Annotated in this window: 36 protein-coding genes and 4 pseudogenes; 14 read left to right on the forward strand and 26 right to left on the reverse strand. The window is 72.7% G+C overall.

The annotated features are described in order from the left end of the window. Nucleotides 1–137 precede the first annotated feature (137 nt). The 3 genes from J7E97_RS03685 to J7E97_RS03695 form a co-directional block, all read right to left on the reverse strand. Nucleotides 138–998, reverse strand: a complete 861-nt coding sequence (locus tag J7E97_RS03685) for an Fpg/Nei family DNA glycosylase (RefSeq protein WP_215022174.1) — start codon at nucleotides 996–998, stop codon at nucleotides 138–140. Nucleotides 999–1,173: 175 nt separating this feature from the next. Further along, entirely contained in the window at nucleotides 1,174–3,237 is a 2,064-nt protein-coding gene (locus J7E97_RS03690) for a SpoIIE family protein phosphatase (protein WP_215022176.1), read from the reverse strand. Nucleotides 3,238–3,244: 7 nt separating this feature from the next. Continuing rightward, a complete protein-coding gene (locus J7E97_RS03695) occupies nucleotides 3,245–4,543 on the reverse strand; it encodes a DUF6777 domain-containing protein (protein WP_215022178.1) in 1,299 nt (432 codons plus the stop codon). Between the two features lie 174 nt (nucleotides 4,544–4,717). On the opposite strand from J7E97_RS03695, the gene J7E97_RS03700 reads away from it, so the two are divergent. Genes J7E97_RS03700 through J7E97_RS03710 form a run of 3 tightly spaced genes read left to right on the forward strand, consistent with a single transcriptional unit; the run spans nucleotide 4,718 to nucleotide 7,640 of the window. Further along, nucleotides 4,718–5,587, forward strand: coding sequence for a YndJ family protein (locus J7E97_RS03700; RefSeq protein ID WP_215022180.1), 870 nt, complete (start codon nucleotides 4,718–4,720; stop codon nucleotides 5,585–5,587). Further along, complete coding sequence (locus J7E97_RS03705; RefSeq protein ID WP_215022182.1) at nucleotides 5,584–6,189, forward strand: DUF1990 family protein; 606 nt, start codon at nucleotides 5,584–5,586, stop codon at nucleotides 6,187–6,189. Before J7E97_RS03700 ends, J7E97_RS03705 begins: the two co-directional genes overlap by 4 nt. After that, a complete protein-coding gene (locus tag J7E97_RS03710) occupies nucleotides 6,147–7,640 on the forward strand; it encodes a lipase maturation factor family protein (RefSeq protein ID WP_215022184.1) in 1,494 nt (497 codons plus the stop codon). The genes J7E97_RS03705 and J7E97_RS03710 overlap by 43 nt, the downstream gene beginning before the upstream one ends. On the opposite strand, the gene J7E97_RS03715 is transcribed toward J7E97_RS03710, so the two are convergent. From J7E97_RS03715 to J7E97_RS03725, 3 genes are all read right to left on the reverse strand, one after another. Further along, nucleotides 7,626–8,609 carry an NAD-dependent epimerase/dehydratase family protein gene (locus J7E97_RS03715; RefSeq protein ID WP_251053765.1) on the reverse strand — a complete coding sequence of 328 codons (984 nt, stop codon included), beginning with the start codon at nucleotides 8,607–8,609 and terminating at the stop codon, nucleotides 7,626–7,628. The genes J7E97_RS03710 and J7E97_RS03715 overlap by 15 nt on opposite strands. A 160-nt stretch (nucleotides 8,610–8,769) precedes the next feature. Then, nucleotides 8,770–8,946 carry a hypothetical protein gene (locus J7E97_RS03720; protein ID WP_215022185.1) on the reverse strand — a complete coding sequence of 59 codons (177 nt, stop codon included), beginning with the start codon at nucleotides 8,944–8,946 and terminating at the stop codon, nucleotides 8,770–8,772. A 440-nt stretch (nucleotides 8,947–9,386) separates the two neighbouring features. Beyond that, entirely contained in the window at nucleotides 9,387–10,862 is a 1,476-nt protein-coding gene (locus J7E97_RS03725) for an SDR family oxidoreductase (RefSeq protein ID WP_215022193.1), read from the reverse strand. 203 nt (nucleotides 10,863–11,065) lie between these two features. Between J7E97_RS03725 and J7E97_RS35505 the strand changes: the two are divergent. Continuing rightward, nucleotides 11,066–11,839, forward strand: a pseudogene (locus J7E97_RS35505) (DMT family transporter); the annotation flags it as partial. 291 nt (nucleotides 11,840–12,130) lie between these two features. On the opposite strand, the gene J7E97_RS03735 reads toward J7E97_RS35505, so the two are convergent. Next, complete coding sequence (locus J7E97_RS03735; protein ID WP_215022195.1) at nucleotides 12,131–13,450, reverse strand: transglycosylase family protein; 1,320 nt, start codon at nucleotides 13,448–13,450, stop codon at nucleotides 12,131–12,133. Nucleotides 13,451–13,656: 206 nt separating this feature from the next. Here J7E97_RS03735 and gndA point away from each other — a divergent pair, with 206 nt between their 5' ends. After that, on the forward strand, nucleotides 13,657–15,102 hold the full coding sequence (gndA, locus tag J7E97_RS03740) for an NADP-dependent phosphogluconate dehydrogenase (protein ID WP_215022197.1): 1,446 nt from the start codon (nucleotides 13,657–13,659) through the stop codon (nucleotides 15,100–15,102). 442 nt (nucleotides 15,103–15,544) lie between these two features. Here the strand turns inward: gndA and J7E97_RS03745 are convergent, their stop codons facing one another. The 5 genes and pseudogenes from J7E97_RS03745 to J7E97_RS03765 form a co-directional block, all read right to left on the reverse strand. Continuing rightward, on the reverse strand, nucleotides 15,545–15,898 hold the full coding sequence (locus tag J7E97_RS03745) for a GNAT family N-acetyltransferase (RefSeq protein WP_215022199.1): 354 nt from the start codon (nucleotides 15,896–15,898) through the stop codon (nucleotides 15,545–15,547). Nucleotides 15,899–15,911: 13 nt separating this feature from the next. Beyond that, a complete protein-coding gene (gene panD, locus J7E97_RS03750) occupies nucleotides 15,912–16,331 on the reverse strand; it encodes an aspartate 1-decarboxylase (protein WP_073772810.1) in 420 nt (139 codons plus the stop codon). Between the two features lie 119 nt (nucleotides 16,332–16,450). Beyond that, nucleotides 16,451–16,624: pseudogene (locus tag J7E97_RS35510) on the reverse strand (aldehyde dehydrogenase family protein); the annotation flags it as partial. Continuing rightward, nucleotides 16,609–17,871 (reverse strand): glycoside hydrolase family 16 protein, encoded by a 1,263-nt coding sequence (locus tag J7E97_RS03760; protein ID WP_215022204.1) that lies wholly within the window; start codon nucleotides 17,869–17,871, stop codon nucleotides 16,609–16,611. The pseudogene J7E97_RS35510 and the gene J7E97_RS03760, both read right to left, overlap by 16 nt. A gap of 241 nt (nucleotides 17,872–18,112) precedes the next feature. Further along, a complete protein-coding gene (locus J7E97_RS03765) occupies nucleotides 18,113–19,993 on the reverse strand; it encodes a ricin-type beta-trefoil lectin domain protein (RefSeq protein WP_215022206.1) in 1,881 nt (626 codons plus the stop codon). 279 nt (nucleotides 19,994–20,272) lie between these two features. Here J7E97_RS03765 and J7E97_RS03770 point away from each other — a divergent pair, with 279 nt between their 5' ends. Both J7E97_RS03770 and J7E97_RS03775 read left to right on the forward strand, forming a co-directional pair. Next, nucleotides 20,273–21,253: a LacI family DNA-binding transcriptional regulator gene (locus J7E97_RS03770; protein ID WP_215022208.1), complete on the forward strand. Its 981-nt coding sequence runs from the start codon at nucleotides 20,273–20,275 to the stop codon at nucleotides 21,251–21,253. Between the two features lie 71 nt (nucleotides 21,254–21,324). Then, nucleotides 21,325–24,405, forward strand: a complete 3,081-nt coding sequence (locus J7E97_RS03775) for a glycoside hydrolase family 3 N-terminal domain-containing protein (protein WP_215022214.1) — start codon at nucleotides 21,325–21,327, stop codon at nucleotides 24,403–24,405. Here the strand turns inward: J7E97_RS03775 and J7E97_RS36545 are convergent. The 7 genes from J7E97_RS36545 to J7E97_RS03810 form a co-directional block, all read right to left on the reverse strand. Next, a complete protein-coding gene (locus J7E97_RS36545) occupies nucleotides 24,387–24,827 on the reverse strand; it encodes a helix-turn-helix transcriptional regulator (RefSeq protein WP_285427821.1) in 441 nt (146 codons plus the stop codon). The genes J7E97_RS03775 and J7E97_RS36545 overlap by 19 nt on opposite strands. 163 nt (nucleotides 24,828–24,990) lie before the next feature. Continuing rightward, nucleotides 24,991–27,057, reverse strand: coding sequence for a SpoIIE family protein phosphatase (locus J7E97_RS03785; RefSeq protein WP_215022216.1), 2,067 nt, complete (start codon nucleotides 27,055–27,057; stop codon nucleotides 24,991–24,993). 161 nt (nucleotides 27,058–27,218) lie between these two features. After that, nucleotides 27,219–29,369: a B12-binding domain-containing radical SAM protein gene (locus J7E97_RS03790; RefSeq protein WP_215022225.1), complete on the reverse strand. Its 2,151-nt coding sequence runs from the start codon at nucleotides 29,367–29,369 to the stop codon at nucleotides 27,219–27,221. Then, a complete protein-coding gene (locus J7E97_RS03795; protein WP_308346309.1) occupies nucleotides 29,366–30,883 on the reverse strand; it encodes an MFS transporter in 1,518 nt (505 codons plus the stop codon). The genes J7E97_RS03790 and J7E97_RS03795 overlap by 4 nt, the downstream gene beginning before the upstream one ends. 108 nt (nucleotides 30,884–30,991) lie before the next feature. Next, nucleotides 30,992–31,702, reverse strand: coding sequence for a flavoprotein (locus J7E97_RS03800; RefSeq protein ID WP_215022227.1), 711 nt, complete (start codon nucleotides 31,700–31,702; stop codon nucleotides 30,992–30,994). Beyond that, nucleotides 31,702–33,039 (reverse strand): radical SAM/SPASM domain-containing protein, encoded by a 1,338-nt coding sequence (locus J7E97_RS03805; protein WP_251053766.1) that lies wholly within the window; start codon nucleotides 33,037–33,039, stop codon nucleotides 31,702–31,704. Before J7E97_RS03805 ends, J7E97_RS03800 begins: the two co-directional genes overlap by 1 nt. 224 nt (nucleotides 33,040–33,263) lie before the next feature. Beyond that, a complete protein-coding gene (locus J7E97_RS03810) occupies nucleotides 33,264–33,461 on the reverse strand; it encodes an aroma-sacti cluster domain-containing protein (RefSeq protein ID WP_215022237.1) in 198 nt (65 codons plus the stop codon). Between the two features lie 246 nt (nucleotides 33,462–33,707). On the opposite strand from J7E97_RS03810, the pseudogene J7E97_RS36950 reads away from it, so the two are divergent. The 6 genes and pseudogenes from J7E97_RS36950 to J7E97_RS03835 all read left to right on the forward strand — a co-directional run. Then, a pseudogene (locus J7E97_RS36950) lies at nucleotides 33,708–33,911 on the forward strand (helix-turn-helix transcriptional regulator); the annotation flags it as partial. Nucleotides 33,912–34,109: 198 nt separating this feature from the next. Continuing rightward, a complete protein-coding gene (locus J7E97_RS35520) occupies nucleotides 34,110–34,292 on the forward strand; it encodes an aroma-sacti cluster domain-containing protein (protein ID WP_251053767.1) in 183 nt (60 codons plus the stop codon). Then, the gene (locus J7E97_RS03820) at nucleotides 34,289–37,510 is read left to right on the forward strand and encodes an AAA family ATPase (protein WP_215022241.1); all 3,222 of its coding nucleotides are present in this window, start codon (nucleotides 34,289–34,291) and stop codon (nucleotides 37,508–37,510) included. Before J7E97_RS35520 ends, J7E97_RS03820 begins: the two co-directional genes overlap by 4 nt. Next, a complete protein-coding gene (locus tag J7E97_RS03825; RefSeq protein ID WP_215022243.1) occupies nucleotides 37,507–38,385 on the forward strand; it encodes a S8 family serine peptidase in 879 nt (292 codons plus the stop codon). Before J7E97_RS03820 ends, J7E97_RS03825 begins: the two co-directional genes overlap by 4 nt. Next, complete coding sequence (locus J7E97_RS03830) at nucleotides 38,369–38,923, forward strand: GAF domain-containing protein (RefSeq protein ID WP_215022251.1); 555 nt, start codon at nucleotides 38,369–38,371, stop codon at nucleotides 38,921–38,923. The genes J7E97_RS03825 and J7E97_RS03830 overlap by 17 nt, the downstream gene beginning before the upstream one ends. Then, complete coding sequence (locus J7E97_RS03835; protein ID WP_215022253.1) at nucleotides 38,916–39,950, forward strand: hypothetical protein; 1,035 nt, start codon at nucleotides 38,916–38,918, stop codon at nucleotides 39,948–39,950. The genes J7E97_RS03830 and J7E97_RS03835 overlap by 8 nt, the downstream gene beginning before the upstream one ends. Here J7E97_RS03835 and J7E97_RS03840 read toward each other — a convergent pair. From J7E97_RS03840 to J7E97_RS03855, 4 genes are all read right to left on the reverse strand, one after another. Continuing rightward, nucleotides 39,947–40,546, reverse strand: coding sequence for a hypothetical protein (locus J7E97_RS03840; protein WP_215022255.1), 600 nt, complete (start codon nucleotides 40,544–40,546; stop codon nucleotides 39,947–39,949). The two genes, J7E97_RS03835 and J7E97_RS03840, sit on opposite strands and share 4 nt — an antisense overlap. Before the next feature lie 13 nt (nucleotides 40,547–40,559). Then, nucleotides 40,560–41,609: an SCO0930 family lipoprotein gene (locus J7E97_RS03845; protein WP_215022257.1), complete on the reverse strand. Its 1,050-nt coding sequence runs from the start codon at nucleotides 41,607–41,609 to the stop codon at nucleotides 40,560–40,562. Between the two features lie 143 nt (nucleotides 41,610–41,752). Then, entirely contained in the window at nucleotides 41,753–43,201 is a 1,449-nt protein-coding gene (locus tag J7E97_RS03850) for an NADH-ubiquinone oxidoreductase-F iron-sulfur binding region domain-containing protein (protein ID WP_215022259.1), read from the reverse strand. Further along, entirely contained in the window at nucleotides 43,198–44,217 is a 1,020-nt protein-coding gene (locus tag J7E97_RS03855) for a hypothetical protein (RefSeq protein WP_215022261.1), read from the reverse strand. Before J7E97_RS03855 ends, J7E97_RS03850 begins: the two co-directional genes overlap by 4 nt. 472 nt (nucleotides 44,218–44,689) lie before the next feature. Between J7E97_RS03855 and J7E97_RS03860 the strand changes: the two genes are divergently transcribed. After that, nucleotides 44,690–46,027 carry a CdaR family transcriptional regulator gene (locus J7E97_RS03860; RefSeq protein WP_215022263.1) on the forward strand — a complete coding sequence of 446 codons (1,338 nt, stop codon included), beginning with the start codon at nucleotides 44,690–44,692 and terminating at the stop codon, nucleotides 46,025–46,027. Nucleotides 46,028–46,133: 106 nt separating this feature from the next. Here J7E97_RS03860 and J7E97_RS03865 read toward each other — a convergent pair whose 3' ends face one another. The 3 genes and pseudogenes from J7E97_RS03865 to J7E97_RS03875 form a co-directional block, all read right to left on the reverse strand. Beyond that, nucleotides 46,134–47,528, reverse strand: coding sequence for a DUF1996 domain-containing protein (locus J7E97_RS03865; protein ID WP_215022265.1), 1,395 nt, complete (start codon nucleotides 47,526–47,528; stop codon nucleotides 46,134–46,136). A 9-nt stretch (nucleotides 47,529–47,537) separates the two neighbouring features. Beyond that, a complete protein-coding gene (locus J7E97_RS03870; protein ID WP_215022267.1) occupies nucleotides 47,538–48,218 on the reverse strand; it encodes a DUF4142 domain-containing protein in 681 nt (226 codons plus the stop codon). A gap of 276 nt (nucleotides 48,219–48,494) precedes the next feature. Then, nucleotides 48,495–48,783: pseudogene (locus tag J7E97_RS03875) on the reverse strand (hypothetical protein); the annotation flags it as partial.

The following is a 48,783-nucleotide window of genomic DNA, read 5'->3' on the forward strand; positions in this document are numbered from 1 at the left end:
CTTCCGCGGAGCAGCACTAGCGCCGGGTCACGCAAGCACGACGCCTTCGGCCACCGCCGGACCTCGGCCACTCGCCGGACCGGACCCCCGGTCGCGGCACGCGGCACGCTGCTCCCGACCGTCACGATGAGGGCGGGCTACTTGAGCAGTCGGGACAGCCGGCGGTCCGCGAGCGGTTTGCCGCCGGTCTGACAGGTGGGGCAGTACTCGAGCGAGGAGTCGGCGAAGGACACCGAGCGGACGGTGTCCCCGCACACCGGGCACGGCTCCCCCGCGCGGCCGTGCACCCGCAGCCCGCTCTTCTTCTCGGCCTTCAGCCGCCCGGCGGCCACCCCGTGCGCCCGTTCGACCGCCGAGCGCAGGGTCTCCCGTACGGCCTCGTAGAGGTGGTCCACCTGTGCCTCGTCGAAGGAGGCGGCCAGCTTGAAGGGGGACACCTTGGCGTGGTGGAGGATCTCGTCGCTGTACGCGTTGCCGATGCCCGCGATGACGCTCTGGTCGCGCAACACCCCCTTGATCTGCCGCCGTTCACCGGCGAGCAGCGCACCGAAGGCCGCCCGGTCGAATTCCTCGGCGAGCGGGTCCGGGCCGAGCCGGGCGATGCCCGGGACCTCCCGGGGGTCGCGGACCACGTACACGGCCAGGCGCTTCTGCGTGCCCGCCTCGGTGAGGTCGAAGCCGCCGCCGCCCTCGAGTACGAGGCGCAGCGCGAGCGGCCCCTTGCCGGGGCGCGGCGGCTGCGCCGGAACGTCGTCGATCCAGCGCAGCCAGCCGGCCCGTGCGAGGTGGGTGACGAGGTGGAGCTCGCCGATCCGCAGGGCGAGGAACTTCCCGTACCGGGCGGTGGCCCCGGCCATCTGCCCTTCGAGCGCGGTCAGCGGCGGGTCGTACGTCTTGAGGACGCTCACGGCGAGCGGGAGGACGCGCTCGACCACCCGCCCGGCGAGGTGTTCGTCGAGGAACTCCCGCAGGGCCTCGACCTCGGGCAGCTCGGGCATGTCCCCAGCCTGCCGCGCCCTCAGGCGAAGCGCGAGCCGGGGACGGGGCCCGGGGAGCCGATCCGGTCGCGGGGCCCGGTGAGCCGGCCGTGGGCGAGGGCCGCGGCGTGGGGCCCGGAAGGCCGTCTCGCCCCAGGCTCGCCCCCGCTCGCCCCAGGAGGCCGGGCCGCCCGGGTCACGGCAGCGTGAACTCGCACCACACGCACTTGCCGCTCCCCCGCGACTCCACGCCCCAGACGTCGGCGAGCCGGTCCACCAGCATCAGGCCACGGCCCGAGACCCCGGAGTCCCCCGCCTCGCGCCGTCTGGGCAGGGCGGAGGAGCGGTCCTCCACCTCGACCCGGAGCCGGCGTACGGGACCGTTGAGGACGCGCAGGGTCACGATCGCCGGGCCGTCCGTGTGCATGAGGGCGTTGACGATGAGCTCGTCCGCGATCAGTTCGATCTCGTCTGCCCGGTCCCGCGCGCCCCAGGCCCGTACCGCCGCGCCGATCATGTGGCGGGCCGACACCAGGGCTTCCGGGTCGCCGGGGGCCACGTGCTGCTGGAGGCGGCCGCCGCCCTGCGGGGCGGCCGCGGCCTCGCGGCGGAGCAGGAGCAGCGCCATGTCGTCGTCGCCGCCGCGGTCGTCGACGACCTCGCACAGCCGGTCGGCGAGGCTGGCCAGGTCCGCCGGTCCGGTGCGGACGAGGGAGGCGAGGAACCGGATGCCGTCGTCGAGGTCGGCGCCGGGCTGTTCCACCAGGCCGTCCGTGCACAGCAGAAGCGTTTCTCCCGGGCCCATCTCGACCGTGGTCACCGGGTACTCCAGCCGCCCGAACTCCGCGGACAGCCCGAGCGGCATCCCGCCCTCCAGCGCGAGGCGCTCGCAGCCCCCGTCGCGGGTGCGCAGCAGGGGGTCGATGTGGCCAGCCCGGACCAGTTGCAGCACCCCGGTCGCGAGGTCGGCCTCGACGTACGTGCAGGTCGCGAAGCGGTCGGTGTCCAGCTCGTGCAGGAAGACGGAGGCCCGCGCCATGACGGTGGCCGGCGAGTGCCCTTCGGCGGCGTAGGCGCGCAGCACGATCCGCAGCTGTCCCATGACGGCGGCCGCGTGGGTGTCGTGTCCCTGGACGTCGCCGATGACGGCGCCGACCCGGCCTCCGGGCAGCGGGATGACGTCGTACCAGTCGCCGCCGATGTCCTGGCCCATCCGGGCCGAGCGGTACCGTACGGCGATCTCGGCGCCCGGCACGGAGGGGATGCGGCGCGGCAGCATCGCCTGCTGCAGCCCTTCCGCCAGGTCGTGCTCCTGCTCCAGGAGCATCGCCCGCTGCAGGCTCTGCGCGATGCTGCTGCCGAGCGCGACGAGCAGGTTCCGCTCTTCCTGGGTGAAGCCGTCCTTGTCCTGGTAGAGCAGGCCGATCGCGCCGATCGGACGGGCCTGGGCGATCAGTGGCAGGTAGGCGGCCGCCGAGATGTGCATGTACGAGATCTGCGCCCAGAGCCCGGGGTACCCGGAGGCGAACTCGGCCGCGGAGTCCAGGAAGCGCGGCTGGAGCGAGCGGACGACCTCGCTCATCGGGTACTGCTCGTCGATGCGGGTGTAGCGGGTGCCGGGGACGAAACTGCCCGCCGGGCCCTCGGCCACGAGGTGGATCCGGCCGGCTTCGACCAGGCCCATGACCATGCCCATGGAGCCGAGCCGTTCCAGGCCGTGGGCGTCGCCGAGCGCGTCGATGACGTCCTGGACGGTACGGGCGTGCGCGAGCGCGGCGGTGGTGCTCTCGACCACGGACGTCTGGCGGCGGCGCTCCTCGTCGAGCCCGAGGCGTTCGGCGGAATGGCTGAGTTCCTCGGTGGCGTCGCGGACGATGCCGATGATCCGGTACGGGCGGCCCTGCGGACCGCGCACGACGCGGCCCTGGGTGTGCGTCCAGCGCAGCCGGCCGTCGTGGCAGCGGATGCGGAAGTAGGCGCCGTAGCTGTCCACGCCGCTCTTGAGGGCCGAGGAGACGAGGGCGTCGAGCCGGACGGCCTCGGCGGGCGGGACGCGCGGCGCGAGGGATTCGGGCCGGCCGTCGTACTCCGCGGGGGTGGTGTCGAAGACGTCGAGACCGGCGGAGTCCATGTGCATGAGACCGGTGACCAGGTCCCAGTCGAAACTGCCCATGCGATTCAGCGCGAGCGACCGGTCCGCGTGCGCGGGCCAGTCGTCCGGCAGCGATACGGCGGTCGGCACCGGTCCACCATGACACACCGGCCGGTCAGGCGCTCTCCAGGTACGGGGCGTCGTACGGCGGCGTGCTCTGCTGGTCGGGGACCGCGTAGGGATCGGCGTACGGGTCGGTGCTCGGGTCGGTGTTCGGGTCGTAGGGCGCGTGGGGGTCGCTCGGCTGCGGGGACACGCCGTCGGGGCCCACCGGGATCCCCTGGTCGCCGGGCGTCTGGCCGGGCAGGTCGGACGGGAGGTCCGTGGGTGCGTCCGTGGGTGCGTCCGAGGGGATGTCGGTGGGGGTGTTCGGGGGCAGGCCGGTGCCGGGCGGCGGGGCCGTCGGCGGCTGCGTGGGGGCCGCGGGGGTGTTCGGCACGGTCTGCGGGGAGCTCGGTGGGCAGTCGGACGCGCCGGGGGCGGGAGCCTGGCTCGGGGCGGCGCCGGTGGTGGGCGGCGAGGTGCGGGCGAGGCTGTTGCTGTCCGGGGTCGGGCACGGATCGCCCGGCGTGGTGCCGGGCGGGGTGGCTGGCCCGGCGGGGATGCCCTCGCCCGGGTCGTACGGGGGCGGGTTCCGCGGGGCGCGGTCCTGGGCTCCGTCGTCGCCGGTCTTGCGCTCGATCCAGGTGTTGTTGGCGATGTTGACGATCACCAGGTTGTTGATCACCTGCGCGGTCGGCTCGATGACGACGACCTGGTTGGGCTGGTAGCCGGTCCAGGCGTCGCCCTTGAGCACGGGGGCACCCGTGGCGGTGCGCGGCGCGGCCAGCGGGTTTCCGCAGGCGCAGCGGACCCGGGGCATTCCGTGGTCGTCGACGAGGACGGCCGTGCCGGCCTGGAGGACGGACTGGAAGGCGTTCGGGTTGCCGTCGGCGAACCCGTGGTTGGTCACCCGGGTGTCGGCGCGCAGGACGACCGGGGTCAGGCCGCGCAGGAACTCGGGGATCTGCGTCCGCTCCACCTGGGAGGCCTCGGCGAAGGCCCGGGCCTTGGCGTCGTCCACGGTGAGGGACTGGACCTGGGCTTCGACGTCGCAGCTGCCGAGGCGCTGGGTTCCGCCGTACAGGCCGGGGGTGGCCGCGTTGATGGTGCGGATGCCCTGTCCGGTCGGGTTGGGCAGCGGGGGCTGCACGGGTGCGGACTCGGCGGTGGCGGAGGAGGAGGTGAAGGGGTCGGGGCCGGCCGAGGCGACGGGCTGGAGGTGGACCTCCTGGCTTTCGGCGGCGGCGCCCTTGGTCTGTCCCTCGTCTCCGGAGGCGCCGCAGGCCGCGGCGAAGAGTCCGAGGACCGTGAAGAGGGCCGCGCGGGCCGGTGCGTGACGACGCGGCGCCTGACGACGTGTCGGTGCGTGCACGTTGCATCTCCCTGTTCGCCCCGGTTGCTCCCTCTTGTCTGCCGTATGTACGCGTTCACCGCAACCGGAGGGCCGGGAGCCCGACCCAGTATTGAACATGTTCAAGGAACCCTCTAAGCTCACGACCGTGAGCTGAACGCGTTCAAAGTGTTCACCCGGGGAGGGGAGTCCAAGGTGACGGTGCTGGTGAATCTGATCGTCACCTTGGGCATGCTCTACGTGGTCCCGGGCGGCCTGCGCCTGATCGACCCGGTCCGGCTGCGCCGCACGGCCCGGCTCTGGCCGCTGCTCGCGGCCCCCGGCGCGGTGTGCCTCTGGCTGCCGCGCGGCGCCCCCGCCACGATCCTCGCCGCACTGTACGCGGCGGCCACCGTCTCCCTGGCGGCCAGGGCCCCGGCCCGGCTGCTGCGGACCGGCCCGCTCCGACAGGGCCCGGGCCGTCTCGCTCCCGCCGAGGCCGCCGTGCTCACCGCGCTGGTCTCGCCCTCGGTCGCCGGAACGGCGCTGGTGGCCGAACGCGCCGGATACCGGCTCTTCGGATTCGACCTCGACATCCTGGCGCTGACCGTGCCGCACTTCCACTTCGCCGGCTTCACGGCCGCCCTCGTCGCCGGGCTCGTGTGCCGGGCCGCCTCGCCCGGCCGACTCGCCCGATGGGCCGCGTACAGCGTTCCTGCGGGCACCCTCCTCGTCCTCCTCGGCTACTTCGTCGACGACTGGGCCGAGCTGGTGGGCGCGGTGACGTTGACCGGCGGGATGTGGGCGGTGGCCCTGCTGACCTGGCGGGACATCCGCCCCGGCGCCGGCGACCGAGACCGGCTCACCGGCGCGCTGCTCTCGGTCTCGGCCGCCGTACTGGTGGCCACCATGCTGCTCGCCCTGTGGTGGGCGCTCGGCGAGGCCACCGGGATCACGCACCCCACCTTGACCTGGATGGCCGCGACCCACGGTCTCGGCAACGCCCTCGGATTCGCCCTGTGTTCCCTGCTCGCCTGGCGCCGGCTGACCGCCGGCCGAGCTCCCCGAACGGAGACCGTGACATGACCCGCCTCATCGGCGAAGGCCGCAGCACCTTCAACTACCCCGACCGGGGAGCCACGGCCCGCAGGCCGCTCCCCGCCGGATACCACTTCACCCACCACCGCACCCGGGTCGGATACGGCCGGGCCGCCTTCGCCGCCGCCGGCGAGGCCGTCACCACCTTCCGCGCGCACCGCGGCTCCGGCATGCTCGTCGAGGCCGTGACGGGCCCCGGCCGGCCCGTCCGTCCCGGCGACCGGGTGGTCGTCGGCATCGGCATCGGCCCGCTGCGGATCGACGCTCCGTGCGAGGTGATCTGGACGGCGTACGAACCCCGGCGGACCGGGTTCGCCTACGGAACCCTGAGCGGCCACCCCGAAAGCGGCGAGGAGTCCTTCGTCGTCGACATGGACGCGGCCGGCGCGGTGTGGTTCGAGGTCACCGCCTTCAGCCGCCCCGCGAGCTGGTACACCCGGCTCGCGGGCCCGGTGATCCCCTTCCTCCAGCTGCGCTACGCCCGCCTGCTCGGACGCCACGTCCGCAAGCTGGCCGTGGAGCCCCGGCCCGCCGGATACTGGAGGCGATGGACTGGTTCACGGCGCCCGGATACTGGCTGGGCCGGCTGATCTTCCAGCGGGCCCTGGCCGGCGTCTACCTGGTCGCCTTCGCCGGGGCCGCCCTGCAGTTCAGGGCGCTCATCGGAGCCAACGGCATGCTGCCCGTGCCGCGGTACGTGCGCCACGTGCCGTTCCGGCGCGCCCCGAGCCTGTTCCAGCTCCACTACAGTGACCGGTTCTTCGCCGCCTGCGCCTGGACCGGGGCCCTACTGGCGGCCGCCCTCGCCGCCGGGGCCGGGGACCGCGTGCCGCTGGGCGCGGCGATGGCGGTGTGGGCGCTGCTGTGGGTGCTGTACCTGTCCATCGTGAACGTGGGGCAGACCTGGTACTCCTTCGGCTGGGAGTCGCTGCTGCTGGAGGCCGGTTTCCTGGCCGTCTTCCTCGGCAACGCGCGGGCCGGGCCGCCGGTGCTGGTGCTGTGGCTGCTGCGCTGGGTGGTCTTCCGGGTGGAGTTCGGCGCGGGGCTGATCAAGATGCGGGGCGACGCCTGCTGGCGGAAACTCACCTGCCTGTACTTCCATCACGAGACGCAGCCGATGCCGGGACCGCTCAGCTGGTTCTTCCACCACCTGCCGAAGCCGGTGCACCGGGTGGAGTGCGCCGCCAACCACGTGACCCAGCTGGTCGTCCCGGTCCTGCTGTTCGCCCCGCAGCCCGTGGCCTCGTACGCGGCCGCCGCCATCGTGGCGACGCAGCTGTGGCTGGTGCTGTCGGGAAACTTCGCCTGGCTGAACTGGCTGACGATCACGCTCGCCCTGCCGGCCGTCGATTTCGGCGTGTTCACGGCCGACCCCGCCGTGGGCGCGCCACCGGAAGCGGCCTCCCGGACCGGTCCGCTCTGGTACGTGGTCCTCGTGTGCGCGGTGACCGCGCTGGTGCTGGTCCTGAGCCGGCACCCGGTGGTCAACATGATCTCGCGCCGCCAGGTGATGAACCGCTCCTTCGACCCGCTCCACCTGGTCAACGCCTACGGGGCGTTCGGCACGGTGGGGCGGATCCGCGAGGAGGTGGTGGTGGAGGGCACCGCCGACCGGGCGCCCCGGGAGGACGGCGCGTGGCGGGAGTACGGGTTCAAGGGGAAGCCGGGCGAAGTGCGCCGGATCCCGCGCCAGTTCGCCCCGTACCACCTGCGGCTGGACTGGCTGATGTGGTTCGCGGCGCTCTCCCCCGCCTACGCGCGGGACTGGTTCGGGCCGTTCGTCGAGCGGCTGCTGGCCGGCGACCGGGACACGCTGCGGCTGATCCGCCACAACCCCTTCCCGGACGCCCCGCCGCGCTTCGTCCGGGCACGGCTGTACCGCTACCGGTTCACGACCTGGCGGGAGCTGCGCGAGACGGGGGCGTGGTGGCACCGGACGCTGGTGCGCGAGTACCTGCCGGCGACCCGGCTCGCGAAGGAGCCCGGTTCCCGTGCCGCGCGGGCGCCGCGCCGGGGCGGCGGGCCCTCAGAGCCCGAGTAGTGCGGCCTCCTTCTCCGGCGATATGCCCGGGGCCGGCCGGTCGGGGCGCTGCGGCGCGGCCCCGCGGAGCCCGCGGAGCCAGGCCCAGGTGTCGGCGACCGTCTCCTCGACCGGCCGGCACTTCAGGCCCGCGGCGAGCACCTTGGTGACGTCGCCGCCGAACATGAAGTCGTGCAGTTCGCCCTCGGGGAGCCAGATGGGCAGCTCGGTCCAGGGCGCCACGCCTGCTTCCGCGATCCGAGCCGGGTCGGTCCAGCGGAACTCGGCAGCGCCGCCCGTCGCGGCCGCGCAGGCGTCGAGGAGGGTGCCCATCGTGGCGTGACCGAGGGGGGAGACGACGTTGAAGGGGCCGCCGCGTCCGGCCTCGGAGGCGTCCAGCGTCCAGCGCGCGAGGTCGCGCACGTCGATGTACTGGAGCGGGAGGCCGGGCGTACCGGGGGCGAGTACCGGGCCGCCCCTGGCGACGCGGTTGAGCCACCAGGGCAGCCGGCCGACGTTCTCGTACGGGCCGAGGATGAGCCCGGCCCGGGCCAGCAGGGCGCGGTCCCCGAAAGCGTCCAGGACGGCCAGCTCGGCCCCGCGCTTGTCCTCGGCGTAGGCGGTGGCCCCGGCGTCGGGCGAGCCGTCGACCAGCGGGCCGTCCTCGTCCAGCCCGGCCGGGGCCGGGTAGGAGTACACGGAGCGACTGGACACGTACGCGTACCGGCCCACGCGGTCGGCGAGGAGCCGGGCGCTGTCGCGGACGGCAGTGGGGGCGCCGCCCCAGGTGTCGACGACGAGGTCCCACTCCCCCTCGGCGAGCGCGTCCAGGCCGCCGGGGGCGGTGCGGTCCCCGTGCAGGGCCGCGGTTCCGGGCGGTGGTGCGTGGTGCCCGCGGTGGAAGACGGCCACCTCCCAGCCGCGCTCCAGGGCGTCTTCGGTGATCGCGCGTCCGACGAATTCGGTCCCGCCCAGCATCAGCAGCTTCATGCAGGTAAGCGTGGACCCGGCAGGGGGGCGGGCGTAACCCTTGATCGCCCACAGCGATGACGCTGACGGCGTACGCGTCGGGGGAACCATTCGAGCCCCCGCGCCGGTCGGCGCGGGGGCTCGAAACGCTCGGGGGTCTTGACGCCCCCGGGGGCAGCGACTAGTCGATGCCGGGCAGGATGTGCGGCTCGGCGAGGTCGTCCTCGTAGCCTGCGAGGCGGATCGGGGCGGACCGCGCCCAGACCTCCAGGTTGCCGAGCGTCTCGGGGCGCTTGCCGTCCCGCGAGCCCGTACGTTCCTTCGGCCCTTCGTCGGTCTTCGTCAGTTCTGGTGTCACCGCGCACTCCTTTGTGTCGCGTAACCCGGCAGGCGGTCGGACCGCGGGCCGGTACAGGAATAAAGGGTTTCCGGACGCGGTGGCGCCTTGGTGGAGCGAGTACCCGGGTAGGGCTCTCATGTCGCTCAGAGTACACATATGAGCGCACCCCCGCTCGATGGAAGGACAAAATCCACTCCTGACCGCTTGTTTTCGCCCCGATTTCATGACCTCGTACGGCATCCGGCAGGGATGAACGGCTGATCTGCTCGACGACGCCATACGGGTGATGGATCCGCTCTTCGCCCGTCGGGGCAACGCGGCGCGCCCCCGGCCCCTCCCGCGGATGCGGAGAGGGAGCGGGGGCGCGCGGTGCGGTGCGGTGCGGCGTACGGGGCGGGCCGGTGGTGGTCCCGGGAGACCGGGATCGGGTCCCCCGGCCGGGGCGGGGGCCCGGCGGCCTACCAGTTGGCGGGCGCGTAGTCCTTGAGGAAGACGCCGTACAGGTCTTCGCCGAGCTCGCCGCGGACGATCGGGTCGTAGACCCGGGCCGCGCCGTCGACCAGGTCGAGCGGGGCGTGGAAGCCCTCCTCGGCCAGGCGGATCTTGTCCGGGTGGGGGCGCTCGTCGGTGATCCAGCCGGTGTCGACGGCGGTCATCAGGATCTGGTCCTTCTGGAACATCTCCTGGGCGCTGGTGCGCGTCAGCATGTTCAGCGCGGCCTTCGCCATGTTGGTGTGCGGGTGCCCCGCGCCCTTGTACCCGCGGCTGAAGACGCCTTCCATCGCGGAGACGTTGACGACGTAGCGGCGGCCGGCCTCGGCCGCGGCCATCGCCGGGCGCAGCTTGCTGATCAGGATGAACGGCGCGGTGGAGTTGCAGAGCTGCACTTCGAGGAGCTCGATGGGGTCCACCTCGGACACCGTCTGGATCCAGCTGTTGGTGTCGTGCAGGTCGGGGACCAGGCCGCCCGCGTCGATCGCGGTGCCGGCCGCGATGCGCTCCAGCGAGGCCGAGCCGGAGACCAGGGCCAGCTCGGTGATGTCCTGGGCGCTGAGCTTCTCGCCCCTACCGGTGGGCAGTGCGGCGACGCGGTCCACGGTGCCGCTGCCGAAGGTGCCGATGACCTCGGCGGACGGCAGCTCGCCGGCCGGCAGCGGGGCGTTCTCGGCGGCGACGAGCTCGCTGTAGGCGCCCGGGGAACGGCGTACGGTCTGCGCGGCGTTGTTGATCAGGATGTCGAGCGGCCCCTCGGCGGCCACGGAGTCGGCCAGCGCGACGACCTGGGCCGGGTCGCGCAGGTCGATCCCGACGATCTTCAGGCGGTGCAGCCACTCGGAGCTGTCGGGCATCGCCTTGAAGCGGCGGATCGCGTCGCTCGGGAAGCGGGTGGTGATGGTGGTGTGCGCGCCGTCGCGCAGCAGCCGCAGCGCGATGTACATGCCGATCTTGGCGCGGCCGCCGGTGAGCAGGGCGCGGCGGCCGGTCAGGTCGGTGCGGGCGTCGCGGCGCGCGTGGTTGAAGGCGGCGCAGTCCTGGCAGAGCTGGTGGTAGAACGCGTCGACCTCGACGTAGCGGGTCTTGCAGACGTAGCAGGAGCGCGGACGCTGGAGTATTCCGGCGATCGGGCCCTTGGCTGCGGCGCTCAGGGCGTTGCCCTGGGTCTCGTCGTCGATGCGCTCGGCGGAGCCGGTCGCGGTCGCCTCGGTGACGGCCTTGTCGTTGGCGGTCTTGGCGGCGCGGCGGTCCTGGCGGCGGCGCTGCTTGACCGTCCGGTAGAGGCCGGCGGTGGCACGGCGTACGGTGATCGCGTCGGGGTGGTCGACATCGAGCTTGTCCAGCTCGTCGAGCACGCTGAGGCAGAGGGCGAGCCGGTCGGGGTCGATGCCCGGCCCGTAGGCGTGGCCGTAGTCCTGGCTGTCTTCGGTCACCGTCATGCCCGCTGCCGTTCCTTGATCACTCGTCCGCGTCCGCCTGCTGCGGAAGTCCCCAAAAGGGTCAGTGTACGGATCCCCCCTGGTGGAAGCCAAACCTGTGGGTGACCGTTCGCGTCTACTGCGGATGGAGTACGCCTCAAGCCTGACTCGTGCACTCCTCCAGGTGGAGGAATAGCCTCCCCGTCTCGGGCATTGTGGATTCTATGAGTGCCCTAGCCCTTTCGGTCCTGCTCTGCCTGGTGTCCGCGGTGGCGTACGCGGGCGGGGCGATCGTCCAGGAACGGGTCGCGTCCGCGTCGACGGGGCGGCCGTACGCCCTCGTGCGCCGCGGCGGCTGGTACGCCGCCATCGCGCTGAACAGCCTCGGCGCACTGCTGCACGTGGTGGCGCTCGCCCACGGGCCGCTGAGTGTGGTGCAGCCGCTCGGCGCCCTGACCATCGTCTTCGCACTGCCGATGGCGGCGCTCTTCGTACGCCGCCGGGCGAGCGCCGCCGCCTGGCGCGGGGCCGTACTGACGACGGTCGGGCTGGCCGGGCTCCTGGCCCTGACGGGCGGGGACGGCGGGCCCGAGCGGGCCCTGTCGGGTGCCGCCCAGAGCATGCTGCTGACCGCCACCGGGGGCGGGGTCGCCCTGCTCTTGCTGCTCGCGCGGCGCGTGTGGCGGCGGCCCACGGCACGCAGCGTGCTGCTGGCCACGGCCGCCGGTACGGCCTTCGGCATGGCCTCGGTGTTCACGAAGTCGGTGGCGGAGCAGTTCGCCCCGGACGCGCTGGTCTCGCTCTGGCCGGAGCTGACCTCGGTGGCCACCCTCGCCGGCGCCGGCCTGCTGCTGTCGCAGGCCGCCTACCAGGGCGCCGGGCTGGCCGCGCCCCTGGCCACCGTGACGGTGGCCAATCCGGTGGTCGCGGCGGCGGTCGGCATCACGATGTTCGACGAGGGCTTCCGCTACGGGGCGGCCGGCGCCGGCGCGGCCGCGGTGAGCGCGGCCCTGGCCGGGGCCGGACTGGTCCTGCTCACCTCGTTGCCGCGGTCGGAGCGGGCGGCCGCGCCGACGGCCGACGCCGGAGCGCCGGTCCCGGGGTCCCCGGTTTCCCACGCGCCCGATTCCCCCGACTCCCCCGTTTCGGGCCGCCCTTCGAGTCCGTCGGGGCCGTCCCGCTCAGCGGGGTCATCGAGGTCGTCGGGGTCAGGGGTGTCAGGGTCAGGGGTGTCAGGGTCAGGGGTGTCAGGGTCAGCGGGGTCAGAAGGCTCAGCAGGGTCAGCGGGGTCAGATGTCGACCCCGTGGCCGCGCAGGTACTTCAGCGGGTCGATGTCGGTGCCGTAGCCGGGTCCGGTGCGCATCTCGAAGTGCAGGTGCGGTCCGGTCGTGTTGCCGGTGGAACCGGAGCGGCCGATGCGCTGCCCGCCGGAGACGTGCTGACCGGCCTTGATTCCGAGCGCCGACAGGTGCGCGTACTGGGAGTACCGGCCGTCGGAGTGCCGGATGACGACCTGGTAGCCGTACGCCCCGGCCCAGCCGGCTGAGACGACCTGGCCGGGGCCCACGGCCTTGATGGCGGTGCCGGTGGCCACCGGGAAGTCGACTCCCGTGTGGTAGCCGCTGGACCAGGACGCACCGGCGACGCGGTAGGCCGTGCCGAGGCCCGCGTCCACGGGGGCGGAGTAACCTGAGGGCGCGTCCTGCCGGGCGGTGGCGGGTTGCGGCACGGGCTTCTCGGCCGGCTTTTCGGCTGGTTTCTCGACCTGCTTCTCGGCCGGCTTTTCGGCCGGTTTCTCCGCGGGTTTCTCCTGTGGTTTCCGCGCCGCCGGTTCGACGGGCTTGACCGGTTCGGCCGTACGCGGCGGCTTCTCGGGGTTCGGGGCCGGCGGCGCGGCCGTGATGCGCAGGGTGAGCCGCTGGCCGGGGAAGATGAGGTCGGGGTTGCCGCCCACGGTGGCCCGGTTGGTCTCGTACAGCGCCTGCCAGCCGCCGTCGACGTGCTGTTCGGTGGCGATCAGCGAGAGCGAGTCCCCGGGCGCGACCACGTACGGGTTGGGCAGGACCGAAGTCCCGGTCGGGCGGGGCGCGGCGCCCTGCGACGCGACCGCTCCGGTCCCCTGCGGCTGCCCCTTCGCCTGCGGAGGCTGCTGGGCCTGTTGCGGCTGCCGGACCTGCTGCGCCGGGGCGGAGGAGGCCTTGGCCTGCGTACCGAGCGCCGGCGCCGGGCCGCTGCGGCTGAGTCCGGCCTGTTTCCCGCAGGCGGGCCAGGCCTGGGGGCCCTGCCCCTTCAGCACCTTCTCGGCGACCGCGATCTGCTGTTCCCTGGTCGCGAGGTCCGCGCGGGTGGCGTAGGCGGTGCCGCCGAAGGCGCGCCAGGTGCTCTGGCTGAACTGGAGCCCGCCGAAGTAGCCGTTGCCGGTGTTGATGTGCCAGTTGTTGGTGGACTCGCAGGCGGCGACCTTGTTCCAGGTGTCCGCGGAGGCCGCGTGCGCCGCTCCGGCGCCGATCAGGGGGAGCGCGATCCCGGCACCGCCCGCGGTGACGACGAGCGATGCCCGGTTGATGCTGCCCGGCTGATACCGGCGGTGCCGGCCCCGTACACCCATGGGAGCCCCCATCGAAGACATCAGGAACCTCGCAACCTAACGCCGCGACCGGACCATGACAAGGCGCACAACAAGACGCGCCCGAGCGGTAGTTGATTTCTCGCCGAAAGCGGTACACCGATAACGATCTCCGCCGATGTAGCGTCGGTGTTCCCGCATTCCTCCGCACATCGAATGCACCGTCGAAGCACTCAGGAGCGCACGCAATGAGCAGCAGCACGGCCCAGATCGGCGTCACCGGCCTCGCGGTCATGGGCAGCAACCTCGCCCGGAACTTCGCCCGCAACGGGTTCACCGTGGCCGTCCACAACCGCACCGCCGCCAAGACCACCGCGCTGGTGGAGGAGTTCGGCCACGAGGGCACCTTCGTGGCCGCCGGGTCCGCCAAGGAGTTCGTCGACGCGCTGGAGCGCCCGCGCCGTCTGATCATCATGGTGAAGGCCGGCGAGGCCACCGACGCCGTGATCCGCGAGTTCGCCCCGCTCCTGGAGCCGGGCGACGTCATCATCGATGGCGGCAACGCCCACTTCGAGGACACCCGCCGCCGGGAGAAGGAGCTGCGCGAGCAGGGCCTGCACTTCGTGGGCGTCGGCATCTCGGGCGGCGAGGAGGGCGCGCTGCTCGGCCCCAGCATCATGCCCGGCGGCTCCGAGGAGTCCTACGCCTCCCTCGGCCCGCTGCTGGAGAAGATCTCCGCGAAGGCCGCCGACGGCACCCCCTGCACCTCGCACGTGGGCCCCGACGGCGCCGGTCACTTCGTCAAGATGGTGCACAACGGCATCGAGTACGCCGACATGCAGCTCATCGCCGAGGCCTACCACCTGCTGCGCGAGGTCGCGGGCTACTCCCCCGCGAAGATCGCCGAGACCTTCCGCTCCTGGAACCGGGGCCGGCTGGACTCCTACCTGATCGAGATCACCGCCGAGGTGCTCGCGCACACGGACGCCGCTACCGGCCTGCCGTTCGTGGACGTCGTCGCCGACGCCGCCGAGCAGAAGGGCACCGGCCGCTGGACCGTGCAGATCGCCCTCGACCTGGGCGTTCCGGTGTCGGGCATCGCGGAGGCGGTGTTCGCCCGCGCGGTTTCGGGCCACGGCGAACTGCGCACGGCCGCCCGGGGCCTGGCCGGCCCGAAGGCCGCGCCGCTCGGTGCCGAGGCCGCGGACGCCTTCGCGGCCCGGGTGGAGCAGGCCCTGTACGCCTCGAAGATCGTCTCGTACACGCAGGGCTTCCATCAGATCCAGGCCGGCAGCGAGGAGTACGGCTGGGGCGTGGACCCGGGCGCCGTGGCCTCGCTGTGGCGCGGCGGCTGCATCATCCGGGCCGCTTTCCTGGACCGGATCCGCGCCGCGCACGACGCCCGGCCGGAGCTCCCCAGTCTGCTGGCGGACGCCGGCTTCGCCGAGGAGATCGGCGCCGCGCAGGAGGACTGGCGCGAGGTGCTGGTGGCCGCGGTCCGCCAGGGCATTCCGGTACCGGCCTTCGCGGCCTCGCTGGCGTACTACGACGCCCTGCGCTCGGAGCGGCTCCCGGCGGCCCTGACCCAGGGCCAGCGCGACTTCTTCGGGGCGCACACCTACCGGCGCACCGACCGCGAAGGCTCGTACCACACCCTGTGGAGCGGCGACCGCTCGGAAGTCCGCACGGTCTGAGGCGCGCCCGGGCCGCGGCCGGGCGTGCCGTCGTGGGCCTCTTCCTCGCCAACCGGATCAGCCGCCGGCTCGAGGGCGTGTTCCAGGTCCCGGCTCACGTCCTTGCGGTGCGCTCAGCCCAGCGGCTCCGGCATCGGTGTGGGTGCGGGACCGGGCGGCGGCGGCACCGGATCGGGCTCGGGCACCGGGCCGGGCGCAGGTGGCGGGGGCCGCGGGATGGGATCGGGCTCCGGGAACGGCTTGGGCCCGGGCAGCGGAGGCTGCGGCACGGGGTCGGGTCCGGGCACGGGCGGTTGTGTCATGCCATCCACCTTCCCGCGTTCCGGGCGGGTACGCACGACGAGGACGCGACGGGCACGGGAACGGGGAACGCCGCCCTCTCGGGGGCGGCGTTCCCCGGCTCAGCGGGACCAGCAGGGACGCGCTTCCGCCCACGGGCCGGTCACCAGAGGTCGGAGTCCGCGGCGAGCTGCGCCTTGGCGGCCGCCACGACCTCGTCAGGGGCCACCGGTGCCTCGTCGGGGTGTTTGACGGCCCAGCTCGCGGCATACGGGCACAGCGGGACCACGGGCACGCCCTCGCCCGCCGCGATCCCGTAGAAGGTCCGCACCAGGTTCCCGGCGATGCCGCGGCCCTCGTGCCCCGGCTCGACGATGGTGTGGACCGCCACGAGGGCGTGGGGCGCCTGCGCGAGCGCGAAGTAGGCGATGAAGCCGACCACCTCGCCGGCCTCGACGGCCAGCAGCCTCCCCGCCTCGCGGTCGTCCACGAACTCGATCGGCTCGGCCTGCGGCATGGTCCACTCCCCCTCAGACAGCCACCGCGTGGGGGCTGCGCTCCTGGTCCGTTCCCGGAACCGGGGCGGAGGGATCCGCGCCCAGCTCGATGATGCGATTGTCTCCGTCGACGTGCACGACGCGCGGCTTCAACACCCGCGCCTCGGCGTCCTCGACCTGCGCGTAGCTGATGAGGATGACGAGGTCCCCGGGGTGCACGAGGTGCGCGGCGGCCCCGTTGATCCCGATGACCCCCGAGCCCCGCTCCCCCTCGATGACGTACGTCTCCAGCCGCGCCCCGTTGGTGATGTCCACGATGTGCACCAGCTCCCCGGGCAGCAGGTCCGCCGCGTCGAGGAGATCGGCATCGACGGTCACGGACCCGACGTAGTGCAGGTCGGCCTGGGTGACGGTGGCCCGGTGGATCTTGGACTTGAACATGGTACGAAGCATGCGAATACTCCCGATATGTCTGCTCCCTGCCTGCTCACCGCAGGTCAAGGGCGATTTCTGGAGCTTACAACGACTCGCATGTTCGGTCAGCTGTCCCCGGGTGTTGCAGGACTCACGCTGCCCAGGGCGGCCACTCGCGCGGCCTCGTCGAGGTCCGGTGCGTCGGGGAAGACGATGTTGGGGGACTTGCCTCCCAGTTCCAGCCAGACCGGCTTCGCGTTGGACTGGCCGACGTAGGTCAGCAGCTGCTTTCCGACCGCGGTCGAACCGGCGAAAGTCACACCGTCCACTTCTGATGTGCGGCTCCGGTGCAGGTCCATATCTGCAATCGGGTGCCGTTGGCCGAGCTGCCGCCCGAGGCGTCCAGGCATTTGTTCGCCTGCGGGTTGACGATGTCCCTGGCTTCGGGGGTGGCCCACTGCTGGGCGGCGGAGCCGTTGCAGTCCCACAACTGGACCGGCGTACCGTCGGCCGTGCCTCCCGAGGCCACGTCCAGGCACTTGCCGAGTGCGCGGATGGTGCCGTCGGTGCCCACGCTCCAGCGCTGGGCGGGGGTGCCGTTGCAGTCGTAGAGCTGTACGGGGGTGCCGTTGGCGCTGTTGGCGCCGGTCACGTCCACGCACTTGCCGCCGAGGCCGGTGATCGGACCGCCGCCGCTCGGCTGACCGCTGTCGGTGCTGACCCGTACGTAGTCGACCAGGAGCTGCTGGGGGAAGACCGTGCTGCCGTTGGGGTCTCCGGGCCAGTAGCCGCCGACCGCGAGGTTGAGGATCAGGAAGAAGGGCTTGTTGAAGGCCCACCGCTTTCCGCCGAGGTCGGCGGGGGTACGTCGCTGGTACACGGTGCCGTCGACGGACCAGGTGATGACGTTCGGGCTCCAGTCGACGGCGAAGGTGTGGAAGGCGTCGGCGAACGCCTGACCACCGGGCAGGGTGTAGCCGGCGCCGATGCCTCCGGCGCCGGAGTACCCCGGGCCGTGCAGGGTGCCGTGGACCGTGGACGGCTCGAAGCCCACGTTCTCCATGACGTCGATCTCACCGGCGTTGGGCCATCCGACCTGGCCGATGTCGTTGCCCAGCATCCAGAACGCGGGCCACATGCCCTGTCCGCGCGGGATCTTCATCCGGGCCTCGACGCGGCCGTACGTCGTGGTGAACTTGCCGGCCGTGTTCAGCCGGGCCGAGGTGTACTCACATTTCCCGTACCAGCACTGGTAGTTGCCCGGGTTCTCACGGCGGGCGGTGATGGCCAGGTGGCCCTGGCCGTCGAGGGCGGCGTTGCGGTTGCCCGCGGTGTAGTACTGCCGCTCGTGGTTGTTGACGTTGTCGCCCGTCTCGATCTGCCACTTCCCGCCGTCGACGGCGGAGCCCGCCGGTCCGTCGAATTCGTCGGAGAAGGTGACGGCGGCCGCTTCTGAGGCCGCCGTCGCAGGCGGCTGCGGCGCGGACGCGCCTTGTGCAAGTCCGGTGGACAGCGACGCGAGGGTGAGGGCCGAGACGAGAGACAGCAGCAGGCGTCGGGACAAGCGTGGGGGGTGCATGACTCTCCCTTCCAGGGAGCATGACGGAGCATGACGGACACCGCTTGTGGCATGCATATGACAAGCGAGGGGCGCACACGCGAACCCGAATGGTCGCTGCGCCGACAGGGATGGGGATGAGAAGTCGAGCCCAGGGGGGCACTTACATCACTACGTGATTTAAGTAGTGAACGAAACGCCCTGTCAAGAGGTTGGTATGGACCACATTCGTGAACGCGGCCCGGAGCAGGTGGACGATGCTCTACCGCAGCTGCCACTTCTGGTTGGCGGCGCCCGTGCATGTCCAGATCTGGGCCCGGGTGCCGTTCGCGGAGGAGTTGTCTGACGCGTCCAGACATTTGTCGGCGGGCGCGTTCACCAGATCCGCGCCGCCGACTGCGTAGCGCCACTGCTGTGCGCCCGAGCCGTTGCAGCCGTAGAGCTGGACTTTCGCACCGTCCGCCGTCGATGCCGATGTCACGTCCAGGCATTTGCCGAGAGCTTGGACGGAGCCGTCGGAACGAACGGTCCAGCGCTGCGCCGGGGAGCCGTTGCAGTCCCACAGCTGGACCGGCGTACCGTCGGCACTGGAGCCGCCGGCCACGTCCAGGCACTTGCCGCCGAGGCCCACCAGCGCGCCACTCCGCTCCGTGTCGCCGGTCTGCGTCCCCGTCCACGTGAAGGTCGCGGACGTCTTGCCGGGCAGGGAGTACGTGTAGCGCTGGCCGCCCCAGTTGACGGTCATGGTCTGCGCGGCGGAGGAGTCGTTGTACGCGATCAAGGCCTTGGAGCCGTCGGGGTTGCGCCACGCCACGTTCGGGACGGTCGCGCTCGCCGTGGAGGCGATCCGGTGGGCGCCGGGCTTCACGAACTTGGTGAGGTGGCCCATCGTGTAGTACTCGACGGTGTAGTCGACCTGGCCGTGGCGCCCATCGCCGTTGTGGACGGTGATCAGGCCGTCGCAGGTGCCGCAGCCGCCGTTGTGCGGGCCTCTGTTCTGGTCGACCGCCAGGGACCACTTGGTCACCGACTTCGCCCAGTTACGGGTGTAGTCGATGATGTTCATCATGTCCTCGCGCTGCTGGTTCGCGATCCAGGTCCCGCCGGAGTGCTCGGTCTGGAAGGCGTCCAGTTGCGGATACTGATTGTGGACGTCGCTCTGCTCGGAGACGCTGCCGCCGTAACCGTGCCAGGCGATCCCGCCGAAGTTGGGGTGGCTGCGCACCGCCGGGTCGTTGATGGTCTGGGCGGCGTACGCGTCGTAGGTGTCCCAGTTCCAGTCGTGCGCCAGGACCTTGGTCGGCAGACCCGCCGCCTGGAGCCCGGGCAGCAGTTCGTCCTTCGTGAAGTACGCGAGACCCGAGGCGTTCCAGCTCATCGACGGGTAGCCGGCGCAGCACGTCGGCTCGTTCTGGGGCGTGACGTAGTCGACCGGAATGCCCTGGTCACGCCACGCCTGGAGGTACCTCACGAAGTAGTCGGCGTACGTGCCGTAGTTCTCGGACTTCAGCCAACCGCCGTTGAGCTGTCCGCTGTCCTTCATCCAGGCCGGAGCCGTCCAGGGCGAGGCGACCGTAGTGAGGGCCGGGTTGAGCTGCTTGGCCTGTTTCGTCAGCGGCAGCACGTCCTGGAGGTCGTGCGCTATCGAGAACTTGGAAAGCGTGGGGTCGGTCTGGCCGGCCGGCAGGTCGTTGTACGTGTAGCCGAAGCGGGCCAGGTCCGAGCCGCCCATGGGGTTGCGGATGAAGGACAGGCCGATGCCCTCAGTGGGAGAGAACAGCTTCTTCATCGTCGCGTCGCGCGTCGTCTGCGACAGCGCACCGGAGCCCTTCATCAGCCAGGCGGCGGTGTCCGTGAAGGACGCGCCGCCACCGGTGAAAGCCTGATAGCGCGTGTTCTCGTCGACGATGATGTTCGTGCCACCGCCGCCATTGCCGGACTGGAAGGTGACGGGGCTTTGCTGCTGGAGACCCCGGGTGACGTGGCGGCCGCCACTGTCGTCGGTCGTCGTGAGCCAGATGCTCACCTGCTCACCGGCGGCCTGGGCGGCCCCCTCGGAAAGGCCGGTGAGACTCGCGGTGGCGAGAACCGCCGTGAGGAGTAGTCGCGTCAGCCGGACCGGTCCCCGAACCGGCTTGCCCATCGATCTGATCATGGTCAACTGCCCTTCTCGGCATGGTAGTGGGGCTTGGGGGTGGGTGGCGCCATGGACCGAGGCGTGAGTGAACTCCCGATGCGAACTCGCGTCAAGGCTCGGCACATTCATTTCCTGAACACACAAGTCCCCTGGCACCCATAGAGCTTGGGAATTTCCCCTGTCCTGTGTGAAGTCTTGACGGCAGGGCGGCCCGCATGTTGACTCGCCGCACCAGCCGGAACCGGTACCGGGACCGGTTCCGGAACCCGACGCGGAGGCGCATGCATGCGAGCCACCATCGCCGACGTCGCACGTCAGGCGGGGGTCAGCAAGACAACGGTCTCCCGTGTGCTCAACACAAGGACGGAGGTGGACCCCAGTACCGCCGCCCGTGTTCGTGAAGTGATCGATGCGCTCGCCTACGTTCCCAGCTCGGGAGCCGTGGGCCTGGCCCGCGGCAGCAGCCGCACCATCGCCATGCTGACGCCGTCCCTCACCTGGCCGTGGATGGGCGAGGTGCTCCAGGGCGTGGCCGACACCGTCGAGGCGGCCGGCTACGGACTGCTGCTGTTCAGCTGCAACCGGGGCGCCGACTCCGTCAGGCACTTCACCAGTCAGGTCTCCGCCCGCGCCTTCGACGGGCTCCTGGTCATCGAACCGGAGAACACCCTCGACACCATCGCGGAGATGTACCGCCGGGGGCTGCCCGTCGTACTCATCGACGACCGCGGCCGCCACCCGGCGTTCCCGTCCGTGGCCACGACCAACCGCGAAGGCGGCGCGTCCGCCGCCCGGCATCTGCTCGAATCCGGCCGCACCAGGCCACTGGTCCTCACCGGCCGGCGCGACTTCGGCTGCGTACGCGACCGACTGGCGGGATTCTCCGAGATCCTGCCCACCGATCTCGTCATCGACGGCGAGTTCACGGAGGAGTCCGGGCGGCACGGTGTCGAGCGAGCCTTCGCCCAAGGGCGTTCCTTCGACTGCGTCTTCGCGCACAACGACCTCATCGCCGCAGGTGCGTTGCGGGCCCTGCGGGAAGCCGGCCGCGACGTCCCGGACGACATCGCCGTCGTCGGATTCGACGACATCCCCATCGCCCGTCACACCGAGCCGCCCCTGACCACAGTCCGCCAGCCCATGCGGCAGATGGGTGAAACAGCGGCCCGGCTCCTCCTCGCCGGCCTCGGCGGCAAGACCCTCTCCACGGAACCGGTGGTGCTGCGCACCGAACTGGTCGTCCGACGCTCCGCGCCCCGCCCCTGAGGGGTCCGCTCCGTCCGGGGAATCTCCCTCCCGACCTCCCCCCTTCGCATCCCACGCGTCAAGGAGTTGTCATGCCACGACCACGTCCCCCGCTCAAAACCGGTACGTCGGCACTGGCCGCGGCCGCCGTACTCTGCGGCCTGCTGGCCGGCGGGCTGCCGACCGCCGCCGCTGCCGCGGATCCGGCCCCACGGCTCGTCGACCGCTTCGAAGGCGAGGTGCCCTTCGCCAACCCGCCCGCCGAGGGGATCTTCACCTGGGGCAGCGATGCCGACGACCAACCGAAGCTGGAGATCAAGGAGCGGGCCGACGCTCCCGAGGGCAGCAAGGTCCTCGAAGGCACCTACGACATCAGCGGCTGGGGCGGAGCCAGCCACGACTTCGCCTTCGACCAACCGGCCCAGGACTGGACTGCCCACAAGGGCATCCGCTTCTGGTGGTACGGCCAGAACACCGCCCCGCTTCCGCCCGGTTCGGGCAAGCGCGTCCATTTCGAGATCAAGGACGGCGGTGCCAACGGCGAGGCGTCCGAGCTGTGGACCACGTCGTTCACCGACGACTGGGAGGGCTGGCACCTCGTCGAGATTCCGTTCTCGGAGTTCCAGTACCGGACCGACTACCAGCCCGTCGGCGGCATCGACCAGGTTCTCGGCCTGAACGAGATGTGGGGGTACGCCCTCACCCTGCCGACCGGCGCGCCGGGCTCCTTCGCGATCGACGCCGTCGAGCTGTACGGAAAGGCGGAACCCGCCCTGAACGCCAGGGTGGTCACCGACTCGGCCGTGTACCCCGTCGCGGAGGGCGGGACCGCGCAGGTGAAGGTCTCCGTCGTCACCACCGGCTCCGGCCCGATCGACGAGCCCGTCACCGTCGCCTACGGCACCGAGGGCGGCAGCGCCACCTCAGGTGACGACTACCGGCCGGTCTCCGGGAGCGTCACCTTCCCCGCGGGCACGGTCTCCGGTGCGAGCCGTACGATCACGGTCAGCACCAAGAAGGACGGTTCCGCCGAGTCCGCGGAGACCGTTGCCCTCAAGCTGACCGTCAGCGGCGCCAAGGCTCCCGCGGAGACACCCCACGTCGTGGTCAACGCCCACGGGCTGCCGTACCTCGACAAGAGGCTCCCGGTCGAGAAGCGCGTCGCGGACCTCCTCGCGAGGATGTCCCTCGCGGAGAAGGCCGGCCAGATGACGCAGGCCGAGCGGGGCGCCCTCAAGGCACAGGGCGACATCGCCTCCTACGACCTCGGCTCGCTGCTCTCCGGCGGCGGCTCCGTGCCGGCCCCCAACACCCCCGAAGCATGGGTGAAGATGGTCGACTCCTACCAGCTACGCGCCCAGACGACCCGGTTCCAGATCCCGCTCGTCTACGGCGTCGACGCCGTACACGGCCACAACAACGTCATCGGCTCGACGATCATGCCGCACAACATCGGCATCGGTGCCGGACGCGACCCGAAGACCGCTGAGAAGACCGGTGCGGTGACGGCCGAGGAGGTGCGCGCGACCGGCATTCCGTGGGACTTCGCACCGTGCCTGTGTGTCACCCGCGACGAGCGCTGGGGCCGGTCCTACGAGGCGTTCGGCGAGGATCCGGCTCTGGTCACCGCGATGGAGACCGTGATCACCGGCATGCAGGGCGCACGCGACGGCAAGGACCTGGACCGCAACGACAAGGTCCTCACCAGCGCCAAGCACTTCGTCGGCGACGGCGGCACCGAGTTCGGCTCGTCGACCACGGGGTCGTACACGATCGACCAGGGCGTCACCAAGGTCACCCGCCAGGAGCTCGAAGCGGTGCACCTGGCGCCGTTCACCGAGGCCGTCAAGCGCGGAGCCGGCACGGTCATGCCCTCGTACTCGTCGCTGGACGTCCTGGGCGACGACCAGGGCCCGGTGAAGATGCACGCCAACGCCGAGATGATCAACGGGGTCCTCAAGGACCGCATGGGCTTCGACGGGTTCGTGATCAGTGACTGGCAGGCGATCGACCAGATCCCCGGCGACTACCCGAGCGATGTGCGCACCTCCGTCAATGCCGGTCTCGACATGATCATGGTGCCGACCGACTACCAGGGCTTCACGCGCACGCTCCGGGAAGAGGTGACGGCGGGGCGCGTCAGCCAGGCCCGGGTGGACGACGCGGTGTCCCGGATCCTGACCCAGAAGTTCAAACTGGGCCTCTTCGAGCAGCCCTACGCGGACACGGCCAACCTCGACCGGATCGGCTCCGCCGAGCACCGCGCGGTGGCCCGTGAGGCCGTCGCCAAGTCCCAGGTGCTGCTGAAGAACGACGGCGCGGTGCTGCCGCTGAAGACATCGCAGAAGGTGTACGTCGCCGGGTCCAACGCGGATGACATCGGCAACCAGGCCGGTGGCTGGACCATCAGCTGGCAAGGCTCCTCCGGTCCGACCACGACGGGCACGACGATCCTCCAAGGCATGCGCAAGGCCGCCCCGGGCGCGGAGATCACCTACTCCAAGGACGCTTCCGCCGCCACCGGGGGATACGACGTAGGCGTGGTCGTCGTCGGCGAGACGCCGTACGCCGAGGGCTTCGGTGACGTCGGCAACGGCAACGACCTGGAACTCACCGATGCCGACAAGGCGGCCGTCGACAAGGTCTGTGCGGCGATGAAGTGCGCGGTACTGATCGTCTCCGGCCGACCGCAGCTCATCGGCGACCGCCTCGGCGGCATCGAAGCACTCGTCGCCTCCTGGCTGCCCGGGACCGAGGGCGACGGCGTCGCCGACGTCCTGTACGGCGAGCGTCCCTTCACCGGGCAGTTGCCGGTGACGTGGCCCAAGTCGCAGGCACAGCTGCCCATCAACGTCGGTGACGCCGCCTACGACCCGCAGTTCCCCTACGGCTGGGGCCTGACCACCCTCACCAAGCCCCCGGCCGGTGGCGGAGAGGTCGCCCTGAAGGCCATCGGCATCGCGGCCAGGACGCTCCAGACAGCCGGCCTCGGCAGCTCCGAGCAGGGCAGGGAACTGGTCGCCAAGGCCCGGCTGATCGTGCAGGCGAAGATGGCCCGTGGCATCGGCGAGGCGTCGGCGAAGCCGTTCGCCGAGGCGGATCATCTGCTGCTCAGCGGTGACCTGCCGGGGGCGGTGGCGAAGCTGACCGCCGCCTACCGGGCGACCCGGTAGACCCACGGGGCGCCGCGGGTGAGGGCGAGGGTGATCAGGCCTCCGACCACGGCACCGGCCGCGGACGCCAGGGCCAGGGCGCCGGTACCGGCCGGGCGGGCGCGGCGGGGGTGCGGTCGCCGGGCGGGGGCCGAAGATCCGCGCCGGGCGGCCGCGGAGTGGTGCAGGCACCGCTCGAGACGGTCCAGCAGGGGCCGGGCGTCCTGCCCGACCGCGGTCGCGAACTGCTCGAGGGCCACCCGGGTCGGCAGCTGCTTGCTGTTGAGGATCCGCTCCCAGGAGGACCTGCTGTAGTGGCTGCGCTGGGCCAGCCGGGCATAGCTGAGCTCCTGCGCGTCCTTGATGCGCCGCATCTCGGCCGCCAGCTGGTCCCAGGGGTTGGCCCCCTCGTGCGTCCAGGTTCTGCCGCTGCCCACGGTCATGGCACGCTCCTCCGTTCCGGGGCTTGCTTCTCTGGGCAGGACTCTCGCGCACAGGGCCAACGGGCCACCAACGAACGGTCAACGTCCCCCAACACGGTGGGGTTCAGCGGCCGGGGGCGGCTGTGACCACGCCGCGACCCGGTGAACCTCTCCGGTCACAGCGCTAGCCGCCGACGCGGGCGACCAGGAGGGCCACGTCGTCGTCGGCCGCCGCGGGGACGAGGTGGGTGATCAGCGAGTCGCACAGGTGGTCCAGCTGCCGCTGGGGATCCGCGAGCAGGCGCGTCAGTTCGGCCAGCCGCTCGTCGAGGTCGTGGCCCCGGGCTTCGATCAGTCCGTCCGTGTAGAGGACCAGGAGGCTGCCGGGAAGCAGCGTGAAATCCGTGGGAGTGAAGGAGACGCCCCCGACGCCCAGGGGGACGCCGGGCGGGGTGTCCAGGAGCCGGACCGTGCCGTCGGGGAGCACGAGCGCGGGCGGCGGGTGCCCGGCCCGGGTCACCGTGCACTGTCCGGTGGCCGGATCGCACACGACGTACAGGAAGGTGGCCAGCATCGGTTCGGTGAGGTCGCCGAGTACGGCTTCCAGCTGGTGCAGGAGCCGGACGGGCGGCAGGTCCAGGCGCGCCAGGGCCCGTACGGAGGCGGCCAGCCGGCCCATGACCGCGGCCGCCGCGATGCCGTGTCCCATGACGTCGCCGATCAGCAGGGCCGCCTTGCCCCGGGCCAGCGGCAGGACGTCGTACCAGTCGCCGCCGACCTCGTTGACGTCGCTCGCGGGGAGGTAGCGGTGGCTCACTTCCAGGCCCGGGGGCGGGGTGATGTGCTGCGGGAGCATGCTGCGCTGGAGGATGACGGCGGTCTCGTGCTCCCGGTGGTAGAGCCGTGCGTTGTCGATGCTGAGGGCGGCGCGGGCCGCGAGTTCACCGGCGAGGGTGACGTCCTCGGCCCCGAAGGGCACCCTGGGGTGGGTGCGGTAGAAGGTGGCGACGCCGAGCACCGTCTCGCGGGCGACCAGCGGCGCCATGATGAACGAGCGCACTCCCACCGTGACCAGCTGTGCGGGTTTGGCCGAGTGCCGGGCGGCCGGGGCGACGGCCTGCTCGTCGAGCCGGGCGATCAGGTAGGTCTGCCGGGCCGCGAGGGCCTGGCTGTAGGGGGCGGCCGGGGGGAAGACGAGGGTCCTGCCGAGGGGGGCGAGGACGTCGGTCACCCGGGATCCGGACAGCGGGGCCTTGCCGAGGCGCCGCAGGGCCGCCCCTCCGGTCAGCCCCATGCCGGGCTCGTCCCCGCGCGCCAGGGCGTCCAGGACGTCGACGGTGACGGCATCGGCCAGGCGCGGTACGGCCAGGTCTGCGAGTTCCTGTGCGGTGCGCTCCAGCTCCAGGCTGGAGCCGACGCGCATGCTGGCCTCGCTGAGCAGGGCGAGCCTGCGCCGGCCCGCTTCGGCTTCGAGGTGGTCGTGCTGCTGCTCGGTGATGTCGACGAGCGAGGCGATGACGCCGATCGGCATGCGGGCGGGGTCCTCGACCCGGACGTAGGAGCACGACCACACCCGGTCCTGGTCCGGCTCGGCCGGTGTCCGTCCGACGCGGCGGCGGTCCAGGAGCGGCTGCCCGGTCGCCAGGACCTCCACCATGGCCTCCTCCATCTCGTGGGCGTTCACCTCGGGGAGGATCTCGGCCAGACGGCGTCCGATGTGCGCCGACTCCGGCAGCCCGTTCATGGCTTCGAGCGCGGCATTGACCTGCAGGAACCTCAGTTGTGTGTCGAGGACGGCGATGCCGACCGGGGAGCGGGAGAACAGCCCGTCCCACACCGCCGACGCCCCGCGGATGCGTCGCGCCGCATGGGCGTCGGCTGCGAAGACCAGGACCGAGGCCGCGCCGTGCTGCCGGTCGGACACCGGCGAGGCCCAGATCTCCACCTCCAGCGGGTGCCCGTCGCGGTGCCAGGCGGTCACCGTGCCCATCACGCCCCGCCCGGTGGCGGCGGCTTCCCAGAGCGAGCGGCCCAGGCTCCGGTCGGCTCCGGGATGGAGGAGGTCCGCGATGTTGCGTCCCAGCATCTGGGGCGGGGCGTGGCCCAGCAGCTCCTGCGCGACCTGGTTCCAGCGCACGATCGTGCCGTCGGCGCTGGTGGCGATCAGGGCGACCGGCAACGAGCCCAGCCACCCGCCGGCAGCCTGCGCGGCGCCGCTGATCAGCTCGTCGACCGGAATCTCCTCATTCATCTGGCACCCGTACGCCTTGCCGCGGCGGCCTTGCCCTTCGATCCGCGGTCATGTCCACGGATCCATCGTCTGCCGGTCCGCGTGGCGGCGCCTCCCGACCGCCCCGGCACCGCTCGGGCCCTGCGGTCGCCTACGGCCGCGACCGGGGCGCCCGGCCCCCGTCAGGTTCGCGCCTGGGCCGCCACCATGAGGCGCAGGGCCCGGGCCATCGGGGTGTCCGCGGCGAAGTCCACTCCGGCGGGCAGCTCGACCACGTCTCCGTGCGCGAGGACGAGGGCTCCGCAGGAACCGGCGCGGGCCGCTCCCCTGCCGTGCAGCCAGTCCTCGTAGGCGGAGGCGGTCGTATCGAGGTGCTGCCTGCTCCTGCGGCCCACCTCGGCCATCAGGTCGTCGACACCGGTCAGGGACTCGACGGAGGCGAAGGGCACGCTCACCACGGGCTCGCCGGCCAGCCTGACGAGCGGCTCCTCCCCGGAGGGGACGTCCGGCAGCAGCGCCCGGCCGAAGCGGGCGTAGTAGAGGAGGCTGTGGGCGGAGTCGATGCCGCCGACGAAGGGCCGGTCGAAGCTCACCTTGCGGATGCTCGCGACGTACTCCCGCGGGATCCGGGAGTCGGTCGCCTCGGGCCAGTGCACCGCCGAGGAGTCCCGCTCCCGCCAGTTCACGTACCGCTCGATGTCGTCGGAGGCCGAGACGGGCAGCAGCTCGATGCCGAAGCGCCCGGGATCCTTCGCGACGATGGAGCCCGGAGTCAGGGAGAACACGCCGATCCCGGCGGTCGTCCAGAGCTTCTCGTGGTCCTGGAGGAACTCGTACGTCGCCAGCGCCTCCGCCTCGGTCTCGGTGGGGAATCCCGTGAATCCCATCATCTGCGCCGCGATGCCGTTGCGCGCCAGCTCGGCCAGGACGTCCGGCACTTGGGCGATCCGCACCCCCTTGTCGATGAGGTCGAGGACCCGCTGGGTGCCGGATTCGTAGCCGAAGGAGACCGCGACGCAGCCGGAGGCCGCGAGGAGTTCGCCCACGTTGCGCTCGGGGAAGGTCCGCTCCAGGCGCAGTTCCGCGGCCCACCGGATGTCCAGGGGCGATTCCGCGAGGGCCGCGGCGAGGGCGCGCAGGTAGCGGGGGGACATGGCGTCAACGGCGAAGTACAGCGTCCGTCCGAAGCGCGACGCCTGGCGCAGGTCCTCCATCACGGCGGCCACGGGGCGTTCGCGCGAGGGGGAGGTCGGGCGGTCGGTGTTCAGGCCGTAGTCGCAGAAGGTGCACTTGTTCCAGTAGCAGCCGCGCGTGGGGCTGTAGAGGATCACCGGCTCCGGGGACCAGTAGCGGTCCCATTCCCACACGTCGTACGCGGGACTGGGGAGCGTGGCCACGCCGGCGAAGGCGATCCGCGGGTTCGGGCGGGACCTCGTCATCACCCCGCCGACGCCGTCGAAGGGAGTGCGGTCCCTGATCGCGTCGAGGATGCCGACCAGGGCGGCCTCCCCCTCGCCGGGGACGATGAGGTCGGCGTCCTGGAAGACCCTCCACGGCGCGTCGGCGTCCGCCGCGTACTTGACGACGTCACCGACCTCGGTGCCGCCGAAGACGATCGCCGTGTCGGGCAGCGCGGCCCGGATCAGCCGGGCCATTCGCAGGGCGACGGGCAGTTGGCTGGTGTAGTTGACCGACAGGCCCACCAGATCCCAACTACGTTCGCGCAGGCGGGAGTCGAACTCGTCGGCGAAGTAACCCTCGAAGGGGCGGGAGACGGCCCCGACCACCGCGGGGTCGGACAGGTCAGCGGTACTGCACAGGTTGACGGTGGACTTCGCCCGGATCGAGAAGCCGTCCAGTACCCCGGGCGGCATGTCCATCGCCAGCAGGTCCCACCACCGGCTCATGACGGCGACCGCCTGGGCGTAGGTCGGGGGGTGGTAGAAGAGTTCCGGGTCCTTGAACACGCAGACCGCGTCACGGGCGGACGAGGCGGTCAGGCCCTCCGCGGCGAGGGACTGCCGGTAGCGGATCTCGTCGTGCCGGGACAGCGGCCCCGAGCGGCCCTCGATCTCGGCACGGGTCCGCCGCGCCGAGTCGATCGCGGCGCCGAAGCGCTCGGGGTCCGCGAGGTACTCGAAGGCGTCCAGGTTGGCGTCCACGCAGCCGTAGGTGGTGTGGCCGGCCTCCCGGGCGGCGCCCACGAGGTAGGGGATCGAGTGGTAGGGGGTCGTCGGATCGGTGACGGGCGGATTGACCAGCAAGTACGCGACACCACCGGCTCCCCGCCCCCGGTCGTGCACCGGCTTGCCCAACGGAACGAACACGCTCATCCCTGTGACTCCTGACTGCTGCGGTCCTGCCACTGGTGCGCGGAGCGGGCGGCCGGCGGAGCGGTCGTCCGCGGCGCGGGGGTCGTCGGTGCGGGGGGCGTCGCGGGTGCGGGGGTCACAGCCGGTACGGGGGCCGTCGCGGGTGCGGGGGTCGCCTGCGCGGCCGGTGCCGGCTTCGCCGTCGCCTTCGCCTTGACCGTCGCCTTCGCCGTCGCCGCCGGGGACTCGGACCCGGTGTCCGTGTCCGAGCCGTACTCGCCGCCCGTGCGGTAGCCGCGGAACGCCTTCTGGGTGAGCGCGCACAGGACGGCGAGGGAGATGGCCGCGCCCGCGACCGGGAAGAAGGGCGCCGCACCGAGGTGGCGGACCCCGAAGCCCGCCACGGCCACGGAGACCGGGAAGGTGCCCATCACGGCCAGCATCACCAGGCTCATGACCCGGCCGATGAGGGCCGGCGGCGTCCAGACCTGCAGCATGGTCACGGCGACGATGTTCTGCCAGCCGCTGGCCACCGCGTACACGCAGATGCTCACCGCGGCGCCGACCAGGCCGCCGGCGTACGGCACGGCCGCCAGGGCGACCCCCATGACGACCGCGAGCCCGGCGAAGAGGTAGGCGGGCGAGGTCACCGTACGGACGCGGGCGGCCAGGAGCGAACCGGCCAGGCCGCCCAGGCTCAGGCAGGTCAGGAGCACGCCGTAGCCCGTGGCGCCCATGCGTTCGTGCGCCAGTCCCGGGAGGGCGACCTCGATCGTGCCGCTGAACGCCAGGTTGCAGACCAGAGCGACCACGAGGACGACGTGCAACAGCCGTCCGTGGCGCAGCAGTTCCACGAACGAGGGTCCCGTGGCGCCCTTCCCGGGAGCAGCGGCGGCCGGTGCCCCCGGCGTTGCCGCGGCGGCGTCCGCGCCGGTGCGCATCCGGAAGAGCACCACGGCCGACACCAGGAAGGAGACCGCGTCGACCGCGAGCGCCGGCCCCGCCCCGAAGCCGGCCACGAGCAGACCGCCGGCGGTCGGCCCGAGGAGGCCGCCGACCTGGTTCACCATGGTGGACAGGGCGTTGCCCCGGCCCAGGTCGTCCTTGGGCAGCAGGGCGGGCAGGAGGGTGTACGACGAGGGGATGAACACTCCGGAGCTGGCGCCGAGGACCACCGCGACGGGTGCCAACTGGGCCAGGGTAGGAGTCCCGTTGAAGGTGACCACCGCCAGGAACCCGACGGCGACGGCGCGCACCACGTCGGCGATGAGCATCACCGGCCGGCCCCCGAACCGGTCGGCCACCACCCCGCCCAGGGGAATGGTGACGACCCGGGGGATGCCGTAGCAGGCGAGCACCGTGCCGAGCAGGACGGGCCCCCCGTCGCCGGACAGGATCAGCCACGGCAGAGCCACGGCGTAGCAGTAGTCCCCGACCGTCGACGACAGCTGTCCGGCGAGCAGCAGCCGGAAGCCGCGCACCGACATCGGCCCGCTGACGAATGCCGTACGAAACCTGTGCGCGGCTGCTGCCACGTCTCCTCCTCCGTTGCGGCGCCGGTGGACGGCGCGGCCGGCGGCCGGCCGATGGATCACCCCACGGATCGCCCGCCGGGCACCCGCCGGATCACCCGAGAGATCGCCTCACGAGACGCCCGACGGGCCTCCCGGTGGGTCGGGCGGGGGATCGGGCGGGGCGACGGGCAGCCGGAAGAACTCGCTCACCACCGCGGCGACGGTCCCGGGCGGGGGCAGTCCGAGGTTCTTCTGCACGTCGTGGGTGGCGATGTGCCAGGCCGGAGCCGGCACCGGTTCCACGACGGCGTGGCCGTCGGCGCGCAGCTGTGCCACGTTGCGGCGCACGGCCGGCCGGTCCCACATCCGGCGGTTCATGCTGGGGAAGAACAGCACCGGGTTCTCGTGGGCGAGCAGTGCGGAGCTGAGCAGCCCGGAGGCGAGTCCGTGCGCCGCCTGGCCGAGCATGTTGGCGGTGGCCGGCAGCACCACGACCCGCTCGGCCCAGGACGCGAGGGAGACGTGCCCGGTGGTCAGCTCGTCCCGGCCGTCGCAGTACACCTCCTGGCAGACCAGCCGCATGGTCGCGGCGGGTACGAGGGCCGCCGCGGAGCGGGTCATGACGATGCGGACGTGGAGGTCGGCCGGGAGGTTCATGAGGTACTGCGGCAGCGCGAGCACGTTGCCCGAGCCGCAGACGCCCAGCAGGAGGCGGCGCGGGGCGGGACCGGCACTGGGATCGGCACCGGCACCGCGACCGGGACCGGGGCCGGGACCACGACCGGGACCGGCATCGGCACCGCCGTCGGCATCCGGCACGGGGCCGGGGGCGTGCGTCATCAGCGGACCCCGGTGGCCTCGCCGACCGCGGGACTCAGTCCGCATTCGGCGGCGACGAGGTCCAGCCGGTCCTGGAAGTTGAACTTGTAGCTCGGGCAGGGCGGGTGCCCCTCCTGCCACGCCTTGGGGCAGGAACCTCCGCAGGTCGGCATGAAGACGCAGCCGGTGCACCAGGTCTTGCCCTCTTCGATCTCGTCGTTCCAGCCGTCGAAGGGGCCCAGCGGCCGCACCGGTTCGGTGCCCGCGCGGTCGATGTGCGTCAGCGCGAGGGTCTGCTCGGCGGCGGGGACGAGGGGGTACTCGCTGCACGAGAAGATGTTGCCGGTGCTGCTGATGATCTCGGAGGCGACGGTCGTCGCGGGGCACACGACCTTCTTCGCGGTGTTGGGCAGCAGTTGAGCGGTCAGGCCGTGGCTGCGCATGAGGCGGAACCAGAGCATTTCCTTCTCGGCGAAGTTCTGCTTCGATACTTCGATCTCGGACACGTCGTTCCCCCACGAGTGGACGGGAACGATCGAAAAGGACACGTTGGGCCGGGCGAATCCGAGTTCCGCCATCAGCTCGATGTAGCGGGGAACGCTGTCTTGGTTGTGCGCGTCCACATTCGTGCGGAAGTTGAAATGTGTGGACCGGAATTCCGGTTCGTCGAGCGCGGCGCGCACGGTGCGGACGATTTTCCAGAAGGAGCCGCGCCCGCTCTTGAGCGGACGGTGCTCGTCGTGGATCTCCGGGGGCCCGTCGACCGTGATCTCGAAATGGGTGACCCCGCACGCGCGGATGAGCGTGTCGATCTTTCCGGCGGTGAGCAGGGACCCGTTCGTCACCAGGAACGAGGAGTATGCGACGCCCCGTTCGGCCGCGGCCCGGACGAACCGGGGGGCCAGGTCGCGGATGACCGCGTAGCCCATCATCGGCTCGGCCCCGAACCAGTCGATGCGCAGGCGGCGCGTGGTCGGCGCGTTCACGGCGCGCAGGACCCGGTCGTGCACCTGGCTGCGGTGCGTGCTCGTCAGGCCGCCGCGGCTGTGCTCCTGGCCGCAGTAGGCGCAGCCCATGTTGCAGTACGAGGTCGGCAGCAGGGCGATCTGGACCGCCGAGCGGTCCGCGGAGGCGCGCCGGTTGCGGTCGAGGACCGCGGTCAGCTCGTTTTCCTCCGCCGGTACGAGCACTTCCGCGCCGCGCAGCGCCTCGGCCCACGCCGGCGACAAGGCCGCCGGGTCCCGGGCCTCCAGCGCCCGGGCCGTGGCGACGTCGACCGCCATGACCTTCGCGGTGCGGGTGCTGTACGCGAGGCGCACGGGGAGACCGGTGCCGTCCGTGTACGTGTGGTCGCTCATCACCAGGTATCGGCTTACTCGATCCATCCCAACCTCTCCGGCGCTGCTTGTCCGTGCGGACGGTGATTCGGCGCGCGGCCGGTCCGGCAGCCGGCCACGCGCTGCCGAACCGGCCACGGACACGGGGCTCCGCTCCCCCGGCGGCCGCGACGGGGTTGATCAGTCGCGGGGGACGGCGGAGCGCGCCGGGCGTGGCGGGAAGACCTGCGGTGCCCGGAACCGGGTCAGCAGACGACGTTCGTGTTGGAGTCGGCCTGCTGGCCCTCGACGGCGGCGGACACGGCGCTGAGCCGCGCCTGGATCGAGCCGAGGACGGAGACCTCGTCCGGGCTCAGGGCGGCGAAGACCTCGCGCTCGGACTCGGACAGCAGGTCGACCGGGGTACCGGCGCGGCGCAGGGTTTCCAGGGGCTCGTAGGACATGCCTCACTCCTTCGGAAAGATGGTCACCGGGGTGGATGCACGAGCAAGGCTGCTCCCGGCCCGCGCCGCTTCATATCCCCCGATCGACTATGAATCCGCGGCGGCCCGGATACGGCGCCCGTGTTACGGGAGGGGACGACGCGACGCGTGCGGCACGGGATTCTCCGAGCCACTTGGAACCGGCCCGGAAATTCTTCGGAACTCCCGCTCCTTGTCCGGAACTTGACGCGCCGCTACGCTGTCGCCGTGGGTGACGAATTACGCACGCAGGTCCATGCTTCGAGCATCGCTTTCGAGGCAAGAGGTTTGACTGGACGCGAGATTCGGATCGCTTCGCTGGTGGCCGTCGGATCTTCGAACCGCCGCATCGCAAATGATCTCTGCATCAGTCCGCACACGGTTGCGGCGCACTTGTGCAACATGCTTCGGAGAACGGGCGCATCCAATCGAACGGAAATGATTGCGAGACTGTACGCACGGGGCGTATTGATCCAGGGAACCTGGCCGCCCCTGCCCGCCGAGGGGCAGGCGCGCCGGGAGGACCCCGAAGAGCCGCACGTTCTTTCGGGGCCCGCGGACGGCCCACCAGGATCGGCGAGGAACGTCTCATTCGACTGGCCGCACTACGGGAACGAGGTGCCGGTAGCCATGACCTTCGATGCCTTGCACGCGCTGCGCGAGGCCGGCCATCCAGTGGATCTGCTGGCGGTCGAACAGCGCTCCGTCCTCTCCCAGCTCACCGAGCTGGAGGTCCGGGTCCTCAACTCGATCAAGGGGCGGCTGGAAGCCGTGGCGGGCGAGGTGGAGGGTCAGGACCTCAAACTCCTGTGACCGGCCCGACGCATTGCGGCAGCTGCCGCACGGCGATACCGGAGGCGGCCCGTTTCTGCCCGGAGTGCGGTACGCCGCTCACCGGCGGCGCTCCGTCCGCGGACAGCCGAAGAATCGTCACCGCGGTCTTCGTCGACCTGGTCGGCTCCACCGTCTTCGCGGAGACCCTCGACCCCGAGGCGCTGCGGCGCGCCATGGACCGGTACTACGGCGCGTGCACGGCCGCGGTCACCGAACACGGGGGCGTCGTGGAGAAGTTCATCGGCGATGCGGTGATGGCCGTCTTCGGTGCCTTCGTCAGCCACGAGGACGACGCCCTGCACGCAGTGCGGGCGGCGTGCGCGGTACGCGAGGCCCTGGCCGCCGTCAACGCCGGTCCGGAGCGCGAACCGGGGGTCCGGCTCGAGATCCACTGCGGGATCGCCTCGGGCGAGGCCGTGGTGGCCGGGGCCGTCGGCGGGGGTGCCCGCGTGGTGGGCGACGTGGTCCACACCGCGGCCCGTCTCCAGTCCCACGCGCAGGCCCACGAGATCCTCATCGGCGACGGGACGGCCCGGCTGGTGGGCAACGGAGCGCACTTGGAGGCCGTCGCACCGCTCAGGCTGAAGGGCAAGCGCGACCTCGTCACCGCCTGGCGCGTCGTGGGACTCCTCGACGGCACGGTCCAGCAGGACTCGGTGCCGCTGGTCGGCCGGACGTCCGAACTGGACGCCCTGATCCGGGTGTTCGCCGAAGTACGCCACGAGCGGCGCTGCCGCCTCGTCACCGTGACCGGTCCGGCCGGGATCGGGAAATCGCGCCTGGTACGGGAGTTCCTCGCCTCCACCACGGCCGCGGGCGCCGTCGTCATGCGGGGCACCTGCCAGCCGTACGGCGCCGGTCTCGCCCACCGACCACTGGCCGAGGCGGTCCTGTCCCTGCCCGGCGGCTGGGAGGAATCGGCGAGCACCCTGCGAGCCCTCCGCCCGAGCGCCGACCGCGCCGTCACCGCCCTGGCCCTGGCCCTGGGCGTGCGGACCGAGACGGGGCTCCCGGTGAGCGTCGACGAGATCGGATGGGCGTTCCGCCGCCTGGTCGAGGCCCTGGGCCGCCGGCATCCGCTGATCCTCGTACTGGAGGACTTCCACTGGGCGCAGCCGACGCTCCTCGACATGATCGGTGAGATCGCCCAGGGAGTGACCGACTCCGAGGTGCTGATCGTCTGCGCGGGACGTCCGGAGCCGGGCGCGCCGGGAGCGGTGCCCTCCCGTACGTCCCTCTCCGGTGCGGCGCGGGCGGACGACGGCTCACTCGACGGCTCACCCGGTGGCGCGCCCGGTGGCGCCCTCGCCCTGCACCTGGAGGCACTGCCCCTCCAGGAGACCGAACGGCTCGTCGGCCTGCTGGCCGACCGCGCCGACCGCGCCGAGGTCGCCGAAGTCGCCGAGGTCACCGCCCAGGAGACGGCCTGCACGCAGGAGGCGCTGGCCCGGGTGGTCCAGGAGTGTGACGGCAACCCGCTGTTCGCCGAACTGCTGCTGGAGGACCTGGTCGGCGGCCGGTCCGCGGTGCAGGGCGTCCCCCCGACGATCCGCGTCCTGCTGACGTCCTGGCTGGACCGGCTGCCGCCCTCCGACCGCGCGGTGCTGGAACGCGCGGCCGGCGTGGGCGGCTCCTTCACCGCCGAGGACGTCCGGGCGCTCGCCGAGGACTCGCCCTCTTTGACCGACGGGCTCGTGGACGCCGCGCTCGGACGGCTCCTGCAGTCACGGGTGATCCAACCCTCCGGCCCGCCCGGCGCGTACCGGTTCACCCGCATGCTGGCCCGGGACACGCTCTACGAGATGACCTCCAAGGCACGGCGTGCCGACTGGCACACCGTGCTCGCGGACCGGCTCGAGAACGGGGCACCGGGTGCGCCGCCCCCGGGCTCGGGAGTCGAAGGGGAACTCGCCCACCACCTGGAGACGGCGTGCCGACTGCGCTCCGAGGCGCACCCGGGCGATCCCGGACTGCCGGCGCTGACCGGCCGCGCGGCGCGCGCCCTGGTGACCGCGGGCTACCGGGCGCTGCACCGCCGCGACCTGCCCGGGGCGGTGTCCCTGATGGAACGCGGACGCGCCCTGACCCCGGACGGCGATCCCGAGCACCGCGTCCTCGCGGTCCGCATCACCGACGCCTGCGTGGCACTGGGCCGCTGGGAGGGCGCCCGGCGGGCCGTCGCCGAGGCCGAGGCCAGGGGCGACCGGGACCTGCCGGTGCGCAGGACGTGCGCCATCCTGCGGCAGACGATCGCTCTGCGTTCGGGCGATCCGGCCGGGGCGCCCGCCTCGGACGGCCCGCCGGGGCCTCGGGACGACCTGAGTTGGTGCAGGCTCCATCAGCTGTCCTCGCTGCGCAGTTTCGCGGAGGGCCGGATCGGCGACGCCGAGTCCGCCATGCGCGAGGCCCTCGTACGGGCCCGTCGGCTCGGCGACACGTACGAGGAGAACCGGATCCTGGTGTCGATCTGCGAACTGACGCAGTGGTCACCCACCCCGCTCACCAAGGCGATCGCCCTGTGCGAGGACCTGGCACGGCGGTTCGACGGCGACCGCTGTCTGCTCGTACCGATCCTGCTGACCCGCGCGCGCCACCTGGCCCTGTCGGGCCGGACGGGCGAGGCCCGCGGCGACGTGGCGCGTGCGCGGCAGTACTCCGCCGACCTGACGCTCACCCTCGGCGCCATCGCCGCCGACCAGACCGCGGGGCTCGTCGAGTCGCTGTGCGGGGCCCATGCGGCCGCGGCCCGCCACTACGCGGCGGCCGCCGACGGGCTCGGCGCGCTCGGGCAGACCACGACGTCGGCGACCCTGCGGGTGTACGCGACCCGTGAAGAGTTCCGCGCGGGGGCCGCGATCGACGCGGCCGCGCTGGCCGAGCCGGTGGGGGTGACGCTGGAGACCCGCGCGCGGGCCGTCCACTGGGCCCTGCGGGCGCGGGTGGCCGCGGCCGCCGGTGCGTTCGACGGGGCCCGCGCCGCCGTGGAGCGGGCCAGCGCCGCGCTGGAACGTACCGACGACCCCTGTCTGACCGGCGACGTGTGGTTCGAGGCCGCCCGGGTGCTGCACGCCGCCGGCGCCCCGGTACGAGCCCGGCACGCGGCACGGCGGGCGCTCGCGGCCCTGACGGCCAAGGAGGCCGTCCTCCCCGCGGAGGCGGTACGGGCATGGCTGACCGACCGGGAGGAGAACAGGTGAGCGACCCACCGTGGAGGCGGTCGGCGAAGGCCTACACGCCGGGCGTGCCGGCCTGGGGCGCGAAGACCAGTACGCGGACCTTCGAGGAGTTCTCGGCCGTCCCGATGCGCGAGATCTCGCCCGAGTGGGCCTGGGGCGGCGGCGACGGCTCGGGCGTGCGCGTCTGCGTCGTGGACAGCGGGGTGCAGGGCGATCACCCGCTGGTGGGCGGCGTCGACCGGTCGGTGACCACCGTCGAGAACGCGGACGGCGCGGTGGAGATCGCGGAGTGCGCCCCCTCGGACCGGGCCGGGCACGGCACGGCCTGCGCCGGTGTGATCCGCTCCCTCGCGCCGAAGGCCTCGGTGTCCTCCGTCCAGGTACTGACCGACGGCAAGACGGGCAGCGGCGCGGCCCTGATCGCCGGCCTGTCCTGGGCCGTGGACCAGGGCTTCGACGTGATCAACCTGAGCCTGGCGACGACCCGGGCGGCCATCTCCGCGCAGCTGCACGACCTGGTCGACCGCGCCTACTTCCGCCGGTGCGCGCTCGTCGTCTCGGCGCACAACCGGCCGGTGCCCAGCTATCCGTGGTCCTTCTCGTCGGTGATCTCGGTCGCGAGCCACGACGAGGACGATCCGATGACCTACTACTACAACCCGGCCCCGCCCGTGGAGTTCCACGCCCGCGGCGTCCGCGTCCCGGTGGCCTGGGCGGGCGGCGGCACCATCCGCTCCACCGGCAACAGCTTCGCGGCGCCGCACATCTCGGGGCTGTGCGCGCTGGTCCTCGGCAAGCACCCGTGGCTCACACCCTTCCAGTTGAAGACGGTTCTGTACTTGTGCGCCGGCAACGTGGCCGGCCGATTCGGAGGTGCGCATGACACTCCCCGTTGACGGCGCGACGCCCACGGAGCGCCGCCTGCTGCAGTCCATCGTGGAGGTCGCCCGCCACACCTTCGGTGCCGCGGCCTCCTCGATCTTCCTCATCGACCCCGGCGCCGGGGAACTGGTCTTCGAGGCGGTGGCCGGGGAGGGGGACGGACAACTCGTCGGATCCCGCTTTCCCGCGGGCACCGGCATCGCGGGCTGGGTGGCGGCCTCGGGACAGTCGATGCTCGTCGACGACCTTCGCGAGTCCAAGCACTTCTCGGGCGACGCCGCCGCCTCCACCGGGTACGTGCCCAACAGCATCATGGCGGCGCCCCTGTTCAGCGCCGACGAATGCATCGGCGTCCTGGAGGTCCTGGACCGCGGCGTCAACGGCGCCCGGGAAATGGCCGACGTGGAGCTGCTGGACCTGCTCGCCGACCAGGCCGCCATCGGCCTGGAACTGCTGACGCGGCTGCGCGCCACCGGGCCCGACCAGCGCTCCGACAAGGCCCTGCGCCTGCTCGAAATGGCGGAAGCCCTGCTGGAGAGCGCCCATGGCTGAGCACTGCGTGCTGCTGCTCAGCAGACGTGGGGACAGGGAGGCCGCCTCGGTGGCCTCCCTGTTGCGCAGGATCGGCGTGCCCGTGCACCGCCTCGACGCCGACGGGCTGGAGGGGGTGGAGGCCACGTGTGAGCCGGGCGGGGCGATGACGCTGAACGGACACCGGTTCGTGCCCACCGTCACCTGGCTGCGCCACTTCTCCCTGCGGGCCGCTCCGGTGGCACACCCCGCCGGCGGGCAGATGCTCTACCGCGATTCGTGGGCCGCGCTGGCCCGCCAACTGGCCGTCGTCTCACGGGTCCTCATCGGCGCCACCGATCCCGGACAGCTCCGCCAGCTGGCCCGGGCGCGAGCCCTCGGCGTGCGCGTCCCGCGGGGCGTGGTCACCACCGATCCCGCGACCGCCGCCGTACGGCTCGACGACGAGCGGACCGGGGGCGGGCCGAGTACGGGGGGACCGAGCGCGGGCGGGCGGTACGTGGTCAAGGCGCTCGACCGGCACTACGTGGAACCGGAACCCGGCGGCCTCGCCTGGTTCCTGCCCCGGGTCCTGGAGCACGCGGAGCTGCGAGGCGGGCTCGGTGTGCCGCGCGGCACGCCGGTCGTGCTCCAGGAGTACGTCGACCACGACGCGGAGTTCCGGGTCTACCTCGTGGGCCGGGAGATCCTCTCCTTCGCGGTGGAGAAGGACCGCCCCCGTGACGTCTGGTCCCGTCCGGACCGCGTGCGGGTGCGTTCCGTCGAGACGCCGGCCGCCGTGGCCGGGGCGGTACGCGCCCTGGCCACGGCGTGGGACCTCTCCTACGGGGCGTTCGACTTCCTGTCGGACCGCGGGGAGGCCGTGTTCCTCGAGATGAACGCCCAGGGCGACTGGGACTGGTTCGAGCGGAAGGCGGGGGTCGACGCGGTGACCCGCGCGGCGGTCCGCACCGTGCGGGACCTCCACTGGTCGGCCACCGGCGGCTCCCGCCCCGGGCCGGCCGACCTGCTCACCTTCCTCGGCGCCGGACCGGGGCCTCGCGGCTAGTTCCGTGGCCGGGAAGGTTCGTGTCCGCCGCCGTGGCCGGGAGTGGGGTCGGGGCCGTCGGGGGGCGCGTCTTCGGAGGCGTCGGAGGGCGCGTGGCCGGGGCCGTCGGTGGAAGCGTGTTCGGGAGCGTCGGAGGGCGCGTGTTCGGGAGCGTCCGTGGGAGCGTGTTCGGGGCCGTGGGAGGCGCCCGATCGCAGGGTTCCGCCGAGGCGGTCGCGGAGTGGGGTCAGCGCGTCGGGCGAGGGGGCGGTGACGACCCAGAGGTCGCCGACGAGGTAGGTCCCGCCGTACGGGAGGGATTCGGCCAGCCAGGCCCGGCGGCCCTCGTCCGCGGCGAAGGTGGCCATCCGGTACGACTGCCCCGCCGCCTCGCACCCGCCCTCCCGCAACTCATCGGCGTCTACGGTGACTTCGGCCCGGCAGCCGAGGGCGGCCTCGATCCGTTCCAGCGTCGCGGGTGCGGGCCGGGCGGCGGCCGCCGGGGAGGGCGCCTGCTGCTCCGCGTCCCCGCAGGCTCCGCAGAGCAGGGAGAGGAGCAGTACCGCTGCGCAGGGCACCAGGTGGCGGGCGCCGGTACGGGGCTGGTCCGGGAGCATGTCAGCCGCCTCCTCAGGAGGCCGCCGGGATCTTCTTGCCCGCGCCGTCGACGGCGAACCAGAGGCCCTGCTTGCCGTGTCCGTTGGTCTGGCCGGGGGCGGTGTCGCCGGTGAAGAGGTAGACCGGCCAGCAGTCGATCGTCAATTGCTGCGATCCGTCCGGGCGTTTGACGGATCCGACCAGCTCGGCGGGAATTCCGGATGCCTTTTCCTTCTCCACCGGGGCCGCCGGTTTCCAGGTGTTCAGGCACGCGTCGAGGCAACCGAATTTCATGGGCCAGGCGCTGTCCTTGTCGAATCGGTAGAGCGTGCGCCCCTGGGAATCCACCAGGACCTTTCCGAGCTTCGCGTCCGCGGCGAGGGAGAGGGAGTCCCCCGTCCGGCCGGCCCCGCCGTGGCCCGCCATACCGCTGCCGGACATCCCGCTGCCGGCCGCCTTGCCGTCCGACGTCTTGTTGTCCGACTCCTTCTCGTCCGCCGCCTTCTTCCCGTCCGGCGCCACCGCGTGCCAGGTGCCGCCGACGCCCTCGCCCTTCGCCTCGCCCGCCGTGGTGTCCTTCGCGTACCGGTACACGGGCCAGCCGGCGATCGTGAGCTGACGGGTGCCGTCGGACCGTTCCACCTCGCCGAGCGCCCCCGCGTCGATGCCCGCGGAGGCCTTCGCGTCGGCCGCCGGCACCGGCGGCCAGGTCGTGGCGCAGGCCCCGTCGCAGCTGGAGCGGGGCGGCTGGGCCGTGTCCTTGTCGAAGCGGTAGAGGGCCGCCCCCGCGGAGTCGGTGACCACGCTGCCGACGTCCGTGATCTCCCGGACGGCCAGCTCGCCGGCCGGGCCCGATCCGGAGCCGGGGCCCTGCGGGGAAGCGCCCGCGCCGTAGCCGTCCCCGGCGGCGGAGTCGGAACCGTAGCCGCCCCCGTAGCCGTCGCCGATGGCCTTGTCCGCCGCGGCGGGCCGGACCGAATTCACCGTACGTCCGCCGTCCGCACCGCTTCCGCAGCCCGCCGTCAGCAGAAGTACCGCCATCGCCGATCCCGCCGCGGTGGCCACATGAAGCCTGCTGCCCATGATCTCTCCTTCGGTTTGACGTCCGGCGCGTTTCCTACGGATATTCATAGGCCCCTCCGGGCCCACCGAATTCGAAATCCCGGGAATTTGTCAGATCGCGCCAAAGCGTGAACTCGCCCCGGCCCCTGCCGCTCACCCCTAGCTCATTCCTGAATGCGCAGGGCGAGCGCGGGGCAACGGCGCACCGCCCGGAGCGCCTTCGGCCGCAGCCGCCCCGGGACCGGCATGACGCCCTGGGAGGGGTATCCGTCGGCGTCCAGCCGGACGACGTCCGGCAGCAGGTCCACGCACAGGCCGTGGCCCTTGCACAACGTCCAGTCCACGACGAGCCGTTCGGGGTTCTCGTCGGCGGGCAGCGGCAGCGCGCCCAGCACGCGGCGCCCGCAGCCGCTGCCGAGCGCGTGGTCGCGGAACTCCTCGGGGAAGACCGCGAGCGCGGAGGCCACGAAGGAGGAGGTGCCGTCCGGGTGGGAGCACGCGCCGCGGCCGAGCACCCCCCGCATCCGCGCCTGCACCGCGTCGAGGGCCGCTCCGCCCCCGCCGGCCACGAGCTGCTCGACGGCATCGGCGAGCGAGGGGAGCCCCCGTACGCAGGGCCCGCACTGGCCCGCCGATTCGTCCGCCATCCAGCGGGTGACCCGCGCCACTTCCCCGGCCGGACAGGTGTCCTCGGGCAGCGGCAGCACCGCGCCCGCCCCCAGTACGGCGTCGTACGCCGCCAGCGACCGCCGGGACAGGGCGGCCTCGCGGGCCGCCGCCGGAGCCAGCCAGCGGCCGTGGTAGCCGCCGACCAGCACGCCCTGGCCGGGGACCGTTCCGCACAGGTCCAGCACGTACGCCAGGGAGGTCCCGAGCGGCACCTCGACGACCGTCGACCCGGCGACGGTGAGCAGGGTGGTACCCGGCTCCTCGGGCAGGCCCGCCGTGCGGTACTCCGGTGCGCCGAGCCGTGCGGCGACGGCGAGGTGCGCGTACGTCTCCGCGTTCGACAGCAGGGTGGGCAGCCCGCCGAGTCCGCGTTCGCTGGTCCGCACCTTCTGCCCGGAGGGCAGGGCCGGCCCGCCGTCGAGCCCCTTCACGAGGGCGGTGCCCTCGCCCGTGACGAAGCGTTCGGGGAGTCTGACGACGCGCACGCGGCGCCCGGCCGGGCCCCGTTCGGCGACGGCCGCGCCGAGCGACTGCTCGACGTCCGCCCGGGTGACGCCGACGACCACGTCCTCGGCTCCGAGCGCCGCGGCGGCCAGCAGGGCGCCGTCGAGCACCAAGTGCGGTACGTGCAGCAGCAGGGCGGCGTCCTTCAGACAACTCGGTTCGCCCTCGGACGCGTTGACGACGACGGCGCTGCGTCCGTCACGCCCGCGCGCGGAGCGGGTGACGGCCCGGAGCTTGCGGGCGAACGGGAACCCCGCTCCCCCGCGGCCCCCCAGGCCGATGTCCTCCGCGAGCTCCACCAGTCCGTCGGGCGGGTACGGGGGCAGGGCGCCGTGTACGGCCAGGTGGCCGGCGCGGTCGAGCCGCGCGGCGACGTCGAGTCCGGCGAGCAGCCGCGGCTGCCCGACGCAGCCGAGCACGGGGCGCGTCACGCCGCTCATCGCCGCCCCCGCACACCGTCGAGCGGCTCGAACGGCCGGTCCGCGGGCAGGCCCGCGAGCCCGTACACCGGCCGATCCGCCGGCAGGTCGGCCGGCAGGTCGGCGGGCCGGAACACCTCGGGTCCGGACTGCCGGGTCAGTCGCGCCGTCAGCAGCTCGGCGGCCCATTCCGCGGGCTTGCGCACGAACGCCGCCGGATGGCGCGGCGGCACCCGGGGCGGGGCGGGGACCCCGGTCGGCGGACGCGCGGGCACCGCGCGCGGCTCCGTACGCGACTGGGTACGCAGCCGCGCGCGCAGGCGGACGGCCAGCAGCGCCGCGACGGCGACGAGGCACAGGGCGTAGGCGGCCGTGACCCAGCCGCCCGCGGCCCGGCCGGACTTGAGCCCGTGGACGAGGGACGCGCCCCAGGCCGGGTACGCGCCCATGTGCAGGGCCCGCCACCACAGCGAGCGGCCCCGGGTGGCGAAGGCGCTGCGCACGGCCCCGGAGACGGCCACCGCCACGAAGAGGTATCCGGCCAGGGTGCCGAGCCCGATGAGCAGCGGCTGGTCCCCGTCCGCGAACGGCAGCACCACCGCGGCGCCGTCGGCCCGGGACCGTGCGACCTTGACCCACACGTGCAGGCCGAGGAAGCCGAGCCCGGCGACGGCGAGGCCGCGGTGCACGCCCTGGGCGGCGAGGCGGTGCGCGGAGGCGAGGAGGGTGCGGTCGGTGGCCGCCAGGCCCCACAGGACGGCGCCGGTGAGCGAGACGAGCGAGAGCACGCCCGCTCCGTAGTCGAGGAAGTCCCACAGGTGGGTCAGGACGCCGGCACGGGCCGACACGACCAGGGCGGACAGGGCCGCCAGGACCGCGGTGCCCAGGGCCGCGGGATGCGGGCCCCCGGCCGCGGACAGCAGGGGCGGCCGCCGGACCGCCCTGCGTCCGGCGGCCCGGGCCGCCGTCGCGCCGGTGCGGCGTCTGGCCCGGCGGGCCCGGTGCGAGCGGGGCGTTCGAGTCTGGGGCAGGGGCATGTGGTCTCCCAAACGGCCGGGCCCGAGCACTTCCGCCTCGCGCTCGGCGCCCGGAGGTAAAGACGTCGCAACCGCTCCGCGGCGGGCGGGAGATGGGCGCTTCGCCCACCGGACCGGCCGGGAGCGGGGGCCGGAGTGCAGAAGCATCGTGGAGCTTCGCAAGCCCTCCACGAGATTTATCGAAACGTGATAATTTCTGGCCCTCGCACAGCCATCGCATCGAACATCCCCGGAAGATTCCCTTCCAGTGGTGCGGATGCGACGCGGTTGACGCCTGGTTCGCCGCCGCACCTCCCCGACGGCGCTCGGACCAAGGTCGCGGGACTGCAAGCGGTTGGCATGTTCCTGGAGGGAGTACGGGGGTGCCCGACTCCCCTGCCGGCACTGCGTCGGCGGGGAGGAAGGCGATCACCCCGGCAGGGTTGCCACCCTCCCACGGGGCAGGTCACACCCCGGCTTGAACGAGGTAACAATGTGCGAACTTCTGAACCGCATCTGGTCCCGCCCCAGAGGCGAATGGACCCGGGTCCTGCGCAAGGAACTGCCCACGCTCGCGGCGGGGATGGTGGAGGAACTGCGGGAAACCATCCCGGGGTTCTCGGCGCTCGTCGAGGAGCTCGACGACGAGCTGGTCAGACAGCGGGTGGAGACGGCCCTCCTCACCGCCCTCGGTTACCGCGAAGCCGCGGCGGGCGAACAGGCTCGGCGGACGGTGGCGGACCGGGACCGGGGCGACCTGGAACTCGGCCGGGGCCATGGGCACGACCGGGCCCGGGACCTGGCCCAGGACCTGGGGCGGGACCCGGGGCAGGACCCGGACCGGTCCGCCCGGCGACGCGGCCCTGAGGCCGCCACCACGGCCGGGACCGGCGCCGGGAACGGGAACGGGGCGGCCTCGACCGGGCCCCCGAGCGGAACCGCCGCCGCGGCGGCCCGCGCCGCTGAACCCTTCCCCGGCGGATCTCCCGTACCCCTGAAGGCCGTTCCCGCGCAGCGCACTGCGGGCTCGTCCCGCGAGCCCGCCCGCCGGGAGCTCTTCGCGGCGCTCACGGGCGACCTCCCCCTCCCCGATCTGGTGCTGGCCGAACTGGCGAACGCGGCCGGCTGGCCGCTGCCCGTGGCCGTACGGGCCATAGCGCCGGCCTCGCCCGGCGAGACCCAGCAGCTCGCGGCCCTCCTCGACGACTGCCTCGGCGGCATGGCCGGGGGCCAGCCCTGCCTGCTCGTCCCGACCGAGGACCCGGAGGAGCGCACCGCCCTGGACTGCGCGCTGCGCGGCCGGTTCGCCGCCGTCGGCCACCCCGTCGCACCCCGCGACACCGCCTCCTCCCTGCGCTGGGCCGTCCGGCTGCTGTCCCTGACCCCGACGCGCGCCGGGCTCGACACCCGGGCCGTCTACGTCGACGACCACCTCTCCACCCTGCTCCTCCTCCAGGACGAGCCGCTGGCGCACGCGCTCGCCGCCCGCTGGCTGCGCCCGCTCGCGGACCTGACCCCGCGCCAGAGCGAACGGCTCGAAGTGACCCTGCTCGCCTGGCTGGAGGGCGGCGGCGCGCCCGAGGCGGCGAAGGCGCTGAGCGTGCACCCGCAGACGGTCCGCTACCGCATGCGGCAGCTGGAGAAGCTCTTCGGTCCCGGACTGCGGGACCCGCGCACCCGGTTCGAGCTGGAACTGGCCCTGCGCAGCCGCCGCCTGATGGCCCAGGTCCGGCTGCGGCCCTCCCGCGGCAGCCGCCGCGCCCGCGTGGTCGCCGCCGACTTCCGGCCGCCGCTGGGCGCCGGACGCATCGCCCGCGTCAACGGCCTCTGACCCCACCGCCGGGGCGCCCCGACGGCAAGACGGTGCCGGTCCGAAGGAGGCTTCGGACCGGCACCGTTCCCGGGGCCACGCGGGGGAGGCGCGCCGCCCCGGGGGCTCAGCCGCAGGTGCGCCCGCCGTTGATGCAGCGCACCGCCTCCGCCATCAGGGCGTCGGGCATGACGTTGATGAAGTCGCCGTGGTCGGTCGCCGGCTTGTGCAACTGCTCGGGGAAGCTGTCCACCGCGATGCGCGCGCCCGGGGGTACCGCGTAGACGATGCGCTGCACCAGCTGCGGGAGCGCCTTGAAGCCGGAGCCGCAGGAACCGTCACCGGCGGCGAAGGCCACGTGCGTGCGGTGGTTGGCGCTGTCGGTGTTCCGGCCGTCCCAGCAGCTCTGGAAGCTGAACGTCCGTACCACGTCGCTGCCCTTGGGGCAGATGGGGTACTTGTCCTTCAACTGCCGGTTCTCGAATCCGGTGCAGCTCCACGAGGCGTTGGCGTTGGCCGGCCCGTTGGTGAACGCCTTCGCGTCACCGGTGATGATCCGCAGGAAGCGCGGCATGGCGGTGACGCGGGAGACGGCACTGCCCTTGAACTGGATGGTGACCTGCTTGGGCCGCAGGATCGTGCCGACGTTGGCGTCCTGGCCGCCGCCGGGCGCGCCCGCGTCCCGTTCCGCCTTTCCGTCGCGCAGCCGCAGCACGGGCCAGTAGTACGTGGACAGGTCGCCGTTGGTGCAGGTGGTCCCGGAGGCGGCCAGGCTGTTGTTGGTGGAGAAGGCGTCCGCGGTCTTGTTGCCCACGTAGTCGTGCATGTGGTGGGCGCCGTTGCTCACGCCGGGGGCGACGATCACGTTGTCCGGGTTGAGGTGGCGGTTCTCGTTGCGGCCGCACTGCACGGAGAAGGACCCTTTGGACGCACCGGCTTTGGGCTTCGGAGCGCGGATGTTCGGTTTCACCGAGCCGATGGCGACGAAGTCTCCGCGTGCCGGGCCGCCCTTCGCGCGGGCGGCCGTCGGGCCCTCGGCGTCCTCGGCGACCGGAGCCTCCCGCATCGCGCAGGCGCTCAGCTCGTCCAGCCCGTCGGGGCGGGCGGCGCTCTTGCCGATCGCGTCGGACATCCGGCCGATCGTCTCGCCCCGCTGGTCCTTCAGCTCCCCGAGCAGCGCGTCTCCCCGCGCCTTGCCCGTGGCGAGCCGCTGGTAGGCGTCGGCGATCTGGGTGTCCAGCCCCGCGAGCTCCTGATCCACCTCGGGCCGCGCGCCCTCGGGCACCTCGCGCAGCTGCTCGCCCACGTCGGGGCAGTCGATGGTGGCCGTGACCGGCGCCGAACGCGCCGAGTCCTGTCCGGCGGAGGCTCCCTGGGCGGCGACGACGACCGCGCCGCCGCCGAGGGCCAGGGCCACCGCGAGGGCGAGGGCCTTGTAGGAGGGCCGGAGCCGGCGTTTGTGCCCCGCGCGGCCCGTGCGGCTCGTACGGCCTGCGCGGCTCGTACGGCTGGTTCGACTCATGCGATCACTTCACTTCCTCGGTCGGGAATCGTTGGAGGAGGCGGGTACGGAGTCCGCCAGGCCGTCGAAATCGACCAGCCCACTGGCTTCGAGGACCGAGATGTGGTCCAGGACCGTCGTGTTGGCGTCCGAGGCCAGCTCTCGGACCATGGAATTGCGCGTCTGCGCCCGTACTTGCGCCACGAGCGTGAACACCTTGCCGTGCGCCCTGCGCAGCAGCTGGATGAACAGGCGCTCGTACGCGGGTCCTTGTGCGCGGTTCAACTGGTCGAGCCAGGCCCGCTGCTGTTCGTTCGGCCGGTCCGGCAGGTCGACGCCGAGGGCCTGGCCGACCTCCAGGACCCGGCGGTCCAGTTCGGTGTGGCCCTCGATGAGGTGTTCCCCGGCGGTCCGCACCGCCGGGGCGGATCCGCGCTGCTCGGCCTGCCTGCCGGCGGGCAGCTCCCACAGCCCGGCGAGCCGCACCTTGCGGACGAAATCGCGGTCCTGTGGAGTGAGCGGCCCGAAGGCCGTGCTCATGACCCCGCCGCCGTCGTCGTCGGCGGAGGGGGGAACCGTGAGGGGGGCCGCGGCCGCTTCGGCGGACGCGCCGCCGAAGTTCCGCACGGGGATCAACAGCGCGATCAGCGTGAGGGCGAGGGCTCCGATGACGATGCCCGTACCCATCACGTGTCGCGAAGCGACCGACATGCTGCCGACGGTGGACCGGCGGATTGACGGCACTGCGCCTCCTTGCTGCCTGGACCGGGAGAGTGCCTGCGGCTCCCGATCTCCGGGTGGCAAGGGACGCTAGTGCCCGCCGGGGCACCTCTTTCGAAGCCCCATCACGAATGGACAAACATCCGGGAGACGGCCCGAAGGGCTGCTATGGGCCGGTCGGCGGGAGCGGCTCCGTCGCCTTCACGGCCTCCTTCGGAGCGGGCGTGCCGGGCGAGAGGTCCTGTGCCGCGGACCGGGCCGAGCGCCTTACCGCCGCCGGCCCGGCCGCGGTCGCCGCGGCTCGGTGACGGCGCCCGGGCCGCCCGCCACCGGATCCCGCGCCGGGCCGGTCCGGCTCCCCCGCAGCGGCGTCAGCAGCCCCGAACCGGCGATCAGCAGGCACAGCGCGCCGGCGGCCAGGCTCACCGGCGGGACCCCGTGGCGGCCGGCCAGCCACATGAGCAGCGCGGCCCCCACCGGGCCCGAGGCGTTGTGCACCGTCCAGAACGCGGCGGTGACCCGCCCGAGCAGGTGGTCGGGGGTGACCTCCTGGCGC

This window comes from Streptomyces sp. ISL-66 (assembly GCF_018614135.1).
Classification (GTDB): domain Bacteria; phylum Actinomycetota; class Actinomycetes; order Streptomycetales; family Streptomycetaceae; genus Streptomyces.

Coding starts and splice junctions, on each gene's coding strand:
- J7E97_RS03685 (WP_215022174.1), bottom strand. CDS start 998: ATGCCCGAGCTGCCCGAGGTCGAGGCCCTGCGGGAGTTCCTCGACGAA.
- J7E97_RS03705 (WP_215022182.1), top strand. CDS start 5,584: ATGACCCGCCTCATCGGCGAAGGCCGCAGCACCTTCAACTACCCCGAC.
- J7E97_RS03710 (WP_215022184.1), top strand. CDS start 6,147: ATGGACTGGTTCACGGCGCCCGGATACTGGCTGGGCCGGCTGATCTTC.
- J7E97_RS03715 (WP_251053765.1), bottom strand. CDS start 8,609: ATGAAGCTGCTGATGCTGGGCGGGACCGAATTCGTCGGACGCGCGATC.
- J7E97_RS03725 (WP_215022193.1), bottom strand. CDS start 10,862: ATGACGGTGACCGAAGACAGCCAGGACTACGGCCACGCCTACGGGCCG.
- J7E97_RS03735 (WP_215022195.1), bottom strand. CDS start 13,450: ATGGGTGTACGGGGCCGGCACCGCCGGTATCAGCCGGGCAGCATCAAC.
- gndA (WP_215022197.1), top strand. CDS start 13,657: ATGAGCAGCAGCACGGCCCAGATCGGCGTCACCGGCCTCGCGGTCATG.
- J7E97_RS03745 (WP_215022199.1), bottom strand. CDS start 15,898: ATGCCGCAGGCCGAGCCGATCGAGTTCGTGGACGACCGCGAGGCGGGG.
- panD (WP_073772810.1), bottom strand. CDS start 16,331: ATGCTTCGTACCATGTTCAAGTCCAAGATCCACCGGGCCACCGTCACC.
- J7E97_RS03760 (WP_215022204.1), bottom strand. CDS start 17,871: ATGCACCCCCCACGCTTGTCCCGACGCCTGCTGCTGTCTCTCGTCTCG.
- J7E97_RS03765 (WP_215022206.1), bottom strand. CDS start 19,993: ATGGGCAAGCCGGTTCGGGGACCGGTCCGGCTGACGCGACTACTCCTC.
- J7E97_RS03770 (WP_215022208.1), top strand. CDS start 20,273: ATGCGAGCCACCATCGCCGACGTCGCACGTCAGGCGGGGGTCAGCAAG.
- J7E97_RS03775 (WP_215022214.1), top strand. CDS start 21,325: ATGCCACGACCACGTCCCCCGCTCAAAACCGGTACGTCGGCACTGGCC.
- J7E97_RS36545 (WP_285427821.1), bottom strand. CDS start 24,827: ATGACCGTGGGCAGCGGCAGAACCTGGACGCACGAGGGGGCCAACCCC.
- J7E97_RS03785 (WP_215022216.1), bottom strand. CDS start 27,057: ATGAATGAGGAGATTCCGGTCGACGAGCTGATCAGCGGCGCCGCGCAG.
- J7E97_RS03790 (WP_215022225.1), bottom strand. CDS start 29,369: ATGAGCGTGTTCGTTCCGTTGGGCAAGCCGGTGCACGACCGGGGGCGG.
- J7E97_RS03800 (WP_215022227.1), bottom strand. CDS start 31,702: ATGACGCACGCCCCCGGCCCCGTGCCGGATGCCGACGGCGGTGCCGAT.
- J7E97_RS03805 (WP_251053766.1), bottom strand. CDS start 33,039: ATGAGCGACCACACGTACACGGACGGCACCGGTCTCCCCGTGCGCCTC.
- J7E97_RS03810 (WP_215022237.1), bottom strand. CDS start 33,461: ATGTCCTACGAGCCCCTGGAAACCCTGCGCCGCGCCGGTACCCCGGTC.
- J7E97_RS35520 (WP_251053767.1), top strand. CDS start 34,110: ATGACCTTCGATGCCTTGCACGCGCTGCGCGAGGCCGGCCATCCAGTG.
- J7E97_RS03830 (WP_215022251.1), top strand. CDS start 38,369: ATGACACTCCCCGTTGACGGCGCGACGCCCACGGAGCGCCGCCTGCTG.
- J7E97_RS03835 (WP_215022253.1), top strand. CDS start 38,916: ATGGCTGAGCACTGCGTGCTGCTGCTCAGCAGACGTGGGGACAGGGAG.
- J7E97_RS03840 (WP_215022255.1), bottom strand. CDS start 40,546: ATGCTCCCGGACCAGCCCCGTACCGGCGCCCGCCACCTGGTGCCCTGC.
- J7E97_RS03845 (WP_215022257.1), bottom strand. CDS start 41,609: ATGGGCAGCAGGCTTCATGTGGCCACCGCGGCGGGATCGGCGATGGCG.
- J7E97_RS03850 (WP_215022259.1), bottom strand. CDS start 43,201: ATGAGCGGCGTGACGCGCCCCGTGCTCGGCTGCGTCGGGCAGCCGCGG.
- J7E97_RS03855 (WP_215022261.1), bottom strand. CDS start 44,217: ATGCCCCTGCCCCAGACTCGAACGCCCCGCTCGCACCGGGCCCGCCGG.
- J7E97_RS03860 (WP_215022263.1), top strand. CDS start 44,690: ATGTGCGAACTTCTGAACCGCATCTGGTCCCGCCCCAGAGGCGAATGG.
- J7E97_RS03865 (WP_215022265.1), bottom strand. CDS start 47,528: ATGAGTCGAACCAGCCGTACGAGCCGCGCAGGCCGTACGAGCCGCACG.
- J7E97_RS03870 (WP_215022267.1), bottom strand. CDS start 48,218: ATGTCGGTCGCTTCGCGACACGTGATGGGTACGGGCATCGTCATCGGA.